This window comes from Sphingorhabdus sp. Alg239-R122 (genome assembly GCF_900537065.1).
Taxonomy (GTDB): domain Bacteria; phylum Pseudomonadota; class Alphaproteobacteria; order Sphingomonadales; family Sphingomonadaceae; genus Alg239-R122.
Genome location: NZ_UNRC01000003.1, coordinates 287549 through 336849, shown reverse-complemented (window position 1 = coordinate 336849; position 49301 = coordinate 287549). Strand labels below are relative to the sequence as shown.

Below are 49301 nucleotides of genomic sequence, written 5' to 3'. Positions count from 1 at the left end.
CCTCGAACTGCTCACGTGACTTTTTGTCAATGTGCGGTCCGCGGTTCACGGTAAATTTCTCAATACGCGTCGGTAGAGGAATTGGTCCACGAATGAGAGCACCTGTGCGGCGTGCGGTGTCCGCGATATCGCCAGTTGCCTGATCGAGTACGCGGTGATCAAATGCCTTAAGGCGAATGCGAATATTTTGCGTTTCCATGGTTTATACCAAATCCCGTATTCTATCGATGCGAAAGAGCCAAAAATAAACCGCCCCGATTTTGCGTTCCAAACGAAACGCCAAGCCAGAGCGGCAAAAAACTGGCTGCCCGAATCAAAAGATCCGGGCAGCGATGCGTCCTATATTACGCTTTGATCGTGCTGACAACCCCTGATCCAACAGTACGGCCACCTTCGCGGATAGCGAAGCGGAGACCCGCATCCATTGCGATAGGTGCAATCAGCTTCACGCCGATTGTGACGTTGTCACCAGGCATGACCATTTCCGTACCCTCTTCAAGGATAACTTCACCCGTCACGTCCGTTGTACGGAAGTAGAACTGTGGGCGGTAGTTGGCGAAGAATGGCGTGTGACGGCCGCCTTCGTCTTTTGAAAGCACGTAAACTTCAGCGTCAAACTCTGTGTGCGGTGTGATCGAACCAGGCTTACAAAGAACCTGACCACGCTCAACTTCCTCACGGTTAACACCGCGGATCAGCGCGCCGATGTTATCGCCAGCTTCACCCGAGTCGAGCAGCTTGCGGAACATTTCAACACCGGTCACGGTTGTTTTCGAAGTATCTTTGATACCCACGATTTCAACTTCGTCACCAACATTTACAACACCGGTTTCAACACGGCCTGTAACAACGGTACCACGGCCAGAGATCGAGAACACGTCCTCGATTGGCATCAGGAAGTCTTTGTCAACCGGACGGTCAGGCTGCGGGATAAATTCATCAACAGCTTTCATCAGTTCAAGAATTTTTTCTTTACCGATATTGTCGTCACGGCCTTCAAGCGCAGCAAGAGCTGAGCCAGCGATGATAGGAATATCATCACCAGGGAAGTCATATTCGCTCAGAAGTTCGCGAACTTCCATTTCAACCAGTTCAAGCAGCTCTTCGTCGTCAACCTGATCAACTTTGTTCAGGAACACAACCATCGAAGGCACACCAACCTGACGTGCGAGCAGGATGTGCTCTTTCGTCTGTGGCATTGGGCCGTCAGCAGCGTTCACAACCAGGATAGCGCCGTCCATCTGCGCAGCACCGGTGATCATGTTTTTAACATAGTCAGCGTGACCCGGGCAATCGACGTGCGCATAGTGACGTGCGTCGGTTTCATATTCAACGTGTGCCGTTGAAATGGTGATGCCGCGCTCACGCTCTTCAGGAGCTTTATCGATGTTTGCGAAATCAACAGCTTCGCCGTCACCAGCGTCCGCAAGCACTTTAGTGATTGCAGCTGTCAGTGTGGTTTTACCGTGGTCAACGTGACCGATGGTTCCGATGTTGCAGTGCGGCTTGTTCCGCTCAAACTTAGCTTTACCCATTTTATCCTACCTTTACTTAACGTAACTAAAAATTCTGTGCCGCGCTTTGGCGAGCATAAGACAATCTGTCAACACCCGTTAGCCGCTTTGGCGTTCTTTCCCGACAGAATCGAGAGAAGGAAGCCGCGCGTATAACGATGTTTATTCGATTATGCCAGCTTCTCTTTCAATTCTTCGGCAACATTATTTGGAACTTCATCATAATGTGAGAAGTGCATGCTGTATTGCGCGCGCCCCTGTGTGAATGAACGAAGCTCATTAACATAACCGAACATATTGGCGAGAGGCACCATTGCATCGACAACCTGCGCGTTACCACGGCTATCTGTACCCTGGATCTGTCCGCGGCGAGAGTTCATGTCGCCGATTACGTCACCAAGATAATCCTCCGGTGTCACAACTTCAACCTTCATCACAGGTTCAAGCAGTTTGATCTTCGCTTTCTGGGCCGCTTCACGCATAGCCGCACGGCCAGCGATTTCAAAAGCCAGAGCCGAACTATCAACGTCATGATATGCACCGTCATAGACACGAATATCAAAATCGATGATCGGGAAGCCGATAAGCGAACCGGTTTCGGCTGTCTCGCGCATGCCTTTTTCAACGGACGGAATATATTCTTTGGGAATATTACCGCCTTTGATTTCATCGCTAAACGTAATGCCGCTGCCGCGCTCACCCGGGGTAACTTCAAACTTGATACGCGCGAACTGGCCGGAACCACCGGACTGTTTCTTATGCGTGTAATCAATGTCAGCCGGATTGGTGAGTGACTCGCGGTAAGCAACCTGAGGCGCACCAACATTTGCTTCCACTTTAAATTCACGTTTCATGCGGTCAACCAGGATGTCGAGGTGAAGCTCACCCATTCCTTTGATGATCGTCTGGCCCGATTCATGGTCGGTCGAAACGCGGAAAGATGGATCCTCAGCCGCTAGGCGGTTGAGGGCAACACCCATTTTTTCCTGGTCGGCTTTTGTTTTCGGTTCAACCGAAAGCTCGATAACCGGTTCAGGGAATTCCATACGTTCAAGAATGATCGGTTTGGATGCATCACACAGCGTATCACCGGTGGTGGTGGCTTTCATACCCGCAAGAGCAACAATATCGCCCGCCATCGCCTCATCAATGTCCTTACGGTCATTGGAGTGCATTTCAAGGATACGCCCGACTTTTTCTTTCTTGTCCTTGACCGAGTTCAGCACCGTACCTTTTTCCAGCTTGCCCGAATAGATGCGGACAAAGGTCAGGCTGCCCACAAACGGGTCATTCATCACTTTAAATGCAAGCGCGGAAAATGGCTCGTCATCGCTGGATGGACGTGAATCCTGGGTCTCGCCATCAACAGACACACCCTCAATCGCCGGAACGTCCAGCGGGCTGGGCAGATAGTCAACAACTGCGTCAAGCAGTGGCTGAACGCCCTTGTTCTTAAATGCAGAGCCGCAAACCACAGGAACGAAGTGATGCTCAAGTGTACCCTTACGGATAAGACGCTTCAAAGTTGCAACATCAGGCATATTGCCTTCCAGATACTGCTCCATCACATCATCGTCATTTTCAACGGCGAGTTCGATCAGCTGCTCGCGGTACTGCGCAGCTTCTTCCTTCATGTCGTCAGGAATTTCACCATATTGATATTCCGCGCCCAAACCGTCATTTTCCCATGTGATCGAACGTTCGTTGACGAGATCAACCAGTCCAACCAGATCAGCTTCGATGCCGATAGGGAGATATAGAACGGCAGGAACCGCGCCCAGACGGTCAATGATCGACTGCACGCAATATTTGAAGTCTGCGCCGGTACGGTCAAGCTTGTTGATAAAGCACATACGCGGCACTTTATATTTGTCTGCCTGACGCCATACGGTTTCAGACTGCGGCTCAACGCCGGCAACGCCATCAAAACAGGCAACCGCGCCATCAAGCACACGCAGTGAACGCTCAACTTCAATCGTGAAGTCAACGTGGCCCGGTGTATCAATGATGTTGATCCGGTGTTCCGGACCATTGCGGTCGTCGGCATTCCAGAAACAGGTCGTTGCAGCAGACGTAATCGTAATGCCGCGCTCCTGCTCCTGCTCCATCCAGTCCATCGTCGCAGCGCCATCATGCACTTCGCCGATTTTATAGGATTTACCGGTATAATAGAGAATGCGCTCTGTCGTCGTGGTTTTACCCGCGTCGATGTGCGCCATAATGCCGATATTGCGATATCTTTCCAATGGATGGCTGCGTGCCATGATGTTCTACTCCGAAGATGTAGCCCGGAAGGGCTATTAAAGTTGGCTGCGATATAGGCAAAGGGGCCAGTTTGCGCCAGCCCCTTTATCCTGTTTCAGTCACCGCGTGATAAACCTACCAGCGGTAATGTGCGAACGCACGGTTGGCTTCGGCCATTTTGTGCGTGTCTTCACGTTTCTTCACGGCATTGCCGCGGTTATTGGCTGCGTCCATGACTTCCGCTGAAAGGCGGGCAGACATGGTGGTTTCGCTGCGTCCACGCGCAGCAGAAATCAGCCAGCGAATGGCAAGAGCCTGTGCACGCTCAGGGCGCACCTCTACAGGAACCTGGTACGTTGCACCACCGACACGGCGGCTGCGTACTTCGATACCTGGCTTGATGTTGTTCAATGCATCATGGAACAATTGCAGCGGGTCGGTCTTTGCCTTTGTCTGCACGGTGTCCAATGCACCGTAAACAATACGCTCGGCGGTTGATTTCTTACCGTCCAGCATAAGGTTGTTCATGAATTTCGACAGAACCTGATCACCGAATTTGGGATCAGGAAGGATGATACGTTTCTCTGGTCTTCTACGACGTGCCATTTCTTAATAACTCCTGATCTTATTTCGGACGCTTGGCGCCATATTTCGAACGCGACTGCTTACGATCTTTAACGCCCTGGGTATCCAGAACACCGCGAAGCACGTGGTAACGTACACCGGGAAGATCGCGAACACGGCCACCGCGGATAAGCACAACAGAGTGCTCCTGCAGGTTATGGCCTTCGCCGGGAATGTAGCTGATAACTTCACGCTGGTTGGTCAGGCGCACCTTGGCAACCTTACGCAGAGCGGAGTTCGGCTTTTTCGGAGTTGTTGTATAAACACGGGTACAAACACCACGCTTTTGCGGGTTCTGTTCCATTGCGGGTACCTTGGACTTAACTTTCTGCGGTACCCGGCCCTTGCGGACCAGTTGGTTAATCGTTGGCATAAATTCTTCACCTTAGAAGTTTTTGCGTTGCGGTTACTCATATCAGGAGATGCGCGGATATAACGGAGGCTCAGCCTTTTGCCCGTCCGCACCAAACGATATGTGTTTAGCCTATGTAAGTTTTCCGAAAGTCTGCGTGTTTCACATATATCTATATATAAAGCACAGCGGCCAAAGGTGTCCCCACCCATTCAGAAGCGCGGCCTTTAACGGGGATTCGGGAAGAGGTCAAGGGATTTGAACCACGTTCCTGTCGATGATCACAAAGCCCAAGCGCAAATTTTATCCGGGACCTTCCAGCGTCATTGCTCTGTTGACTTAGCGCGCGTTTTTTACAACCTCGCCGCCTTTCATCACAAAGCGCACATTTGTCATGATGCTGACATCCTGTGTGGGGTTGCCCTGTACGGCGATAATGTCGCCATACCGGCCCACCGCAATCGCGCCCACGTCATTTTCGCGGCCCAGCGCCCTGGCCGCTTCGGACGTAGCCGCTTGCAAGGCCTGCACCGGCGTCATGCCGAAACGCACCATGACGGGCAGCTGCCGGGCATTAAGGCCGTGCGGGAAAATGGCGGCGTCCGACCCGAACACGACATTCGCGCCCGCCTTCACGGCCTTGCGGAAGCTTTCGCGCTGGATGCCGCCCACCTGCCGTTCCTTGGCGAGTGATTCTTCCAGCACGCCGTTCTTCTCGCCCTCAGCCAGCGTATATTCGGTGTTGTAGATATCCATCGAGAACGCAACGCCCGCTTCTTTTGCCATGCGTATCGCCTCATCATCCAGATAACTGGCATGTTCGATGGTATCGACCCCGCCGCGTATCGCCGCCTTGATACCGTCATTGCCATGCGCGTGCGCGGCGACTTTCATGCCCAGTATATGCGCGATCTCGACCACATCGCGGATCTCGTCCACGGTCATCTGTTGTTCGCCCACGGTCGTGCCCTTGGAAAACACACCGCCTGTCGCGCAGATCTTGATGACTTCAGCGCCATATTTGCGGTGTTCGCGCACTCTGGCTCTCAGCGCCGCCTTGCCCTCTGCCAATGCCTCGCTTTTTGCATCATAGGATGGTGGCAGGAAATTATTGTCGCAATGTCCGCCTGTCACACCGATAGCATAGGTTGCCGGCACAATACGCGGCCCCGGCACAAGCCCGCGCTCTATCCCCTGTTTCAATGCGACATCGGCATAATCGGAAGACCCGAGGTTGCGCACGGTGGTAAAGCCTGCTTCAACAGTGGCGCGCGCATTGGCGACGCCCGCCACGGTCCAGAATGCATCGGTATATTGGAACGTGCGGTATCCACCGATTTCGGCAAGCCCGGTCAGGTGCACATGCATGTCGATCAGTCCGGGCATAATCGTCATGCCCGGCAGGTCAACGCGCCGCACGTCATCCCCAGTTTCCGGCCCGGTTTCCGGCGCAGTGCCACTGGACACGGAAACAATCCGGCCATCGGTAACCGTGACAACCGGGTTGTCAGTGACAGTCCCGTTCAACGTATCCACCATATGACCTGCGGTAACGACAACCGTATCCGCATAGGCCGCAGGTGCGTGAAGCGCGAGCCCAGCCGCCGCGATATATGCCGTCCACCGGCCTGTTTTCAGAATATCAAGCGCACGCACACCACATCCCCTTTGCATAGATCAACCTTTGCACCCTTCACCATAAAGCAAGCGGGCTATCCGGCAAGTCCATATTGGCAGACAGTCCTGCCAATCGAAAAGGCCGGGACATCGCTGCCCCGGCCCTATCTTATAACTACTTCGTCACGATCAGAACCCGATTGCGACGCCAACGCGTCCGCCTGTTGTGCCTGGCGCTGTGGAACCAGCAATACCGCCGGAAATATACACCTTTTCGGTAACCTTGCCGACAATCGTGCCGGAAAAGCCCTGCTCTCCCTGAAATGTGGAAACATTGGCGTTGAGTGACCAGTTACTGTCGGGAACAATGATCGTTCCCGACATCGCCATCGATGCCGCGATACCGCCATTGGCATGGCGGCGGTTGAGCGCAAGCCCGCCTTCGAGCAAGCCCACCCTGCCTTCAAGCGCGCTGGTGCGTGTTTCCAGCGCCGCCGTGCGGCCTTCAAGGGCGTTGAACATGCCCATGTCCACCGCGCTAATGCTGTCAGACAGGCCCGCCGAAGCGATTTTCAAAGCCCCTGCCTGCGCCACGCTATCGAGTGAGGAGTTGATCGAGGAGCGCGCCACCGCCGTGCGCTCTGACGCTTCCACCGTATGCGGCGCATCAATGGCACTTGCGGTCACGTCACTGTCAACTGTACCGGAAACAGTGGCGCTTGCACCAGAGGCCAGGTCGCGCTGTATCTGCGCCGCCTCGCTGGATGCAAGGCCCGTACCACCTGTTGGAGTGGGTACAGCAGCTGCGCTGTGTGTTTGCACAGGAGCTGTGGAAGCTGTGGCCCCAAGCGCAGACGGCGCCTGTGCACTGGCAGGCGCGCTGGCAATAGGTTCAACCGAAACCAGCCCCGTGCTGTCAATGACAAGCGTGCCAGTCTCACCACCAGCCAGCAGGGAACCAAGACCTGGAAGGTAATAGCTGTTGTTGCCTGTGCCGATTACAATCGTGTTGTTGCCCAATGTCTGGGCCCCGAAACCGATGGCGATCGAATTGGTGTGGAGCGCCATGGAATTTGCGCCAAGCGCGAGTGACCTTAGGCCAATTGCCTGCGCGGAAGAACCAATTGCGCTGGCAAAGCCGCCTGACGCGCTCGCACTATGGCCAAGCGCCATGGACTGGCTGCCGGAAGAGGTACTGAACGGGCCGATCGCCGTGCTGGCCGACCCGCTGGCGTTCGAAAGACGACCAATGGCAGTCGAAGTAGTGATCGCAGTCGCACCCGCGCCCAAAGCCATCGCGTTGGTGCCGGTTGCCGCCGCATCAAGGCCAAGCGCGATCGAATTGATACCCGACGCCTCCGCCCTGGAACCGACGGCAATACTGTTTGAACCGGAAGCCAGTGCCTCTGCGCCCACGGCGACCGTCCGCGCGTTGGAAGCGACAGCGTCCGCACCAAATGCGCTGGCCGCCGTGCCGCTGGCTTCGGAGTTCTCACCAACGGCTGTCGCATCATTCTCAACCGCTTCCGCATTGTCGCCAACCGCCGTGGTCCTGCTGGCGGAGGCAAGGGCAGCATTGCCGGCGGCGAGAGAGGAGAGTCCTGTTCCATCAAGCTCAGGGGAAGCAGAACCTGATGCTACCGACACAATTGCCGCATCAAGCTGCGCTTTGTTAACAGCATCGGTGTCTGCTATCCCAGTTGCAACGTTTGTGATGCGGCGCTTGAGTGTATTATTTCCTACGGAAACAATGTTTACGTCATCCGCTACCGACAATGCCCCAATTGCTACAGCGTTTTGTGCGGAGACAACCGATCTTGATCCAATTGCTGTACCATTGGTTTCTGTGACACTTGCCTGTGAACCAATCCCTGTACCCTGCACTGCAGTCACATCTGCTGAGATTCCCACTGCGGTTGCAAATTGTCCAGTTGTTTCGGAGAATGATCCAATTGCGAGACCGCCCGAACCTGATGAAGTTGCGTTAATGCCAATGGCGATCGCATTATCATTTATGGCTTCTGCCGACTCACCAACCGCGACTGCACCAAGATTGGCTGCAACACTTTGAAAACCAATGGCTGTTGAAAGCTCACCAGTCGCCTGTGCCATGGTACCAACCACAACTGTCTGGCTCCCGCTTGCTGTAGAAAAATTCCCGATTACGGTACTTCGTTCCCCTGTTGCGGTCGCTGCAGTTCCGATGGCAAGTGTCCAAAAATTATCCGCTAGAGAGTCAGCTCCTATAGCGATACTATCTTCAAAAGTGGCTTTCGCCCCAAAAGGTCCAAAATCCAGACCATCTGCACCTATAGCGATCGATGATCTTGCTGATGCCTCGGCCAATGTACCAAGACTGATCGTATTACTCGCTTTAGCCATCGTTTGATAGCCGATTGCAACTGAGTCCGAGCCCGTTGCCTCTGCCGCAGTGCCAAGGGCAGTCGCATTTTGCATAGTTGCTGTGCTGCCACTGCCTAAACTGGTTGTTCTATCTGCGATAGCCTCTGCGCCATCTCCGAGTCCTGTACTTCCATTTCCAGACGCTCTGGTGCCTACCCCAACACTCACAGCCCCACCACCCGTTGCCTGCGCGTTAAACCCCACTGCTGTACTCAAAAACCCATCAGCAAGACTATCCCCACCAATGGCAACTGTTCCGCCACCTTGTGCTTGCGCGCCAAAAGTGCCTGCATCATTACCATCTGAGCCGATCGCCACTGCAAATTGTCCAGTCGCTTGCGAAGAATTGCCGATTGCTACCGCTGCAGCTCCTGTGGCCGCCGAGTCAGTCCCACAGGCTAGAGTCGCATCGGTCCCATCCGATGTCGCTCCGCCATCGGTATCGGTAGCATCAGGCACACCGTCATCATTGGTGTCGAGCAGGCATTCTTCCGCCTGTGCGGGCATGGCGATGCCGATTGCGGTAATGCTCGCGGCGAGCAGGAGCGAGTGGCGGATTGCGTGGTGTGTTTTGGTCATATGATGGGTTCCCTCTATTGAAAAAGACTCAGATGCCTTGTCGGCAACTGGCTGAACAGTATCGGGAAAACCGGTATCCACAAACCGTTAATCGGAACTCTATTGTCACGCAGACAGCGTGGTGGGTGCAAAACCCCTGATCCACACTGGGTCGTTACTGCGCTGCAAAATCAGGTTGACTCATTCTGTTTAACAGATATGTTAATTAACATAAGTAGGAAACAAGGGATTTCGATGTACGACCTTACAGGCAGTTTTGCCGCACTTGGTGATGCCACGCGATTTGCCATTGTCGAACGGCTGCTGACCGAAGGGGAGCTGAGCGCCGGGGCGCTGCAATCGGGTACAGGCATTTCGCCACCCGCGGTGTCACGGCACCTGAAAGTGCTCCATGATGCCGGGCTTGTGGATCGCCGGACACAGGCGCAAAGCCGCCTTTATTCGGTCAAACCGGAAGCGATGAAAGCGATTGACCAGTGGATTATTGACCACCGCGAATTCTGGATGGCCAGCCTTGACCGGCTTGAAGATGCCTTGGCAAAGGAGACAGGAAAGACATGAGCACGTTAGAGATCAAACGCCACTTCAAGGCCGATCCGGCCACCGTCTTCGCCTATGTGACACAAGGCGAACACCTGATGAAATGGTGGGGGCCGGAAGGAATTTACATCACCGACAACAATCTTGATCTGTCCGCGCCCGGGCCATGGTTTTCTGTCATGGAAAGCGACAAGGGCGCGCACCACAAGGTATCTGGCGAAGTCGTGAAGGTCGAACCCGGCAAGGCAGTCGAATTCACATGGGGCTGGCATGACGATGACGATGATGCACGCGGCCATGAAAGCACCGTCCGTTTTGAAGTCTCCGCCGCGGCAGATGGCGGCACTGACTTTGTGATGGTCCATTCCGGCCTTGAAGACGAAACCAGCGCGGAAAACCACAATGGCGGCTGGTCATCATCGTTCAACAAGCTGGAAAAGCTTGCCAGTTGATACAATTTTCCAACCCCAAACCACCCCCAAAAGGAGAGAAACATGCCCAAGTACATATTTGCCTATCATGGCGGAAAACCGCCTGAAACACCTGAGGAAGGCGAGAAGGTCATGGCCGCATGGGGCGAATGGCTCGGCGGCATGGGCGATGCCGTGGTTGATGGCGGCAACCCTGCTGGTCCTTCCAAAACCGTATCCGCATCAGGCGTGGCCGATGATGGCGGCGCGAACCCGCTGTCCGGCTATTCGCTGGTCAATGCGCCCGACATGGACGCCGCGATCGAAATGGCCAAGGGCTGCCCCGTGCTGAACCATGGCACGGTCGAAGTCTGCGAAGCGGTCGAGATGTAGGTTTCCCGGGAGGGGTAGACAGGCCCCTCCCCCTAAAACGCATGTCCCTGCGCCTTGGCGATAAAACGCATCAGCGGGGCGGCCGTTTCAAACTGCGCTGTCACCGCATCGGCAAACCCGTCTGATGTTGCCAGTGCCTCATCGCCATCGGCCATCAGGAAGAAGCTCTTGAGCCGCAGGTCCTCAATCATCGGATGATCGCGGTCAAAGTCGCGCGGCGCGGTTTTCAGGCGTTCGCCCTGCACCTCCATGCCATCTGTCGCGGCCTGCCATTCCTTCGGCTTGTCCACGATCCGCTGCCGAATTGCGCGCAGTGCGTCCGATTTAGGGCCCCAGACACCGCCGCCAAAAAACACCCTGCCTGGTTCCAGATGCATGTAATAGCCGGGCGCATGCGCGTCTTTACCGGCTTCATGCCGGAACTGCGCACCCACATGGGTTTTATACGGGCTCTTGTCCTTGCCGAAACGGGTGTCACGGTAGATGCGGAACATTGATCCGCCATGCGGCCTGGGATCAACCACTATATGTTCGCTGATCGCCGCCACACGCGGCGCCATGGCGGCGATAAAACCCGTCACGCCTTCCACTACATCAGCTACATATTTCGGCTTATGCTCTTGAAACCATTCACGATTATTGTTGGATTTCAGCTCACGCAGGAACGTAAACAGCTCTGGCCCTATCATCTCACTCTCCCGTATCATGTCGCTGGCAGTCGGGGCCATGCTAGCGCATGCCGCGCAAAAAAAACAGGAGCGTGTGGCGCCATGCCACCGCTCCCGTAATTGTCACTTTCAAAGGCCTTATTTCAGCTGAAGCACCTGCAGCATTGATGTTCCCATCACCCGGCGTATTTCCAACCGGTTGCCGCTTTCCTCATTCAGCCTTGCCACTGATTTCGATTGCCATTCGAAATATTCCTTGCGTTGCTGGATACTCTCTGCCCCGTTCGGCATGTCATCATACATGGTGACCAGGTAAAGGTCCGGCTCCCCATCGCGCGCATGCAGGTTGCTCAGCACCTTATAGCCGGTGATCCACCCTTTCGACTTGGCGAACTCCTGGTCCTTTTTCCATTCTGCGGCCAGCCATTTAACATAGGCAAAGCCGCCTCCATCCTTGAGCTCAATCCCGGTCACGTCCCAGAATTGACCCGGATCGGCCGGAAATTCCTGCGCCATTGCCGGCATGGCAAAGGCGGACGCGATCAAGGCAAGCGGCAACACAGCGGCGGTTGCCCGCCGTACAAGTACATGTTTCATAACTATTCCCCTGTATTCATACAAAGGCTTACGTGCTTCTCAGCAATACGCACGGCACGTCAAAAGCCAACATATCATGCCGCCATATTCGCGACTCTCGATTAGGTCATGGCAGCTGGATTTACATAGCGTATCACGCATTTTACATAAAACCAAAGGTACCAAACCCCCTTTTTAGCCAACCCATTATAACCACAGTGTAAAATTTTCTGTCCTACATATAACCATATAGGTTATATGCAATACCTCTTTACAACCACGATCGGATCCTGTCATGGTCAAAACTGCTTCCTCCCCCTCCCCACTCACCGATTTCACGCCCGTCCCCATACGCCACCGCCATGATGGCTGGACACCCGAGCGGCAACGCGAGCTGATCGCGGCAATGGCGGCGCATGGCACGGTTCGCGGGGCGTGCCGGGCAATGGGCATGTCGGACAGCGGCGCGTACCAGCTGCGCCTGAAAGCAGGGGCAGAGGAATTCTGCCGCGCCTGGGACCTGGCAGTGGCGCAGGGGCTGATGGTGATGGAAGATATCGCCCATGACCGCGCATTGAGCGGCTGGGAAGAACCCATCATGTACCATGGCAAACAGGTTGGTACCCGCACGCGCCACGACAACCGGCTGCTGATGTTCATGCTCGCCGCGCGCAAGCCCGCCACCTATGCCCGGCGCACGCAGGGCGGCGTGGGCAAGGCCGAAATTGCGAAGCTGAAAAGACAGTGGCACGCCGAATGGGAAGCAGAAAAAAAGACGGAGGAAGAAGCAGCGCGGGGCAAGAGCGATATCCGTATGAAGCTGGACAAGCGGCTGGCCGACATGCGGCAGCGCCTGATCGAAAACAAGCCTGACATGCGCCGTTACATGATGCACCAGAGCCTGGAAACCGCCGAAGCCAACAAGGAACGTTACCCCGAAGATTACGCCTTTGTGCAGCGGTTATGGGAAGAGGATGCCGCCGAAGCGGCAGCGAAAGAGGACACCGCAGTAAAGCACAGTGCGGACAAAGACTCCCGCGAAAACGGCGCTGATCCACCGCCCATCCACTCCGGCCTGCCCGGCGGTGAACCACAAAAACCACGCGGTCCGGCGATACACATGCTGTGAGGTCAAAAGGCCCCCCTTAACATTTTGTTTACGATGTTCATGGCAAAAGGGCGCTGAAGAGCCAAATTCCGGGGGACATGATGGATAACAGCGCAAAAATCGAACGCGGCGTGGAGCTGGAAAGCCTGCACGATTTCGCCATGGATGAGTATATGGGCGGTGACTATACCGAAGACGGTGCGCAGCCCGGCGCAGCGCCAGATGGTGAAAGGCGGCTGCGGCTACAGGCTTATAATTACTGGACCTCGATGCTGAGCGACAAGAATTTCCCGTCGATCCGCGATATTGACTTTGACGCGTTGCCCGATTTCAAGAGCAACTCGATCCTGCTCAATTTCGGGGCCGGGCTGGACAATCCGGCAATTGAATATGTGGGTGAGGCGCTGGCCACGCAATGCAGCATAGAGCGTGATATCCGCAGCCTGCACGATATTCCCTATCCATCAGTGCTGTCACACATCAACCACCATTACATGCAGATTATCGCCAGCCAGGCCCCGGTAGGCTTCGAAGCGGAATTCGTGAATTACCAGGACAAAAAGGTGCTGTACCGCAGCATCCTGCTGCCGCTGTCATCGGACAATGAAACGATCGATTATATCTGCGGCGTCATCAACTGGAAAGAAGTGCCTGTACGCAAGATATTCCCGCGCCAGATGCGCCATGTTGGCGGCAACGCGGTGGATAGCGTGCGCCCCTGCCCGCCAGGCCCGCGCACACCGGCGGCCACCCGCTCAAACGTCCCGCTATTCGGCGAGGTCGAACCCGATATTATCGGCGAAATCCTGACATACTACTGCCCACAGAAATAGGGGGTGGGGTTTTCAGGATAAATCCTGGAACAGGAATCGCGAGCTAAGCACGCAAAGATTCACTTTTTGTTCTTGTACTCTGGGTGGAATTTTGTCATACCGCCAAAAATCGACACAGCGATTGGCGGTAAAAATGGCAAGGCTTTCTTTTTCTGAACTGAGGCAATCTGCAGGAATGACTGTGGAGGAAGCAGCCAGGGAGCTTGGCTACTCAACAAGTACCGTATATCGCTGGGAACGAGGTTCTACCAAACCCAAACCACCCGTTTACAGGACACTTGAAATCATGGCCCAATTTTCCACCGAGAAGCCAGCGATGAACTCGAAAGATAAAATTGCATTCCGTTTCATTGATCTGTTTGCAGGAATTGGCGGTCTGAGAATAGGTTTTCAGGGAATAGGCGGGCATTGTGTTTTTACCTCTGAATGGGACAGGTTTTCTCAAGAAACCTATCGCTACAATTTCAGGGACAATCATCCCGTTGCTGGCGATATCAGGGAGTTCTCGGACAATCCTGACCTTGTACCCGAACATGACATTCTTCTGGCCGGTTTCCCCTGTCAGCCTTTTTCCATCGCAGGTGTTTCGAAGAAAAATGCTCTGGGTCGTCCACATGGCTTTCTGTGCGACACACAGGGTACGCTCTTTTTCGATACTGCGAAAATAATCGAGCACCACAGACCCGCAGCATTTGTTCTGGAAAATGTAAAAAATCTTGAGCGTCATGATGGCGGACGTACATTCAGGACAATCCTGAATGTACTGGAAAACGAACTTGGCTATCATGTACAACACCGGGTAATCAGTTCTGCGCCATGGGTTCCGCAAAAGCGCGAGCGTGTTTTCATAGTCGGTTTCAGGGAGAAAACGGAGTTTAACCTGAAAACCCTCGAACTACCTGCCATTGATGAAGGACCAAGGCTGCGGAGCATACTTGACCGCAACGAAGACGTTGACCCGAAATATACCCTGACACCCAAACTCTGGCAGTATCTTCAGGATTACAAGGCGAAGCACGCTGCAAAAGGAAACGGTTTCGGCTACGGCCTTGCAGGCCCCGATGACATTGCCAGAACCCTGTCTGCCAGATATTACAAGGATGGCTCAGAAATACTGATCGCTCAGCCTGGAAAACGTCCAAGGCGGCTTACGCCACAGGAATGCGCCCGCCTGATGGGCTTTGAGCGTGATGGCCGGAAATGGCATATCCCCGTTTCGGACACCCAAGCCTATCGCCAGTTCGGCAATGCGGTTGTTGTGCCGGTAGTGGAATTCCTCGCCAACGCCATGAAGCCGTATATTGGCACGGCACTGACAAACAATCAAAAATCATCAGTTAACAGCGTGAGCAAACCTGTTCTGGAAGCAGTCATTGGCTGATATCGTCTCTCCCGAAGTCCGCAGCCGTATGATGCGGAATATCAGGGCCAAGGACACAAAACCGGAAATGATCATCCGCAAAGGACTGCACAGACGCGGTTTCAGATATGTGCTTCATGACAAAAGGTTGCCTGGGAAACCTGATATGGTCTTTCCGAAATACCGGGCTGTAATTTTTGTTCATGGATGTTTTTGGCACGGACATGATTGCCATCTGTTCAAGTGGCCGAAAACTAGGACCGAGTTCTGGAAATCAAAAATCATAGGAAATAAATCTAGAGATTATGAAATCGAAAACGAACTTTTGATACAACACTGGAGAATATGCAAAATTTGGGAGTGCTCTCTAAAAGGCAAAAAAAGACTAAGCCTCGAAAGTTGTATGCGGTCAATTGCAGACTGGCTCCGCTCCGATGCCCATAGGTTCACAATGACTTCTGAACTTTAATTCTCTTTCTCCACAATAGCTCTTCGAAGAACTTCTCGCTTTTCTAGACGTTGGGCACCAAAATGCAGTTCTCTATGGCACATCGGGCAAAGCGCCGCTGCGTTTATCATCGAATCCTCTCCTTCTTCGGCCAAGGGAGTGATGTGATGTACTTCTAAAAAAGTGCTGCCATCTTTTCGTTTGAACAATTCTACCTTGCATCCTGGCATTTCACACTCTTCTTCAGCACGACTCAGGACACCCGCTACTACAGAAGCATTTCTAAGAAAATCGCTAACTATTCTATCTTGCTTTGGCGGCTTGCCTTTGCTCTTTCTGGCTTTAGCCAACAAATCAGTTTGGTTTGCTTCAGTAGCTACATTGTTGCCTAATTCATTCAGCATTATTTCTGCTTCCTGAACTTTCCATGTGAAAAGCTTATCGCCAATATTAGCTATCGCAATAAGATCACCTTGATTCATCCAGTGAACAATGTCTCGCCCCATTCTGGTTTCAGGACTTCGTTTTGGGTCCTGCCGAATAGAATTATAGTATGAAATTTCTAACTTGAGGCCGTCAGGATCATATGGCGCATCCAGAGATAACAATAATGCATTTTCACCGCCTTTCCCTGGTTCAAAACCGGCCGCCGTCATCACATCCTTCTGGTCTTCATTCAGAACAAATGCACTTTTATCCTTATCGGTCTTGCCGACTTCTTTGATGCCGATATTGTCGAACAAGTCTTCAGCGAATTTTATCATCGTTCCTACCCCAAATTGACGAATCAACTACCCCTCGTCCCCCATCCTTAGTGCGGCGATAAACGCTTCTTGCGGGATGGACACATTGCCGTATTCGCGCATTTTCTTTTTGCCCTTTTTCTGCTTGTCGAGCAGTTTTTTCTTGCGTGATATGTCGCCGCCATAGCATTTTGCGGTGACGTCCTTGCGCATCGCCGCGATGGTTTCGCGGGCGATGATCTTGCCGCCGATCGCAGCCTGCACGGGAATTTTGAACAGGTGGCGGGGGATCAGGTCTTTCAGACGTTCGCACATATGCCGCCCGCGCGCCTCGGCGGCGTCGCGGTGGACGATCATCGACAATGCATCGACCGGTTCGCTGTTCACCATGATGTTCATTTTGACGAGATTGCCCTCGCGCAGGCCGATCTGTTCATAATCAAAGCTCGCATAGCCGCGGCTGATCGATTTGAGGCGGTCATAAAAATCGAACACCACCTCGTTGAGCGGCAGTTCATAGGTGAGCTGCGCGCGGCCACCCACATAGGTGAGATCCACCTGTATCCCGCGCCGGTCCTGACACAGTTTCAGGATCGCGCCCAGATAATCGTCGGGGCAGTATATAGTCGCCTTGATCCATGGCTCGTCAATCTGCGCAATCTTCATGATATCGGGCATGTCGGCGGGATTGTGCAGGAATTGCTCGCTCCCGTCATTGAGCAGCATCCGGTACACCACAGATGGCGCAGTGGTAATCAGGTCGAGGTCATATTCGCGTGACAGCCGTTCCTGAATAATTTCAAGGTGGAGCAGGCCGAGGAAACCACAGCGGAACCCCTGCCCCAACGCGGCACTGGTTTCCATTTCAAACGTGAAACTGGCGTCGTTCAGCCGCAGTTTGCCAATGCTTTCGCGCAGTTTCTCGAAATCCGCGGCATCGACGGGAAACAGCCCGCAAAACACCACCGACTGCACTTCCTTGAACCCTTCCAGCGGCTCGGCCGCGCCACCCTTGACGGTGGTGATGGTATCACCCACGGCGGTCTGCGACACTTCCTTGATTTGCGCAGTGATAAAGCCGATTTCACCGGGGCCAAGCTCGGGCAGGTGCTCGATTTTCGGGCGCATACAGCCGACCCGGTCGACCAGATGCTGTGATCCTTGCTGCATAAACTTGATATTCAGGCCTTTTTTCAACACACCGTCAATCACGCGGACCAGGATGACGACGCCCAGATACGGGTCGTACCAGCTGTCAACCAGCATCGCTTTGAGCGGTGCGTCGCGGTCGCCGCCGGGCGCGGGGATTTTCTGCACAATCTGCTCAAGTATATCCTCAATGCCTATGCCAGCCTTGGCCGATGCCAGCACGGCATCATCGGCGGGCAGGCCGATAATATCCTCAATCTCCTGCTTGACCATGTCAGGTTCGGCAGCCGGCAGGTCAATCTTGTTGATGACCGGCAGGATTTCATGGTCATGCTCGATCGACTGGTAAACATTGGCAAGCGTCTGCGCTTCCACGCCCTGTGCCGCATCAACCACCAGCAGAGCGCCTTCGCACGCGGCGAGCGAGCGCGACACTTCATAGGCGAAGTCGACATGGCCCGGTGTGTCCATCAGGCTAAGTTCGTACGTCTCGCCATCCTTGGCGGTGTAATTCAGCCGCACCGTCTGCGCCTTGATGGTGATGCCGCGTTCTTTTTCGATATCCATATTGTCGAGTACCTGCTCGCTCATCTCACGCTCGGTCAGCCCGCCGGTATGCTGGATCAGCCGGTCGGCGAGTGTCGATTTGCCATGGTCGATATGCGCGATAATCGAAAAATTACGGATTTTGGAAAGGTCGGTCATGGGACGCTCTCTATCCGCTTGATCGCGCCGCGGCAATAAGTGTGTTCTTCTCTGGTCAGAGTTTTATTACTGCATATGTCATCCGCCAACATAAATTTACGGACTTTAACTCTGACCCCTCGTGAGTTTGGGAAGCAGCAACAGCGTCTAGACACAAATACGCCGCACAAACTTACAATGACTTTTGGTGCAACATAGTTCGAGAAAAATGGCCTGACACCTTAACACTACGTGCGTGGGTGCCAGGCCGATAAATTCAAGTAATTAATCAGTAATATGCACAATGCTTATCTTGCCCCGTGCACTTCCGCCAGATGCAAAGCGATGGCGCAAGCGGATAAAACGATTTGCGACCGGTGCAAAATCCTCCACCGTGACAACGCGCATCTTCTGCACTCCATTCACAGAATCATCATATGAAATCAGCCAAAGCTGTTCATTAGAAGACGTCAGGATCATTTCTGCATCGAGGTAAAATAGCTGGCCTGTCTGACTGGCCGGAAGATCTATCTGCCCCAGATTGGTGCTGCCTTGATATATCCGAAAATAGCGATTGCCAGTAGCTGGAGTTGTGTATTCGAATTTCTGCCTTACTTTCACGGACTGCCCCACTTCCAGCGCGTGTGTGGGAAATAATGTTTCGTGAAACAAAATCAGTGTGTCACTATCGTCATCCAATTCTGCATATTTTTCGACACGGCCTATCGGTTGGGGCCCATCAATGCTGCGCAATTGCAAGTTACTTGTTACATGCTTTCGTTTCTGTACAGGTACGTTATTACCAATGACCCTGACTTTTACCGGAACGTCGCGAACAGTATTAGACGCAAAAGCAGGCGCTACAATGGGTGTTTCCAGCGTCCGGACTTCAATGTCATTCATTTCGGCAATTTGCCCGCCTTCATCGGCCACATGGACGTGATAATTTGCTCGGCACCTAATTTGCCCTGTTATCCGGTTGCCACTCGGATAGTGGTAGGGTGTTCCACCAATTACGATGCCATTACAGTTCGGGCTGTTCAGATCAATCTCAAAGCAATGATTAATACCATCTGACAAGCTCATTGTCTGGCCTGTTGTCTGGAACGGGTTATTGACGGCTATACGGCCGTAACCGCCCATTGACCTCTCGCCGACAAGCACTGCCGCAATCGGATCATTCGTGACCTTATCCGCAACAATATCGACACTATAGTCTTCACAGCCATAGGCAGCGTCTATAACCTTGCGCGTTACCGTTCCCCTGCACTTGAAATGGCTTTCCACAAAGAGGTTGGAGATCAACATCGAAGCAGTGTCAGGGCCGGTTCGGATATCCAACTCACACTGGAAAGCAGCACCAAATGCCATAATCCCCCGGTTCGAATTGTTGGGCCGGTGGGAAAATGTGAGACCCTTGATGGATGAACGCTTCACAAAACCCGCCTTGTTACCAACTGGGTCGGTAACAGTACCACTGGGCACCAAAAGCTTTGCAGTGCCATCAAAGGGCATAGTGGTCGGCCGGTGGAGGGTTAGTTCATTTCCGGAAATGCCAACCACTTCGCGCGTGTTAAGATAGTCTGCTCTTTTCCGGTTGGTGCCGCTGCCAGTCAACCACGTGCCTTCAGACATCAATATGACAACATCGCCTACAGAAATTTTTGAAGCGTCCCCAGCATTTGACAACGTAACGTTACTGTTTCCAACTGGCATATCCTCAATATCAATGAAAGCGGATGAAGGTTCGGCGAAAATGGAATGAGTGTCCGCTCCTGAGTAATTACCCATCAAAAAACAGCATGTCGAACCGCTTGCCGCCTGCGTAGTCAACATATTTCGGATGTGGCCATGGCCGCAGATATGTATATGAGAACGCATGAGAAAAGGGCTGTTTACACCATAGATATTGCTTTCATCTTCAAACCATAGTTCTCCACCGCCAAGGAAATGCAATAAATCGAGTGCTGCCTGAATTTTGGGTTGGTTATCTGTGCCGGAAACCGAAAGCGAACTATCCGCTTTTCCACCGAACATTTCGATTTTCAGCCTGTCATATTTGCGTACCCATGCACCGGATGCACCGTCTTGCACGGAATCTTTGGCCACAAATATTCCTTTTTCTGTATCTGCCGCTACCTCACTCGATAGATCGGCTGTTAAATATACAAATTCACCCTCTCGGCCTGCTTCTGTTAGGTACCCACAATCTAGATTGTCTGCGGTATCGCCAGCACTGGCAAGTGCGGCTAGTGTTGGATAGCAATGTTCCATGGTTCTTTCCTTTAAAATTGATTCAAGAAATTTTGAATCGACACACTAATTGTTCATGTTTTGTTTCATGTAGGAAAGTTTTTTAGGCCACTAGTTTACAAAATGCGTGCACACCCCAAACATCCTGTCAATTCCATCCAATTCCCCACCAGCCTGCCCTGCTACATGTAATTCCATGTAAAACGAGGGGTAAACGGGGACAGGGGCCATGCAATATCCTTTTGACAGGTTTCAGGCGCGCATAATGCGTACGCTCACAATCACATTGTTTGATGAAAGCCGGATGGTGATTTCACCCGACCAGGTCGTGGAAAACATCCAGCGGCAGTTCGTACCGGTGAACCGGGCGAAAACGCGCGAAATCGGATTGTCGCTTTATGCCATCATGATCCTGCTCGGCGGGCCGTTTTTCCTGTGGGGTTCGCACGCTTTCAGGCGGCGGCGGGTTGAGCGGCGGCTGCAAAAGACCCGGATCGACCTGTTCCAGGATATCGCCCGGCTGCGCGGGATTATCTATGCCGGCTATTATGGCCATTGGCAGGGCGCATCGGAAGATGACAATGTGGGCAACCCTGTGCTGGACTCGCTCGGCTACACGCTGCCGGGCCACCGGGTCCGGGATGAGAGCGACGACTTGCCTGTTGAAGAGCGAACCGACAAGGACCTGCCCGGCCATGTTTTCGTTCCCGAAGGCGCCCTGCCCGATACGGCCGAAGTCATAGTCATCGGTTCCGGCGCGGGCGGCGCTGTCGCGGCGGCAAACCTTGCCCGGCAGGGATATGAGGTACTCATCATCGAAGCCGGCAGCCATTATCCCTCGTCACGCATCAGCCTGGAAGAATCGCGGATGACCGCGCGGCTGTTCAAGGATGGTGCTGTCCAGACCAGCCGCAACCGCGATATTGTCGTATTCCAGGGACAGGTTGTGGGCGGATCGACTGTCATAAACAACGGCATCTGCCTGCGCGTGAAACAGGCCGGGATGATACATGAGGAGGCCAGTGACGTGCTCGCCAACTGGGCCGCACTGGGCGCACCGGTCCCGGAAAGCGAACTCACATCGGCCTATGCGGATGTGGAGGGCACATTGGGCGTCGCGCCGCTTGATACGCGTATGGGTCGCCATAATGGCCATCATCTGCTGGGTGCCTGGCACAGCTACGCTGCGGCTTCATCCAATCCGCTGGATAGTGCAGCGCCCGCCATGTGGTTCAAAAAGAACTGGCGATCCGACGCCCCCGGCAACAAGTGTGTGTCGTGCGGATATTGCAACACCGGCTGTCCCTATGGGCGCAAGAATGCCATGCCCGAAAGTTACCTGACCATCGCAACAGGCCATGGCGCACGCATCCTTGCCGATGCCAGCGTGTCGCGCATTTTGTGGCAGGACCATCACCGTGCACGCGCCACTGGCGTGGAACTCAGCGTCAATGGCGGACGCAAACAGACCATCCACGCCACCAAAGGCGTGGTCGTGGCGGCGGGCGCGATCGCATCCAGCAATATCCTGCGTGAAAGCGGCCTCAAGCATTCCGGACACGGCATGTCGCTCAATATCGCCTGCCCTGTTCCCGCGCTGATGCCCTATAACGTGCGCGCCTGGGACGAAGACCAGATGGCGACCTATGTCGATCGTGCCGATTTCCTGATCGAAAGCCATTTCCAGCCGCCCATGAGCATGGCCACGTTGGTTCCCGGCTGGTTTGAGGACCATTTCGACCGCATGCTGAATTACAACAAGCTGGCTTCCGCCGGCGTGCTGTTTCCCGCCGACAGGCTGGGCCGCATCAAAAGGGGCAAGCTGCGCTTCGAACTGGGTGATGCTGAACTGGACGTGCTGAGAAGCGCACTGGCCACGCTTACCAAGGTGCATTTTGCAAACGGGGCGCTGGAAGTCTATCCCGCGCTGCTGGTCGGACAGACCCTGCATGCCGGTATGCGTGATGCGGATATTGACGATTTTTACGCGCGCGCAATCGTAGAACCTGACGATGTGGTGCTCTCCAGCTCGCACCCGCAGGGCGGCAATGCCATCAATGCCGACCCGGACAAGGGCGTGATCGACCTCGACCACCGCGTCCATGGCACCGACAATGTCTATGTGTGCGACGCCAGTGTCTTTCCCAGCTGCATCCGCGTCAACGCGCAGCTCACCACCATGGCCATGTCCCACCGCGCCACGCACGGAAAAGCGATTTTCGGTTAAACGTAATAGCAGCGCAAGCCTGTCTTTTCCCTTTCGCCGTCTCCATTGGCAACATGAGCAAAACATGGCATGGCTGTAGGCCAGAATGATGCATTGGGAGGGAAAATGAAATGACTACTGAACTTACTTATCTCGCTTATACCGCACTGCTGACGGCATTGCTGTGGATTCCGTATATTATCGGGCTTGCTTCCAATCATCCCAAGCCCATGCCCGAACGGTTTGCCGATCCGACACTGCCCGAACTGCCAAACTGGGCCAAACGTGCCAACCGCGCGCATATCAATGCAGTCGAAACACTTGCCCCTTTTGCGGTGTTTGTCCTGATCCTCGCCGTTACCGGACAGTTCAATGCAATGACCGCCTTCTGGACCATGCTGTTTTTCTGGGCACGGGTAGCACATGCAGTTATCTACTGGACCGGCATTCCCTACCTTCGCACGCTCGCCTTTCTGGTCGGGTTGATCGCGACAATCGGGCTGTTCTGGGAAGTTGTGAACTAGGAGCAGGGTAACCTCTCCCCCGATCATCAATTGCCAATAGCCAATTACCAATCACCGATTGATAGCGCACGGTAAACGTGGCATGTTAACTGGCTGATGAAACTGTGATGACAATCGCGCGGGGAGAGATACATGTCCAAAAACACATCCAAGCTGGAAAATGAAGCGGCGGAATCCACTATGGCGCTGGGGCCGCTGGTGGGACTTGCCCGTGAAGATTTTGTGGGTGCGATTGGTGTATTGCTACGCGAAACTGCGAGCGATCCTGCGCGCACCATGCGGCATGCGCGAAGTTTTTCAGAAGATGTTGTGAAAATCATGACCGGTAAATCGGACCTTGCGCCTGACCCGAAGGACAAGCGTTTCATGGATGCGGCATGGCAGTACAATCCCTTCTACAAAGCCGGTGCGCAATATTATCTCGCGGTGCAAAAAGGCGTGCACAACTGGATTGAAGAGCTGGAGCTTGACGCTCTGGAAAAGGACCGCGCAAATTTCATTTCCAATATCGTGCTGGATTCACTCAGCCCCACCAACACATTTATCGGCAACCCGAGCGCACAGAAAATGGCGATCAACTCAGGCGGGCTGTCACTCGTGAAGGGCCTGAAAAACGCCTATAATGACATGATGTATAATGACGGCATGGTGTCCCAGGTGGACAAGAAACCGTTCAAGCTGGGCGAAAATATCGCCATTTCACCGGGCAATGTCGTATTCCGCAATGAAATGATGGAACTGGTGCAGTATGCGCCCACCACCGACAAGGTGCATGAGATTCCGCAGCTTACTATCCCGCCGCAGATCAACAAAATGTATATCAACGATCTCAGCCCCGAAAAGAGCATCGTCAAATGGCAGGTCGATAACGGCATCCAGACTTTCGTCATCAGCTGGCGTAATCCGTCCAAGGAGCAGGGTCACTGGGACATGGCGGACTATATCGCATGCTGCCGTGAAGCGATTGACGTGATCTGCGAAATCACCGGCAGCAAAAAAGTGAATGTATCGGGCGGCTGTTCGGGCGGACAGACACTGTCTATGCTGCTATCTAAAATGGAGGCGGAAAAAGACGACCGCATTAATGCGGCGACCATCATGGTCTGCGTACTGCATCCGAAACAGAATGATATTGAGGCAGGGTCGCTGGTCAGCGAAAACGGGCTGGAACTCGCCAAGCAGCGCGCCGCGAAAAAAGGGATTATCGAGGCAACATCGCTGGCTCGGTCCTTTGCATGGCTGCGCCCCAATGACCTGATCTGGAACTATGTCATCAACAACTACCTGCTGGGGCAGGATCCACCGGCATTTGATGTGCTGTACTGGAATGCGGATGCCACCAACCTCTCGGCAGCGCTAATGGGCGATTTCCTGAATATTTATGAAACGCTGGCTTTCGTGAACCACGGCCAGGTCGAGATAGTGGACCATAAGGTCGACATTTCCAAAGTGAAGAATGACCTGTTCATCCTGGGCGGCGTGACTGACCATATTACGCCGTGGCGCGCGACATATCGCTCAACACAGCTATTTGGATCGAAGAACATTGAATATGTGCTGTCGCAATCAGGGCATATGCAGGCGATCCTGAACCCTCCGGGGAACCCGAAAGCGAAATATTTCAAATCGAAAAAGGCGAACCATACGCCTGCCAAGGTTGATGACTGGCTGGAAAGCACAGAGGAAGTCGCCGGCAGCTGGTGGCCTTACTGGATGGAATGGATTCAGAAACGTTCTGGCAAGAAAGTTGCCGCGCCGAAATCAACGGGCAGCAAAAAACACAAGCCGATGGAAAAGGCGCCTGGCACATATGTGGCGGAAGAGGTTTAGCGCTCCCTCCGCTTTTTCCACATCCCCTTTTGACATCGGCCAATTACCTGTTAACCATTCGCTTAAATAGAAACAGATCAACAGGGAAATTATGGCCGCCAAAAAAGCCGCACCGCGTAAAAGCAAGCCTAAAACCAAATCCAGGGCCAAGAAACCCGATCCGTTGCAGGTCACCATGGAAACAGTCGATGGCCGCACACTCAGGGTAGCGCGCTGGCGTTGCCGCCCCGGTGAAAACCCCGAAGGCCATTTACCGATCCTGTTTTTCAATGGCATTGGTGCTAATATGGAAGCGGTCACACCCTTTGCCGAAGCATTGTCCGAGCGGCCCTTCATCATGTTCGACATGCCCGGCACCGGCGGCTCACCCGATCCTGTCATCCCCTATAACGCCATCATCATGGCGCGCATTACCGATGTACTGCTGGACCGGTTCGGAGTCGAAAAAGCCGATGTGGTAGGTGTCAGCTGGGGCGGCGCGATGGCGCAGCATTTTGCGCTTCAGCACCCCGGCCGCGTGAATAAACTCATCCTGATCGCCACCACGGCGGGCATGTTCATGGTGCCCGGAAATCCCAAGGCTTTAAGCAAAATGGCCGACCCGCGCCGCTATATCGACCCCAATTACATGGAAAAGCATTTTGAAACGCTTTACGGCGGTTCACACAAAGGCAAGGACGGTCATGTCTCGCGCATCACGCCGCCGTCCAAACGCGGTTATTTCTATCAGCTGCTAGCCATGCTGGGCTGGACAAGCGCGCCGTTCCTGCCTTTCATGAAGAAGCCAACGCTGATCATGATGGGCGATGATGACCAGATCGTCGTGCCCGCCAATGGCAAAATCCTGAGCAGCCTGATCCCTGACAGCGAACTTGTCATGATCCATGGCGGCGGCCACCTGTTCATGCTCAGCCATGTTGAGGAAACCCTCTCCATCATCCGCGAATTCCTGGACCGGGATGAGAGCGAAGACAAAAAGGCCGCGTGATTACGGGACTTAAACAGCCTGTCTCCCCATGGATGAGGTTTTCTGGCATATAGTGATAGTGTTGTAACAACCCGGAGCAAACCACACTATGCGCCTTCTTTCCCTACCCATCGCCATCGCTCTCCTCACCGCCTGCACCACAGGCGATTCTGCCGCTTCACCACCTGAACCGCGCATGGATATTTCCGGCATGCTTGTGGTCGGCAACAAAGGGGAGAACACCGTCAGCTTTATCGACCTGCAATCCGGCAAGGAACTGGCGCGGGATGCAAGCGGGCCGATGCCGCATGAAATTGCGATTTCACCCGATGGGACGCAGGTCGCGGTGGTCGCCTATGGCGGCAGCAGTATCGATTTTTACGATGCCGCCACGCGCAAACGCACATCGACACTCGATATCTCCCCGAACAGCCGCCCGCACGGCCTTATCTGGCTCAGCGATGGCCGCATCCTCGCCACGACCGAAGGCAGCACGACACTCACCGTCATTTCCGCCCCGGATGATGGGGGAAAACGGCAGATCACGGGCATTGATACAGGCGATGCGGGACATATGGTCGCTGTCACGCCGGATTACGCATATGCCTATACCGCGAATCTTGGTGACGGAACGATCTCGATGGTGAACCTTGAGACAGGCAGCCTTGTGCGCACCGCGCCAGCTGGAGCGGGCGCGGAAGGCATTGCCGTAACAGCCGATGGCAGCGAAGTCTGGGCCTCGGCGCGCGAAACAGATACGGTCTATATTTATGACGCCGCCACGCTGGACAAAAAGGCCGAAGTGAAAGTCGGCCGCTTCCCACTGCGTATCATACGCAGCCCGGATGGCCAGCACATGGTCACATCGAACCTCGCCGATGGCAGCGTGAGTGTCATCAATGTGAAAAACCGTCAGGTCGCACGCACCATCGCGGTTGCGAAAGGCCCGGACAGCAGGCAGGTCACGCTCCTGTTCTCCCGCGATGGTACACGGCTCTATGCCGCGCTCACCGGCCCTGACAAAGTCGCGGAAATCGACTTTGTCAGCGGTAAAGTGGTGCGCCTGCTGGATGCAGGCAGTGACGGTGATGGCCTCGCGATCATTCCCGTCAGGTAAACCGTATCATAGCCCGCGCGCGCGTAATCCACAGGCCCCCTTTCCTTTTTCAAAATAGCCGCTAGCATTCCTTCCGAAAACATGACGGGGAGAGCGTGTATGCGGCATCTGGCGATTATCGGGTCGGGCCCGGCGGGTTATTATACCGCCGAAGCGGCACAGAAAGCCTTTGGCGATGATGTGCATATCGACATTATTGACCGCCTGCCCGTCCCTTACGGCCTGATCCGCTTTGGCGTCGCCCCTGACCATCAATCGATTAAAAACGTGTCGCGACGTTATGAGAAAGTCGCGCTGACCGACAATGTCCGCTTTGTCGGCAATGTCAGCGTCGGCGATGATATCTCTATCGCTGAGCTACAGGAACTCTATGATGCGGTTATCCTCGCCACCGGTGCGCCCAATGACCGCACGCTGGAAATACCAGGCAGCGAGCTTGACGGCGTGATCGGCAGCGCCGCGTTCGTCGGCTGGTATAACGGCCATCCTGATTTTACAGAACTCAATCCGCCACTCGACGGGAAAAACGTGGTGGTAGTCGGCAATGGCAATGTCGCGCTTGATGTCGCGCGCATCCTGGCCAAGACCGAAACCGAATTTGCGGGCAGTGATATTGTCGGCCACGCACTTGAGGCACTCAAAGCCAGCAATGTCGAGAAAATCACCCTGCTCGGCCGGCGCGGGCCTCATCAGATCGCGATGACACCCAAGGAACTGGGCGAACTGGGCAAGCTGACACGTGCCTGCCCGCGCATCAACCCCGATGACATGCCCGATGAAGGCGATGATGCCATGCTCGAACCCGGCATGCGCAAGTCGGTCACACATTTGCGTGCTTATGCTGCAATCCCCGAAGAATACCGCGCCGACAAAAGCGTCGAGATCGACTTTGATTTCTTCGCCATGCCGGTGGAGATACAGGGGGACGGCAAGGTCGAAGCAGTGGTGGTCGAAGAAACCGAGCTCGATACCGATATGCGCTCAAACGGTACCGGCAATCGCACCACCATCCCCTGCGACATGCTGATCAGCTGTATCGGCTATCGCACTCCGCCAATCGAGGGCGTTCCCTATGAACATGGCCGCGGCCGATTTGCGAGCGATGAGGGCCGCATCATGCCCGGCCTCTACTGCGTCGGTTGGGCGAGGCGTGGGCCGACGGGTACAATTGGCACTAACCGGCCCGACGGCTATGCAATCGCCGACATGATCGCCGAAGATATCGGCAATGGTGCAGGCAAACAGGGCCGCGAAGGCCTCGACGCGTTGTTAAAATCCCGCGGCACTGACCTCGTCACCTTCCGCGACTGGAAAAATATCGAACAGGCGGAAATCGGACGCGCCCGCGACGGCGCCCCGCGCGAAAAATTCGTCGATGTCGAGGATATGATCAAGGCACGGGGGGTGATGTGACACGCCGCCGTCTCATATTATTGCTTTTGTGCCTGTTCATCGCCATCAGTTTCCTGGGCGGGTCGGCGATATGGTCTGTTCTGGGTCTGGCTGATGACCTGGATATTGACGGCACGGCAGAAACCGTACGTGCCGCACCGGATCATCTGGGCAATGGATGGGATGCATATGGCGGAGACGGGTTTGGCAACCGCTATTCCAGGGCAGCGGATATTACGCCTGATAATGTCCAGGACCTGGAAGTGGCATGGTCATTCCAGACAGGGGCCCTTGAAGGGCGCAGCGAAGCCGCGCTCCGTCGGGCCGCATTTGAAACCACGCCGATCCTTGTTGAAGACAGTCTGGTTTTCTGTACCCAGTTCCATGAAGTCATAGCGCTTGATCCGGCAACAGGGGCGGAAAAATGGCGCTATGATGCTGCCGTACCCACAGACGGCAAGCCCGCAAACCAGTTTACCTGCCGCGGTGTTTCTTACTGGAAGGATAGCAAGCAGGCTGCGGCGACCCCATGTTCGACGCGCATATTGATGGGAACGGTGGACTCGCGGCTTATTGCCCTTGACGCCAAAACGGGCCGGAAATGCACCGGTTTTGGCGAAGAAGGTGAAGTACACATAAAATCCAGCGTCCCGCTTCGCTGGCCCGGCGAATTCCAGATCACATCGGCACCCGCAATTATCGGCGACACGGTCGTGACCGGTTCCGCAATAGGTGACAACCTGCGTACCCGGGCGCCGCTCGGCACTGTCCATGCCTTTGACATCAGGACCGGAAGGCTGAAATGGACCTTTGATCCCATACCCCGCGATGTGGATGATCCCGCACGGGCATCCTGGGCCGGGAATTCTGCCGATGAAGCGGGACATGCCAATGTCTGGTCCACCATCGCTGTGGATGAAGAACGCGGCCTCGTCTTCCTTCCCACATCCAGCGCGAGTCCCGATTACTATGGCGGCGACCGGGTAGGAGACAATCTCTATGCCAATTCCGTGGTTGCCCTGAACGGGGAAACGGGGGAAGTCGCCTGGCATTTCCAGACAGTCCATCACGATCTGTGGGATTATGACCTGCCTGCCCAACCCGGCCTGTTTGAAGTCTGGCGCGATAGCAAGGCGCATGATGTCGTCGCACAGGTGACAAAAACCGGGCTGGTTTTTGTGCTGGACCGCGATACAGGCAAGCCTTTCCTGCCGATTGAGGAACGCCCGGTTCCACAGGGCGGCGCTGAAGGCGAAACACTTTCCCCCACACAGCCATTTCCGGTGAACACACCGCCTGTCGTTCCGAGCCGTCTGGACCCGGCCGATGCGTTCGGGATCACCCTGTGGGATAAAATGGCTTGTGCAGGCCAGATCAGGGCGCTTCGCAAGGAAGGGCTATTCACACCACCTTCCGAGCAGGGCACACTTGCCTATCCATTCACGGGCGGCGGCGCAAACTGGGGCAGCACAGCGTATGACCCCACACGCAACCTGCTGGTTGTTAACATGAGCAACATTGCCAGTTTTGTGAGGCTGACAAAGCAGACTGGCATGGAGAATCAAGCAGATTCCATCACCGATGGCGCGGAATTCGCACCCATGGAGGACGCCCCCTACACCATGCAGAGGGGGCCGCTTCTTTCACCGCTTGGCCTGCCATGTGTACCCCCGCCATGGGGCGTGATTGCCGGTGTGGACCTGTCGAGCGGTGAGATAGTCTGGCGCAAAACGATCGGCACGACACAGGATCTCGCACCAGGCGGCCTGGCTCTGCCGCTTGGTACACCCAATTTCGGCGGCCCGGTCATTACCGGCTCGGGGCTTGTCTTTATCGGTGCGGCAATGGACAACTACCTGCGTGCCTTTGATGTCGAAACCGGCGCGGAGCTATGGAAAGGACGCCTGCCAGCAGGCGGACAGGCCACGCCGATGACATATGAATATGGCGGGAAGCAATATGTTGTAATAGCCGCAGGTGGGCATAGTTCATCAGGGACAAAGCAAGGCGACCATATCATTGCCTATGCATTGCCGGATTGATTAAAAGCCTGCCCAAACGGTATTTCGACAACACTGCTGCTTGCCGCTATAGTCCATCCAAACAAAAAATCCGGAGACACACGATGCACGACCTTATCATTACCGGCGGGACGATTGTCGATGGCAGCGGGGGTGCGCCGTACAAGGCGGATATCGCGATTGACGGCGACCTGATCTCCCGGATCGGCAGCGATCTGGGTGAGGCGCACGAGGTGATTGACGCGGCGGGGCGCATTGTCACGCCGGGCTTTGTCGATGTGCACACCCATTATGATGGCCAGGCGACCTGGGACGATGAAATGGCTCCGTCAAGCTGGCACGGCGTGACAACGGTGGTGATGGGCAATTGCGGCGTCGGTTTCGCGCCTGCAAAGCCCGACAAACATGACTGGCTGATCGGCCTGATGGAAGGGGTGGAGGATATTCCAGGCGCCGCCCTGTCCGAAGGGATGAGCTGGAACTGGGAGAGTTTCCCCGATTATATGGACGCGCTGGAAGCTATGCCGCGCACCATCGATATCGCCACCCATGTCCCGCACGGCGCGGTGCGTGCCTATGTGATGGGGCAGCGCGGCGCGGACAATGAAGAGCCCACCGAGGACGATATCGCCGCCATGTCGGATATTGTTGAGGAGGGCCTGCGCGCGGGCGCGCTCGGCTTTTCGACATCGCGCACCGTGCTGCACAAATCAATTGATGGTGAGCTGGTCCCCGGCACCACCGCAACTGAGCCCGAACTGGTGGGCCTTGGCCGCGCGATGGGCCGCGTGGGATATGGCGTGTTCGAGCTCACATCCGACCTGCTGCCCGAATGGGATGAATTTGGCTGGATGGGGCGCCTCAGCAAGGAAACCGGGCTGCCGGTAAGCTTTTCGATGCTGCAATCGCCAGTCAAGCAGATGTCGTGGCAGGACCAGATGGCCTCGACCAAAGCCGCCAATGATGATGGCGCGAATATTGTGGCGCAGATTGGACTGCGCGGCATTGGCGTTATCATGAACTGGCGCGGCACCGTGCATCCCTTCATGATGAAACCGAGCTGGCAGGAAATCGAAAACCTGCCCTGGAAAGAGCAGTACGCGAAACTTTCCGATCCGGCATTCAAGGCGATCCTGCTGGCCGAAGAGAACCTGCCGCCGCCCTCCCCCGATATGGCGGCATTTTTCATGCTGGTGACCGCGGCATGGGCGATGCAGTTCCCGCTCGGTGAAGACTTTTCCTATGAACCCACCCGCGAGGAAAGCGTTTTCGGCTTTGCACAAGGCGCGGGGAAAGACCCGCAGGCATATGCCTATGACCAGCTGATGTCAGATAATGGTGATGGCCTTATCTACCTGCCGATCCTGAACTACATGGACGGCAATCTCGATTTCACCCGTGACCTGCTGGAACGGGAGGATATTGTCGTTTCGCTGTCCGATGGCGGCGCGCATTGCGGCACGATCTGTGACGCCGCGGCGCCAACATTCCTGCTTAGCCACTGGACACGCGACCGCGACCGCGGGACGGTAGATATGCCACTGGCTATAAAGCGCCAATGCCACGACACCGCGCGGCTATATGGCCTGAATGACCGGGGCCTTTTGAGGCCCGGTTATCTCGCCGATATAAACGTGATTGATTATGCGAACCTGCGCCTTGAAAAGCCCTATCTGGCATTCGACCTGCCCGCGGGCGGCAAGCGCTTCCTGCAAAAAGCGAGCGGCTATGACGTGACGGTAAAGTCAGGCGTAGTGACATTCTGCAGCGGTGAAGTCACCAAGGCCCGCCCCGGCGGCCTGATCCGTGGTCCGCAGAGCGTGGCAGCGAAAGAGGCGGCGGAGTGATGTAAACCTCTCCCACAGGAGAGGTGCCCTTTTTATACCCGCATAGGCATTAGCACATACAGCGCTTCGGACTTTTCATTTTCGCGGATCAACGTGGGTGCGCTGGCATCGGCTAGATGAAGCTCCACGCTGTCGCTTGCGACTTCGGCCAGGATATCAAGCAGGTAGCGGGCGTTGAAACCGATTTCAAAACCGTCACTCTTGTAATCGCCTGACACTTCTTCTGCTGCCGTGCCATTTTCAGGAGAGGTGACGGACAATGTAATCTTGTCGGTATCCAGCGCCATTTTAACCGCGCGGGTTTTTTCCGACGCAATCGTGGCGACACGGTCAACCGAGGCCTGCAGCGCCTTGGGATCAATCTTGAGCAGCTTGTCATTGCCGGTCGGAATAACGCGGCTGTAATCGGGGAATGTCCCGTCGATCAGCTTCGATGTCAGGATCGCGCTGCCCATGGTGAAGCGGATCTTGCTCGCCGATAGGTCAATCAGGACGTTCTTGTCGCCCCGCTCACCCAGCAACTTGTGCAGTTCCGCCACGCATTTGCGCGGCACGATCACATCGGGCATGCCGTCGGCGCCATCGGGTCGGTCCAGCGTTACGCGCGCCAGACGATGGCCGTCGGTCGCGGCGGCTTTCAGCACTGCACGATCGTCATCATCGGCGACGTGCAGGAAAATGCCATTGAGATAGTAACGCGTTTCCTCGGTCGAAATCGCAAAACGCGTTTTTTCGATCAGGTTGACAAGCTCCGCCGCCGGCAGTTCAAAACTGGTCGGCAAGTCGCCTTCGGCAATCATCGGAAAATCGTCGCGCGGCAGGGTCGGCAGACTGAAGCGGCTGCGGCCCGCTTTTACCAGCATCTTGCCATCCGCCGCATCAAGCAGCACTTCGCTGCCTTCGGGCAGCTTGCGGGCAATTTCAAACAATGTATGCGCTGACACGGTAATAGAACCTGCGGTTTCCACCGCCGATGCGCTCATCGTTTCGACAATCTGCAGGTCAAGGTCAGTCGCCATAAAGCGCAGGCTGCCATCCTCACCCGCTTCGATCAGGACGTTGGACAGGATAGGAATGGTGTTGCGCCGTTCCACAACCGACTGCACATGGCTCAGGCTCTTGAGCAGTGTCGCGCGTTCAATTGTCGCCTTCATGGAAATCCCCTAGACTTAAGCTTTCATCCGGCCATTTCATGCGCCGAACAATGAATATGGTGTGCAGGCTCGTTCCCATCAAGAGAATCCCGCATGGACATCCTTACCAACTCTGCTTTTCGGGGCAAGCATGTAGCCGCGATATGGCGAGTTAATTGTGGAAAAAACCTTTATCATGAAACTGTGGCAACAAAACCCTCTATCCGCCAAGGAAGAGAGGTCTATATCCACAATCGCTGTTGCAATTTGGTGCATAGGCCGCAAAAGATGGCAGCATGCCATCTCCTTCCCCCTATCCGGTCAAAGGCCGCTTCTTTATTGCCCGTCATGGTGAAACAGTCTTCAACGCTGCTGCGCGGTTGCAGGGTGATGCGCTACACACGCCGCTGACCCGTGCAGGCTTTGTGCAGGCCGATACCATGGGCAAAGAGCTGCGGGCATATCTGGGCGCCACACCCGATATCGAACTGCATGTCTCCAGCGCCGGACGCGCGCTGCAAACACTTGCAATTATTGCCGAACATCTGGAACTTGACTGGCACAGCGCGCGGGGTGATGACCGGCTGAAAGAGATTGGCATGGGCAGCTATGGCGGCAAATATTACGCGTATGTCGCGGAAAATTACGGCGATATTATAGACCGCGAAACCATGTTGCTACGCCCCGCTCCCGATGGCGAAAATTACGTGCAGATTGCAGACCGCCTGAAAGGCTGGCTCGGGTCGCTGGAGGACAATGCCGCTGACCGGTTGGTCATCATGCACGGTATTTCCAGCCGTGTGCTGCGCGGGATATTATGCGGCCTGCCAGGCAATCCCGATTATGGCGCACCAATCGCAGGCAGCCTGACCCAAGGGTCGGTCGTGTGCATTGAAAATGGCACAGAGCGGGTGACTATCGAAGGCCAGGGCGGGCAGCGGGCATGAAGAGACGGTTGCTCCTTGCATTTATCGCCATATTGGCTTCTTTCGCCCCCGCGCTTGCAAAAGATAATCTGGGAATATTCGAAAGCTGGGGCGCATTTCGCGATGCGGGTGCACCGCGCTGCTATGCCATTGCGGAGCCGCAGCTGTCGCGCGGGAAAGCCGCCTATACCCCCTATGTGTCGGTAGGATACTGGCCAAAACGCGGTGTGCGCGGGCAACTGCATTTCCGGTTGAGCCGCAACATGGCACAAGGCGCGAAAATCGACCTGCGCATCCGAAACAAGCATTTCACCCTGACCGGTGGCGGCGCCGATGTCTGGGCGGCGGACAAAGCCATGGACGCCGCGATTACCGCCGCAATGCGCTCAGGCGGTAATATGCGTGTGCTGGTCCGCGGCGCAGATGGCCGTATGGTGCGCGATGACTATAGGCTTCGCGGTGCAGCCACCGCTATGGATGCCGCCGCGCTGGCATGCGCCAAAACACGCTGATATCTTTACACAGGTATTTTCACACTGGCATATTACTGGGCGTTTTGCGGCAGGCCATCGCCGATATCATAATAATCACCCTTGTCCGCGACATAGATATGCGATTCCAGCTGTGTACCACTTGGTGTATCAAACGCGCCCATTGCTACAGCGGTGCGTGGATGGTGGATTGGGTCCCAGAAAAGATAGGAACCACAGGTTTTGCAAAACCCGCGGCGCACCTTTTCGGACGCCTGATACCAGGTAATATTGTCCGCCCCAGTGATGGTCAGCCGCTCTTCCGGAACATCGGTTGAGGCCCAGACATGCCCCGACTGCTTTCGGCACTGCGAGCAATGACACGCATCGGGCGGCGCGAGTTCGCCCTCCACCTTGATGGTAATGGCCCCGCACAGGCATGATCCTTTTGGCATGTTTGTTCTCCTATGTACCGTAACCTGTTACCTGCCGAACATTGTCCCTATGAAAATGCCCCGCTCAATGCAGTCGCTGCAGCAACCAGTAAGGCCCATAGATGGGCTGGTTTCAGTGCTCCTACCAATTCTGCTGTTGTCATCGTTGAGGGATCAAAATTGTCATTAGGGATCTTGCCACCTTCTTCTTCCAAATTCAGAAGTGACAGACGTTCTTGCCAACTTCCCATAAGGCCAGAAAAGGCAGCTGAATTCAACGACTCCGCGGAAATATCAAGGCTATGGACGTACCAATCATTGCCTTTTTCCAGTAACCCCTCACATTTTAGTTTCTCATCAACCAAAACCAGAAGCGGTAGTTTACGGCTATATGCCATCGCGGCTTCTATCTGATTCCAAGCCGTTGGAAAGCTTATTGCTTTTAACTCTTTCTCCCTGTCGGAATCTGGTCGTTCGACGCCGTTGGGGAAATGATACCTTTCAAGGGCAAGAACAACAGCTCCTGCGCATTTGTCCATCACTTCTGATACGGCTTTCAATGGCGCTTCAGTACTGAATGTGTTTCTACCTATTGTATGCGGGTTTAAGCCTGCAGCTCTAAGCCTTGCTTCAACAAGACTCACAAATTCTTCCTGCTTAGCGCTCAATCCTGTACCCACACTCACGAATACATCCATTACAATCTCCTCTGCCGGGCTATTATTATGGCATACAGGCTTACTGCATCAAATTTGTTTTTCTGCATCCCCGCGTCTTCATGCGCAACATTACACACCGCTTCCATTTCGCCACCCCCTCCCCTATATGCCTTTCATGCAGATTCCCGGCCATATCGACCCTGTTCCCGTACCCCGTAATGTCACGCCCCGCGCTGACAGGCGAGTGGACCTGATGGGCCTCGCCAAGGCGCAGATACGCGAACTGTTTGCCGAGGCGGGTCTGGACGCAAAACAGGCCAAGCTGCGCTCAAAACAGGTGTTCCACTGGATATACCATCGCGGCATTTCTGACTTTGAAGCAATGACAGATATGTCCAAAACGTTGCGGCCGTGGCTGGATGCGCGCTTTGTGATTGATCGGCCGGAAGTGGTCGAAGCGCAGATTTCCGAAGACGGCACGCGCAAATGGCTGCTGCGCACGGCGGACGCCCAGGATTATGAAATGGTCTTCATTCCCGATGCGGACCGCGGCACTTTGTGCATATCCAGCCAGGTTGGCTGCACGTTAAACTGCACATTTTGCCACACTGGCACGATGCGGCTGGTACGTAATCTGACCCCCGGTGAAATTGTCGGACAGGTGATGCTGGCTCGTGATGCGCTGGGCGAATGGCCGCGCGGCAATATGGATCTGAGCGAGGATGAGAGCGAGGATACTTATCGCGCCGACGGCCGCATGCTCACCAATATCGTGCTGATGGGCATGGGCGAGCCGCTTTATAATTTCGACAATGTCCGCGACGCGATGGCAGTGGTGATGGACGGTGAAGGCCTGTCGCTGTCGAAACGCCGCATCACGCTTTCGACCAGCGGTGTGGTGCCGATGATGGAAAAGGCGGGCGAAGAAATTGGCGTGAACCTCGCTGTCTCCCTCCATGCTGTGACCAAGGATATCCGCGACGAAATCGTGCCGATTAACAAGAAATACGGGATTGAAGAACTGCTCGAGGCATGCGCCGCCTATCCCGGTGCCAATAATGCGCGGCGGATCACGTTCGAATATGTGATGCTGAAAGACAAGAATGACAGCGATGAGGACGCGCGCGAACTGGTGCGGCTTATAAAACGCTACGGCTTGCCCGCAAAGGTCAACCTGATCCCGTTCAATCCATGGCCGGGTGCGGTGTATGAATGTTCGGAGCCGGAACGGATCAAGGCGTTTTCCAAGATTATCTTCGACGCCGGTATCAGCGCGCCGGTGCGCACACCGCGCGGCCGCGATATCGACGCCGCGTGCGGGCAGCTGAAAACCGCCGCTACCAAACTGAGCCGCGCGGAGCGCGACCGGCTGGAGACCGAAGCAGCGGGGTAACTATTTGCCCCTGCCAACCAGTTCGTCATTTGCATGATTTCTGATCCGCTGTAACCAACCACTGGAAATCACCGAATAGCCCACTATGCTGGGGAAGATGGATAGCGACATGAAACAGCCGCACAGCAGGGCAGAGCCGAAACACCGGCTCATGACGCGGCTGTGGCACTGGGTGAACGCGGCGGCGCTCATCATCCTGTTTATGAGCGGGCTCAATATCTTCAATGCGCATCCGCGGCTTTACTGGGGCAGCTATGGTAGCTGGGGCGATCCGGCCTGGTTGCAATTGTCGCGCTTTCCCGGCTGGGCGACCATTCCGGGTTATTACAGCCTGGCCGATGCGCGGATGTGGCATTTTTTCTTTGCGTGGGTGCTCGCCCTGTCGCTGCTCGTTTTTATGGTCGTATCGCTTATCAACCGGCATTTTCAGCGCGACGTGCATATCACGCGAAACGAATGGCGCTGGTCCACGCTCCGCAGCGATATTGCGCAGCACCTGCGCGGAAACTTTACCCATGGCGGCGGTACATATAACGTGTTGCAGAAAATCACCTATGCGGTGGTGCTGTTCGTGGCGTTGCCACTCATGATATTTACCGGCCTCACCATGTCGCCCGCCATGGCCGCGAACTGGCCATGGCTGCTCGATATATTTGGCGGGCGTCAGTCGGCACGTTCAATTCATTTCATCGTGACATGGGCGCTGTTCGCGTTCTTTGTGCTGCATATCGCCCTGGTGTTGCTGTCCGGTCCGCTGCGGCAGGTGCGGGACATGATTACCGGCGGCACGCGCGAACCGGAGGAGCACATATAATGGCCCGGCACCTGACCCGCCGAACGCTGCTCACGTCTTCCGCGCTACTGGCCGGCGGCATGCTCAGCGGATGCGGGCGCGAATTTCACAAAAGCGAGACTGTACGCAAGATATTGGGCAGCGCAGAAAATGCCAATTTTGCGGTGCAACGCGCGCTGGGCGACCGAATGCAGCTTGCCCGTGAATATGACGAAGCCGATATCTCGCCCGATTTTCAAGGCAATGGTACCACCAACCCCGCCACGGCAGAATATGATGCCATGGCAGCAAATGGCTTTGCGGACTGGCGGCTGGAGCTGACCGGCCTGTTCACACGCCCACAGGCTTTTTCCATGGCGCAGCTGCGCGCCATGCCGCAGCGCACCCAGATAACCCGGCATGACTGTGTCGAAGGATGGAGCGCAATCGGCAAATGGACCGGAGTGCCGCTCAAGCTGTTGCTGGATAAGGCGGGGCTGGAAAAAAGCGCCAATTACCTTGTCTTTCACTGTGCCGACCGGTTGTCCGGCGTGCGCTATTATGAAAGCATCGACCTGATCGATGCCTATCACCCGCAGACTATCATGGCGCACCGGCTGAATGACGCGGAAGTACCAGTTAAAAATGGCGCACCATTGCGGCTGCGCGTTGAACGGCAACTGGGTTACAAGCACGCCAAATATGTGCAGCAGATTGAGGCTGTGGAAAGCCTCGGCAATATGTACGGGGGCAAAGGCGGCTATTGGGAAGATGTCGGTAATTATGCATGGTATGCGGGGATTTAGGAGAAGCCGGAAAACTATGCTAGGCGTGTGATTCGATAGAATTTTCCGGGGGGAGTATCGCTTGAGTATTATCGGCAAGTATCTGGGTTCGGTCATCAAAAAGGGTGAACTCACCCTCACCCATGCAGATGGCAGTCAGGAAACATTCGGCGCACCGGCAGACGGTTTTCCAAATGTGTCCATCCGCCTCGCCGACAAGGGTGTCGTCCGGCAGATCATGCTTGACCCGCGCCTTGGTGCTGCGGAAACTTTCATGGACGGCCGCCTGATCATCGAACAAGGCGACATCATGGAACTGATCCAGCTATTGCGCAGCAATACGCCATGGGAACGTCACGGCGTGATCAGGGAATCCTCCCCGCTAACCCGCATAAAAAACACCATTGCCGCAAAGCTTGACCAGTATAACAAACAGGGTCGTTCGCAGAAAAACGTTGCGCACCATTATGACCTTGGCAATGACCTGTACCGGCTGTTCCTGGACGAAGACCTGCAATATACCTGTGCCTATTGGGATTTTGACCGGCACGGGCCGGACATGACGCTCGAACAGGCGCAAGCGGACAAGAAAGCACATATCGCCGCAAAGCTGGACCTGAAACCCGGACAGCGCGTTGTTGATATTGGCTGCGGTTGGGGCGGACTGGCGCTTTACCTGCACAAAAAAGCGGATGTCGATGTGCTGGGCATTACACTAAGCGAAGAACAGCTTGCGCTTGCACGGCAACGCGCCGAAGCTGCGGGTGTGGCGGACCGCGTCAAATTCGAGCTGATTGACTATCGCGATCTTGCAAAACGCGACGCAGGCCAGTTTGACCGTATCGTTTCGGTCGGTATGTTCGAAGCGGTGGGAACTCCGCATTTTGAAGAATTCTTCCGGTCCGTGGCGAATTTAATGACCGACGACGGCGTGATGCTGCTCCACACCATCGGCCGCATGGGCGGTCCTGGCAAAACCGATGCGTTTACCCGCAAATATATCTTTCCGGGCGGTTACATCCCGGCGCTCAGCGAAACATTGGCGGCCAGTGAGAAAAGCCGGCTGATTTCCACCGATATTGAAACGCTCAGGCTGCACTACGCTTATACACTGCGCGAATGGTATAAACGCACCGTGGCACAAAAGGACGAAATTATCGCGCTGTATGACGAAAAGTTCTTCCGCATGTGGACATTCTATCTGGCGGGCGCCACTGCGGCTTTTGAAAGCGGCGGCATGTGCAATTACCAGATACAGTTTGCCCGTGATCGCCACACCCTGCCGCTCACCCGCGACTATCTGATGGAAAATGAGAAAACACTGCGCGGCGAATAATTTGACCGGATGCAGGCGATATTCGACCGGTTACATTGCCTTTGCATCCCATTCGGCTACCATTTGCATGAAACGTGTATCGGAGAACTGCAATGCGTAAAAGACTTTTGGTCATATCACTTCTCTGCGCTGCGCCGCTGTGTACTGCCAATAGCGGAACGGTCGCCGCAACAGCGCAAGACGAGGCCAGGCTGAAAGAAATCAAGACCACGGTGTGGCCCGCATTTTACAGATCACAGGATGTCGATGGCCTGGGCCGTTTTCTAGCTCCTACTTTCATCAATATCAGTCCGGATGGCAATGCCTCAACGCGTGAGGCAGAATTGAAAGGTGTCGCCGAAAATACCTGGGATCCCGTCAATTTCCGTTATGTTGTAAAACGTATCGACTGGCATGGCGCAAATCTGGTCACTGTCACCGGGCGCGGTATCAGTGAAAGGACAGGCGATAACGGCAAGCCGTGCCTGCACAGCTATACTTCTTCAAACCTGTTGAAACGCGCACCGGATACGCAATACGGGTGGCAGGCCCTGTCCAGTCATGTTTCCGGTATTCGCTGCGATGTGCTACCTGCCGGCTGATTTCACTCCGGATACATCTCCGCCATATTCCGTACATCCTGCCGGATCAGCTCTTCCAGTACATCCATATCAACGTTTTTTAGCCGTGTGACATAGAGGCAGGATTTGCCCATCTTGTGCTTCCCGAGCCGCATCAGTAGCTCTTCGCGTTTTTCCAGTGCCGCCCCGTCCTTGCAGCTACCCATGATATAGATCGACATGTTCGCCTTGCGCGGGCTGAATCCGGTGCGCAGGAAATCGCCTTCACGCCCGCTGTCATATTTGTAATGGTAGGTGCCATAGCCGACAATACTGTTACCCCACATTTTAGGTTCCTTGCCCGTCACACGCGCAAACAGGCCCAGCAACACCCGGGCGTCTTCCCGGCGGCCTTCATGCTCGACCGCATCAATAAATGCTTTGACATCGCCGTCATTTTCCGTGGTTTTGTTTTGCGCCTGCGCCATGGCTCGCTCCTTCCGATAAAATCCGCCAGGATATTATCAGTTTCATTGGCATTGCGCCAGCCGCCCTGCCCTGTTACCGGCAGGCCAAAGCCATTTTACAAGGATTCGCGTCATGACCGCTGCAGATGCTCCCAAACGTGTTGTTCTCGCCTATTCAGGTGGCCTCGACACCAGTGTAATTCTGAAATGGCTTGAGGTGGAATATGGCTGCGAGGTGGTGACCTTCACCGCTGACCTTGGTCAGGGTGAGGAACTGGGCCCCGCGCGTGACAAGGCGCTCGCCATGGGAATCAAGCCCGAGCATATCTTTATCGATGATCTGCGCGAGGAATTCGTACGCGACTATGTATTCCCGATGATGCGCGCCAATGCGCTGTATGAAGGGCTTTACCTTTTAGGCACATCGATTGCCCGCCCGCTTATATCCAAACGCCAGATCGAGATCGCCAAACAGGTCGGCGCCGATGCCGTCAGCCATGGCGCCACCGGCAAAGGCAATGACCAGGTGCGCTTCGAACTCGGCTATTATGCGCTCGACCCGGACGTGAAAGTAATCGCCCCGTGGCGTGAATGGGATCTGACCAGCCGTACGAAGCTGATCGAGTTTGCCGAAAAGCACAATATCGATGTGCCCACTGACAAGCGCGGCGAAGCACCGTTTTCCACCGACGCCAACATGCTGCACACCTCGTCAGAGGGCAAGGTGCTGGAGGATCCGTGGACCGAAACGCCCGATTATGTGTACTCACGCACCAACCATCCCGAAGATGCGCCGGACACGCCCGAATATATCGAGATGGATTTTGAAGCCGGAGATGCGGTGGCAATTAATGGCGAAGCCATGTCGCCTGCAACCATCCTGGAAACGCTCAACGACTATGGCCGTACACACGGGATCGGGCGGCTCGACCTTGTCGAAAATCGCTTTGTCGGCATGAAATCGCGCGGCATGTATGAAACGCCAGGCGGCACGATCTATCTCGCGGCACATCGCGGTATCGAACAGCTGACACTCGACCGCGGCGCGGCGCACCTGAAAGATGAACTCGCGCCGCGCTATGCGGAGCTTATCTATAACGGTTTCTGGTTCTCGCCTGAACGTGAGATGCTGCAGGCCGCGATCGACCATAGCCAGAAAGACGTGACCGGCACGGTGCGGCTCAAGCTCTATAAGGGCAGCGTGAATGTCGTGGGCCGCAAGGCGGACGTGCAGTATAACCTTTACAGCGAGGACGTGGTCACATTTGAGGATGATGCCGGCGCTTATGACCAACGTGATGCGGAAGGCTTTATCAAGCTCAACGCATTGCGGTTGAGACTGCTTGGAAGAAGGACTCGGGATTCGCTATTGAACGACGAGTGATTCTTGGCATACAGGCGGCAGCTTTAAGTTGCTGATTTGAATCAGATAATTACGCAGCTCTTTCGGCTTGTTACTGTCCACAAGTTATCCACAGGACGGTCCACGCATTTCGGCGCTCTGGGTGGATAACTCGTCCCAATTTACTTGCATGAGCCAGCCTGCCATGACAGTTTTAAGTCATCGGAAGGAACAAAGACATCCGAATGTGACATGGTCAGCAACGGCCAAAGAGCAAGAAGGTAGAAACAAAGCGTAAGCGGAGTGGAAACTGAAAGAAGTCTGTAGTGGCAACATTATGGAATTCAAAAGATGAAAATGAACCGGAAGATTGTTTGAATTATATCATTAGATTGTCGCAAGACAGGATAAAGAAATAAATTGAACAGATGCCAGATGATCGCAGATCATGGGCGCGCCACGAAAGATAGGCCTGTCAAAGGGCAAATTGGACGAGGCAAGCGACGGATCAGCGGGATGGTGTCAGGCAAGCGTCCGTTTTCTAAAGCGTGCAGCGAAGCAATTCAAAGCACCCACCTGAAAGCGGCGCGAGCCAGACGCAGGAAGAAAAGGCGGCCAGATCGCCGGACCGCAAGGCCCCCAAGGGTGACATGGTCTGAAATTTACTCTCGCAAGAGCGCAAAGGTCAGGACATCCATCCAAAAGGAGTGCGATACCCAAACGGGTTCGCCCGAGTATTCAAGCGCAGTGGGCGCTGGCAGCAATGCCAGCGCCCGTTTGCGTTTTGGGTCCTGCCCTCATCATTGATAATTCTGCATGATGGTATCAGATGTCTTGAGCGCTGCGTTCTGCACTTCTTGCGCCAGCTCTGAATCCGGCAGTGTCCGCGCGAGTATCATGCCCCCCACACATAGCGCTGCAAGAGACAAGGCATCTTCTCGCGCTGACTGCCCTTGCCCGCCCAGCCCAGTCTCGAACAAGCCCACCATCGCCTCAAGCAAGGTTTGATACGATGATTGCACTTCAGCATTTGCACGCGCCACATCTGACGGCAGGGCAATCATCGGGCACTGACCATCAATATCGCCCAAATGCTCACTCGACAGATAAGTTAGCACCATCTGGCGGGCCATGTGCGGGTTCAGTCTAGCCGGATCTATACCTGCATCTGTCCGCCACACAGCGCCCCGCCCCATAAGAAAGCTTGAAACAGACTCACTATAAAGCGCTTCTTTACTCTTGAAATGATTATAAAAACCACCGCGTGTCAAGCCCGCTTCTTCCATTATCCGGTCAATAGTAACGCCTTCAAAACCATGCCGGTTAAATAGTACACGTGCAGTTTCAATAATCTGCTTACGCGTCTTCAATTTATGCTGCGCACTATAGGGCATCCTGTTTCTCCTCACATCTGGTCATAATGGAAATTTAAATATGTTCTTTAACATATTTAAATAACTGCGATAGCCGCAATGACATCACAATCAAAACAGGAGAATATCATGTCCAAATTTGTACTCGTCTATCATGGCGGCAAAACATCCATGTCACCCGAAGAAGGCCAACAGCATATGGTGGAATGGATGGCATGGATGGAAAGCCTGGGTGATACTGTTGTCGATCGCGGGCTGGCGGTGGGCAAGTCCAGCACCGTCAGCTCGGCCGCTGTGGAGGATAATGGCGGCTCCAATCCCATTTCTGGTTTCACTGTGCTGGAAGCAGATGACCTGGATGCAGCAATAGCGATGACAAAAAAATCACCGCATCTGGACATTGGCGGCACGATAGAGATTGCGCAGGCCATGGATATGGAAATGTAAGTGACAATAATTAAAGGATAATGTTGATGAACTCGCTTTTTGAATCACTGCCATATTTAACGGCCTATCACCCCGCCTTACTGGCCCTAGCCTTATTATGTCTCGCCATATTAATTCAGGCTATATTAAATGCACCGCTCGGTTTTGCCAGCGGCGAGCAGGAACCGGGGCGACCGCTTAAAGGATCACATGAACAGCTGAGTTTTCGTGTGCTCAGAACCTATATGAATTCGGTGGAAAATTACCCGGCCTTCATCGCCGCTGTACTGCTGGCAATCATTGCCGGTATCAGCCCGGTCTGGGTCAACTGGCTCGCCGGATTACACCTCGCTTTCAGGCTTGCATTCTGGGTGGTTTATTATGGCGGCATTGGCAAGGTGGCTGGCGGCCCACGAACACTGGCTTATGTTGGTGGATGGCTAACCAACAGCATACTAGCCACGATGGCGGTATATACGCTGCTTATCAGTTGAGTAAGCGTACGATCATACCAAAAGCCCCGCTGGCAGCAATGCCAGCGGGGCTTTTGCGTTATGGGGTTTGGATAGTTCTACCCCTTCACAATTTAAACGTTCCCCCGTTTGCTCAATCCTGCAGGCAAGGCAGCTCAATGCCTCCAGCTTAAAACAAAAAGAGAATATGGGTAAATGCACCTTAAACCTTATGCCCTGGCCGAATACCGGACGATCTGCAAAGAAATAGGGATCATTTTCCAGTCAAAGCCATATTGCAGGACTTTCTGCAAGTATATAAGCTTGCCAAATGGATATCCTGAACGACATACTCGACACGCTCAACCTGAAAGGCGCGCTCTATTTCCGCACAGACTTTTCTGCACCCTGGTCTGTTACAGTGCCTGTGCTGGAACAAGCCGCCCGGTTCCACCTGGTTGTACAGGGACAATGCCATGTCACCCTGCCTGGTGATAATCATGTATTGCTCAATGCTGGTGACCTGATTCTCATTCCGCGCGGACAAACTCATATTCTTTCAGACGGGCCAGTCGAAACTGCCCCTTCTCTTGAGACTGTTCTTGATGCCGTCCAATATGATGGTGAAGGTGTACTCGTGGTAGGTGACGGCGAGACAAGCGCTGCGACGCAACTCATCTGTGGGCATTTCACCTTTCGCAAAGGTGCTGACCACCCTGTATTACGGGCCTTGCCAGATCATGTCGTAATCACGGCGTCAATGCGCGCCCAGAATCCGTGGCTAGACGAGATCCTGCGTATGAGCTGCCACCGCATGTTCTCCGATACTATCGGATCCGATGCCTCGGTGCGCAGATTGTCTGAAATGATGTTCATAGAGGTCCTGCGCATGGGTATAGAGGACACAGATGGTATTCAGGCTTTGTTACATGGATTCCAAGACCCCCAGATTGGAAAATCGCTTGAACTTATCCATAAGAATTCCGGGATGCATTGGAGCGTGGAAAGTCTCGCAGCAGAAGTGGGAATGTCCAGAAGCCGTTTCGCAGACCGGTTCGGCAGCCTGATCGGCCAAGGACCAATGTCATATCTGTCCGACTGGAGGTTGCAAAAAGCACTTTCACTTCTCGATGAAAGCAATTGCTCAGTCCAACAGGTGGCAGTTCAAACAGGATATCAATCACCGGCTGCATTTACACGCGCATTTGCCGGGAAGTTTGGCATAGCGCCTACAAAATACCGTCAATCTTTATAATAAATTTGCATATCGTCCCAATAGATTTGCATAAAGTCGGTAATTAACGTCATTATATTGCCAATCTGTCTCAGATAGATATCTCGGCTTCAGCAGCGATGCAAACAAGGAAGCGATCATGCAGTGCATAAATCAAATCAGCAAAACCAGCGATTCATCACAATTACTGTGCCTGCAACTGCGATCACCATCCTTGTAACTCTTCCTCAAAAATTGATGTTGAAAGGAAATACCAATGACTAAACGATTTACCCTTCTCTCTGCGATTGCTTTATCCGCTATGACAGCCACACCTGCGACAGCGGCTGATGAATACAATGTGTCATCAGGGCTGACAGCGGCAAGCGCTCCACTCGCATTACACGGGGTGGACACAGTCGCATTCATCGACACAGGCAACCGAATCCAGGGGTCGGCAAAATACACTGCCGTCCATGATGGCGTAGCTTACTATTTCTCTACTCAGGCTAATCTGGACAGCTTTACTGCGGCCCCGGGTCGTTACATGCCTCAAAACGGCGGCTTTTGTACATTTGACGTATCGGTTGGCAAAAAATTTGACGGCGATCCACGCTGGGCGGATGTCCGTGACGGCAAGCTATATGTCTTTTTGAGTGAAGCTGTCTTCAATGCCTATCTGAAAGACCCGGAAGGCGCCATAGCCAAGGCTGAGCGCAACTGGAAGCAAATCCGGCATACTGCAGCAAAAGACCTTTAACCCGCCAACTTCAGGGACAGGTGCTTGTCGCCTGCCCCGTATCGGGAGATATTCTCATGGAAACAGCATATTACTATCTGGCACTAAGCGGCCTTCTTACTGTCCTTTTATGGACCCCCTATATTCTGGCGCGAATGTTCATCTGGGGCATTCCAGCATTCCTTCATAACTATCCTGAAGGCTTTCCTGCGCGCGAACCTGAAACGCCTTTATGGGTGAACCGAGCCAAACGGGCCCATCTGAACATGGTGGAAACCATGCCAGCTTTCATTGCGGTTGTAGTTGCCGCCGGCCTCATTGGCGATGCTTCAACAGGAGCCACAGTAGCGCAATGGGCAAAGATATTCTTTTTTGCCCGCATCGCACATGCCATTGTTTACATTCTGGCCATCCCTGCTTTGAGAACACCCGTTTATCTAGTTTCCTGGGCGGCCATACTGGTGATAGGCGCGCAGGTTATCTTGTAAGATATTGATCTTTTAGACACCAAAAACCCCGCCGACAGCAATGCCGGCGGGGTTTCCTGTTTTTTCCTCCCCAGGAAAAACTCGTGATGGATACGGTGCGTGGTGCCCCGCGCCCGGTTATCCGAACTGGTTCATGGTGTTGTGGACGCCGCCAGCCTTCAGTGCGGCGTCCCCGGCGAAATATTCCTTATGGTCATCGCCAATGTCGCTGCCCGACATGTTCTGGTGCTTCACGCAGGCAATGCCTTCGCGGATTTCCTTGCGTTGTACGCCCAGAACGTAGCCAAGCATGCCCGCATCGCCGAAATATTCTTTCGCCAGGTTGTCCGTTGACAATGCCGCGGTGTGATAGGTCGGCAGCGTGATCAGGTGGTGGAAAATACCTGCGCGCTTGGCGCCATCCGCCTGGAACGTGCGGATACGCTTATCCGCCGCTTCACCCAGCTCTGTATTGTCATATTTCGCGTCCATCAGGTTGTCGCGGTCATATTCAGACACGTCCAGCCCCTCGGCCACCATCGCGTCATAGACCTGCTGACGGAAATTGAGCGTCCAGTTGAACGATGGCGAGTTGTTATAGACCAGCTTCGCATTCGGACATACTTCGCGGATCCGGTCCATCATCCCGGCAATCTGTTCAACATGAGGTTTTTCGGTTTCGATCCAGAGCAGGTCAGCGCCGTTTTGCAGGCTGGTGATGCTGTCGAGAACACAGCGGTCTTCACCGGTGCCCGCACGGAACTGGAACAGGCCCGATGGCAGGCGCTTGGGCCGCATCAGCTTGCCGTCACGGTTGATGACAACATCGCCATTCTGTGCCGTGGCAGGGTCAATTTCTTCGCAATCAAGAAAGCTGTTATATTTGTCGCCAATATCGCCCCGCTCTTTGCTGACCGCAATCTGTTTTGTCAGGCCTGCGCCGAGTGAATCGGTACGTGTGACAATAATGCCGTCCTCAATGCCCAGTTCCAGGAACGCATAACGGCATGCCCGGATTTTCGCGAGGAAGTCTTCATGCGGCACGGTCACTTTACCATCCTGGTGCCCACACTGTTTCTCATCCGACACCTGGTTTTCGATCTGCAATGCGCAGGCACCCGCTTCGATCATTTTCTTGGCCAGCAGGTAAGTAGCCTCTGCATTACCGAAACCGGCATCGATATCGGCGATAACCGGCACGACATGCGTCTGATAGTTTTCAACCTGATCGAGCAGCTCTTTCTCACGTGCCGCATCGCCCGCTTCGCGCGCCGCATCAATGCCGCGGAACAACAGGTTGAGCTCACGTGAATCTGCCTGACGCAGGAAAGTGTACAACTCTTCGATCAGCGCCGGCACTGACGTTTTCTCATGCATCGACTGATCCGGCAGCGGGCCGAATTCACTGCGCAATGCCGCAACCATCCAACCGGAAAGGTAGAGATATTTGCGCTTCGTATCACCGAAATGCTTTTTGATGGAAATCATCTTCTGCTGCGCGATAAATCCGTGCCAGCAACCCAGTGACTGGGTGTAATTGGCAGGGTCAGCATCATAGGCCGCCATATCTTCGCGCATGATTTTCGCTGTGTATTTCGCGATATCCAGGCCGGTTTTGAACCGGTTCTGCAGCTGCATCCGTGCCGCAGATTCGGCATCGATGCTGCCCCATGTACCGTTTTTACCGCCGATCAATCCTTCATTGGCCTTGATTATTTCCTGATATGACATGTTTCTTTCCTTATCCGGGGAGTATGTAAATTGGTGTATTGTGCGGCGCAATGTCAATTAATTTGCACCCGTCACACCTTGAATGGACGGAAAATAGCCAAATATCCAGAAAAAGTTGAATAAATTCTTGTCATGTTGATGTTTGGAGACGTGCATTTAATGTAAAGTTGTAAATATATTTACAACTTTCTTCCCTGCCAAAAACCAGGTAATAAAAAGGCCGGCAAGGTTCCCCTGCCGGC

Annotated in this window: 46 protein-coding genes; 28 read left to right on the top strand and 18 right to left on the bottom strand. The window is 54.4% G+C overall.

What is annotated here, in order from left to right; translation table 11 throughout:
• The 7 genes from rpsJ to G6Q15_RS05465 form a co-directional block, all read right to left on the bottom strand.
• The coding region (gene rpsJ / locus G6Q15_RS05495) for a 30S ribosomal protein S10 (RefSeq protein WP_164116479.1) at positions 1-199 on the bottom strand (199 nt) is incomplete at its 3' end.
• A 145-nt stretch (positions 200-344) separates the two neighbouring features.
• Positions 345-1535, bottom strand: coding sequence for an elongation factor Tu (gene tuf, locus G6Q15_RS05490; protein WP_164116477.1), 1191 nt, complete (start codon positions 1533-1535; stop codon positions 345-347).
• 149 nt (positions 1536-1684) lie between these two features.
• On the bottom strand, positions 1685-3778 hold the full coding sequence (fusA, locus tag G6Q15_RS05485; RefSeq protein ID WP_164116474.1) for an elongation factor G: 2094 nt from the start codon (positions 3776-3778) through the stop codon (positions 1685-1687).
• Between the two features lie 115 nt (positions 3779-3893).
• The gene (gene rpsG / locus G6Q15_RS05480) at positions 3894-4364 is read right to left on the bottom strand and encodes a 30S ribosomal protein S7 (protein ID WP_164116472.1); all 471 of its coding nucleotides are present in this window, start codon (positions 4362-4364) and stop codon (positions 3894-3896) included.
• 19 nt (positions 4365-4383) lie between these two features.
• Positions 4384-4755, bottom strand: a complete 372-nt coding sequence (rpsL, locus tag G6Q15_RS05475; protein ID WP_164116470.1) for a 30S ribosomal protein S12 — start codon at positions 4753-4755, stop codon at positions 4384-4386.
• A 318-nt stretch (positions 4756-5073) separates the two neighbouring features.
• Positions 5074-6390 (bottom strand): amidohydrolase family protein, encoded by a 1317-nt coding sequence (locus tag G6Q15_RS05470; RefSeq protein WP_275897589.1) that lies wholly within the window; start codon positions 6388-6390, stop codon positions 5074-5076.
• A gap of 150 nt (positions 6391-6540) precedes the next feature.
• Entirely contained in the window at positions 6541-9333 is a 2793-nt protein-coding gene (locus G6Q15_RS05465) for a hypothetical protein (RefSeq protein ID WP_164116466.1), read from the bottom strand.
• Positions 9334-9567: 234 nt separating this feature from the next.
• Here G6Q15_RS05465 and G6Q15_RS05460 point away from each other — a divergent pair, with 234 nt between their 5' ends.
• From G6Q15_RS05460 to G6Q15_RS05450, 3 genes are read left to right on the top strand one after another with little or no spacing between them, the layout of a single operon-like run.
• Complete coding sequence (locus tag G6Q15_RS05460) at positions 9568-9894, top strand: metalloregulator ArsR/SmtB family transcription factor (protein ID WP_164116464.1); 327 nt, start codon at positions 9568-9570, stop codon at positions 9892-9894.
• Positions 9891-10325 (top strand): SRPBCC domain-containing protein, encoded by a 435-nt coding sequence (locus G6Q15_RS05455; RefSeq protein WP_164116462.1) that lies wholly within the window; start codon positions 9891-9893, stop codon positions 10323-10325. Before G6Q15_RS05460 ends, G6Q15_RS05455 begins: the two co-directional genes overlap by 4 nt.
• Before the next feature lie 42 nt (positions 10326-10367).
• Complete coding sequence (locus G6Q15_RS05450; protein WP_164116460.1) at positions 10368-10676, top strand: YciI family protein; 309 nt, start codon at positions 10368-10370, stop codon at positions 10674-10676.
• 32 nt (positions 10677-10708) lie between these two features.
• On the opposite strand, the gene G6Q15_RS05445 is transcribed toward G6Q15_RS05450, so the two are convergent.
• The gene (locus G6Q15_RS05445; protein ID WP_164116458.1) at positions 10709-11404 is read right to left on the bottom strand and encodes a DUF2461 domain-containing protein; all 696 of its coding nucleotides are present in this window, start codon (positions 11402-11404) and stop codon (positions 10709-10711) included.
• Positions 11405-11482: 78 nt separating this feature from the next.
• On the bottom strand, positions 11483-11941 hold the full coding sequence (locus tag G6Q15_RS05440) for a hypothetical protein (protein ID WP_164116456.1): 459 nt from the start codon (positions 11939-11941) through the stop codon (positions 11483-11485).
• 274 nt (positions 11942-12215) lie between these two features.
• Between G6Q15_RS05440 and G6Q15_RS05435 the strand changes: the two genes are divergently transcribed.
• From G6Q15_RS05435 to G6Q15_RS05420, 4 genes are all read left to right on the top strand, one after another.
• On the top strand, positions 12216-13049 hold the full coding sequence (locus G6Q15_RS05435; RefSeq protein WP_164116454.1) for a hypothetical protein: 834 nt from the start codon (positions 12216-12218) through the stop codon (positions 13047-13049).
• A gap of 77 nt (positions 13050-13126) precedes the next feature.
• Positions 13127-13861 (top strand): hypothetical protein, encoded by a 735-nt coding sequence (locus G6Q15_RS05430; RefSeq protein WP_164116452.1) that lies wholly within the window; start codon positions 13127-13129, stop codon positions 13859-13861.
• Positions 13862-13994: 133 nt separating this feature from the next.
• Complete coding sequence (gene dcm / locus G6Q15_RS05425) at positions 13995-15242, top strand: DNA (cytosine-5-)-methyltransferase (RefSeq protein WP_164116450.1); 1248 nt, start codon at positions 13995-13997, stop codon at positions 15240-15242.
• A 28-nt stretch (positions 15243-15270) separates the two neighbouring features.
• Positions 15271-15690 (top strand): very short patch repair endonuclease, encoded by a 420-nt coding sequence (locus G6Q15_RS05420; RefSeq protein ID WP_345940288.1) that lies wholly within the window; start codon positions 15271-15273, stop codon positions 15688-15690.
• On the opposite strand, the gene G6Q15_RS05415 is transcribed toward G6Q15_RS05420, so the two are convergent.
• The 3 genes from G6Q15_RS05415 to G6Q15_RS05405 all read right to left on the bottom strand — a co-directional run bounded on the left by G6Q15_RS05415 (position 15687) and on the right by G6Q15_RS05405 (position 20519).
• The gene (locus G6Q15_RS05415; protein ID WP_205518092.1) at positions 15687-16433 is read right to left on the bottom strand and encodes an HNH endonuclease; all 747 of its coding nucleotides are present in this window, start codon (positions 16431-16433) and stop codon (positions 15687-15689) included. The genes G6Q15_RS05420 and G6Q15_RS05415 overlap by 4 nt on opposite strands.
• Positions 16434-16460: 27 nt before the next feature.
• Complete coding sequence (lepA, locus tag G6Q15_RS05410; RefSeq protein ID WP_164116447.1) at positions 16461-18266, bottom strand: translation elongation factor 4; 1806 nt, start codon at positions 18264-18266, stop codon at positions 16461-16463.
• Positions 18267-18530: 264 nt separating this feature from the next.
• Positions 18531-20519: a hypothetical protein gene (locus G6Q15_RS05405; protein ID WP_205518091.1), complete on the bottom strand. Its 1989-nt coding sequence runs from the start codon at positions 20517-20519 to the stop codon at positions 18531-18533.
• 244 nt (positions 20520-20763) lie between these two features.
• Here G6Q15_RS05405 and G6Q15_RS05400 point away from each other — a divergent pair, with 244 nt between their 5' ends.
• The 8 genes from G6Q15_RS05400 (at position 20764) to G6Q15_RS05365 (ending at position 32402) form a co-directional block, all read left to right on the top strand.
• The gene (locus G6Q15_RS05400) at positions 20764-22725 is read left to right on the top strand and encodes a GMC family oxidoreductase (protein WP_240330759.1); all 1962 of its coding nucleotides are present in this window, start codon (positions 20764-20766) and stop codon (positions 22723-22725) included.
• 110 nt (positions 22726-22835) lie between these two features.
• Positions 22836-23228 (top strand): MAPEG family protein, encoded by a 393-nt coding sequence (locus tag G6Q15_RS05395; RefSeq protein ID WP_164116440.1) that lies wholly within the window; start codon positions 22836-22838, stop codon positions 23226-23228.
• A gap of 132 nt (positions 23229-23360) precedes the next feature.
• On the top strand, positions 23361-25058 hold the full coding sequence (locus tag G6Q15_RS05390) for an alpha/beta fold hydrolase (protein ID WP_164116437.1): 1698 nt from the start codon (positions 23361-23363) through the stop codon (positions 25056-25058).
• Positions 25059-25149: 91 nt separating this feature from the next.
• The gene (locus G6Q15_RS05385; RefSeq protein ID WP_240330758.1) at positions 25150-26046 is read left to right on the top strand and encodes an alpha/beta fold hydrolase; all 897 of its coding nucleotides are present in this window, start codon (positions 25150-25152) and stop codon (positions 26044-26046) included.
• A gap of 88 nt (positions 26047-26134) precedes the next feature.
• Complete coding sequence (locus G6Q15_RS05380) at positions 26135-27142, top strand: YncE family protein (protein ID WP_164116435.1); 1008 nt, start codon at positions 26135-26137, stop codon at positions 27140-27142.
• Between the two features lie 99 nt (positions 27143-27241).
• Positions 27242-28555: an FAD-dependent oxidoreductase gene (locus tag G6Q15_RS05375; protein ID WP_164116433.1), complete on the top strand. Its 1314-nt coding sequence runs from the start codon at positions 27242-27244 to the stop codon at positions 28553-28555.
• The gene (locus G6Q15_RS05370; protein WP_164116431.1) at positions 28552-30576 is read left to right on the top strand and encodes a pyrroloquinoline quinone-dependent dehydrogenase; all 2025 of its coding nucleotides are present in this window, start codon (positions 28552-28554) and stop codon (positions 30574-30576) included. The genes G6Q15_RS05375 and G6Q15_RS05370 overlap by 4 nt, the downstream gene beginning before the upstream one ends.
• A gap of 83 nt (positions 30577-30659) precedes the next feature.
• Positions 30660-32402 carry a D-aminoacylase gene (locus tag G6Q15_RS05365; RefSeq protein WP_164116430.1) on the top strand — a complete coding sequence of 581 codons (1743 nt, stop codon included), beginning with the start codon at positions 30660-30662 and terminating at the stop codon, positions 32400-32402.
• A 32-nt stretch (positions 32403-32434) separates the two neighbouring features.
• Here the strand turns inward: G6Q15_RS05365 and dnaN are convergent, their stop codons facing one another.
• The gene (dnaN, locus tag G6Q15_RS05360; RefSeq protein WP_164116428.1) at positions 32435-33556 is read right to left on the bottom strand and encodes a DNA polymerase III subunit beta; all 1122 of its coding nucleotides are present in this window, start codon (positions 33554-33556) and stop codon (positions 32435-32437) included.
• 275 nt (positions 33557-33831) lie between these two features.
• On the opposite strand from dnaN, the gene G6Q15_RS05355 reads away from it, so the two are divergent.
• Both G6Q15_RS05355 and G6Q15_RS05350 read left to right on the top strand, forming a co-directional pair.
• The gene (locus G6Q15_RS05355) at positions 33832-34482 is read left to right on the top strand and encodes a histidine phosphatase family protein (RefSeq protein ID WP_164116426.1); all 651 of its coding nucleotides are present in this window, start codon (positions 33832-33834) and stop codon (positions 34480-34482) included.
• Entirely contained in the window at positions 34479-34973 is a 495-nt protein-coding gene (locus G6Q15_RS05350) for a hypothetical protein (protein ID WP_164116424.1), read from the top strand. Before G6Q15_RS05355 ends, G6Q15_RS05350 begins: the two co-directional genes overlap by 4 nt.
• A 32-nt stretch (positions 34974-35005) precedes the next feature.
• Here G6Q15_RS05350 and G6Q15_RS05345 read toward each other — a convergent pair whose 3' ends face one another.
• Positions 35006-35386, bottom strand: coding sequence for a GFA family protein (locus tag G6Q15_RS05345; protein WP_164116422.1), 381 nt, complete (start codon positions 35384-35386; stop codon positions 35006-35008).
• Positions 35387-35433: 47 nt separating this feature from the next.
• The gene (locus tag G6Q15_RS05340; RefSeq protein WP_164116420.1) at positions 35434-36063 is read right to left on the bottom strand and encodes a hypothetical protein; all 630 of its coding nucleotides are present in this window, start codon (positions 36061-36063) and stop codon (positions 35434-35436) included.
• A 136-nt stretch (positions 36064-36199) separates the two neighbouring features.
• On the opposite strand from G6Q15_RS05340, the gene rlmN reads away from it, so the two are divergent.
• From rlmN to G6Q15_RS05315, 5 genes are all read left to right on the top strand, one after another.
• Entirely contained in the window at positions 36200-37417 is a 1218-nt protein-coding gene (gene rlmN / locus G6Q15_RS05335) for a 23S rRNA (adenine(2503)-C(2))-methyltransferase RlmN (protein WP_240330757.1), read from the top strand.
• 109 nt (positions 37418-37526) lie between these two features.
• Positions 37527-38231, top strand: coding sequence for a cytochrome b/b6 domain-containing protein (locus G6Q15_RS05330; RefSeq protein WP_164116416.1), 705 nt, complete (start codon positions 37527-37529; stop codon positions 38229-38231).
• Positions 38231-38995: a molybdopterin-dependent oxidoreductase gene (locus G6Q15_RS05325; protein WP_164116414.1), complete on the top strand. Its 765-nt coding sequence runs from the start codon at positions 38231-38233 to the stop codon at positions 38993-38995. The genes G6Q15_RS05330 and G6Q15_RS05325 overlap by 1 nt, the downstream gene beginning before the upstream one ends.
• A gap of 61 nt (positions 38996-39056) precedes the next feature.
• Positions 39057-40310 carry a cyclopropane-fatty-acyl-phospholipid synthase family protein gene (locus G6Q15_RS05320; protein ID WP_164116413.1) on the top strand — a complete coding sequence of 418 codons (1254 nt, stop codon included), beginning with the start codon at positions 39057-39059 and terminating at the stop codon, positions 40308-40310.
• A 92-nt stretch (positions 40311-40402) separates the two neighbouring features.
• The gene (locus G6Q15_RS05315; RefSeq protein WP_164116411.1) at positions 40403-40891 is read left to right on the top strand and encodes a DUF4440 domain-containing protein; all 489 of its coding nucleotides are present in this window, start codon (positions 40403-40405) and stop codon (positions 40889-40891) included.
• Between the two features lie 2 nt (positions 40892-40893).
• On the opposite strand, the gene G6Q15_RS05310 is transcribed toward G6Q15_RS05315, so the two are convergent.
• Positions 40894-41337: a DUF1801 domain-containing protein gene (locus tag G6Q15_RS05310; RefSeq protein ID WP_164116408.1), complete on the bottom strand. Its 444-nt coding sequence runs from the start codon at positions 41335-41337 to the stop codon at positions 40894-40896.
• A 112-nt stretch (positions 41338-41449) separates the two neighbouring features.
• Here G6Q15_RS05310 and G6Q15_RS05305 point away from each other — a divergent pair, with 112 nt between their 5' ends.
• A complete protein-coding gene (locus G6Q15_RS05305) occupies positions 41450-42700 on the top strand; it encodes an argininosuccinate synthase (RefSeq protein ID WP_164116407.1) in 1251 nt (416 codons plus the stop codon).
• Between the two features lie 758 nt (positions 42701-43458).
• On the opposite strand, the gene G6Q15_RS05300 is transcribed toward G6Q15_RS05305, so the two are convergent.
• Positions 43459-44052, bottom strand: a complete 594-nt coding sequence (locus tag G6Q15_RS05300; RefSeq protein WP_164116405.1) for a TetR/AcrR family transcriptional regulator — start codon at positions 44050-44052, stop codon at positions 43459-43461.
• 108 nt (positions 44053-44160) lie between these two features.
• Here G6Q15_RS05300 and G6Q15_RS05295 point away from each other — a divergent pair, with 108 nt between their 5' ends.
• From G6Q15_RS05295 to G6Q15_RS05275, 5 genes are all read left to right on the top strand, one after another.
• Complete coding sequence (locus G6Q15_RS05295) at positions 44161-44478, top strand: YciI family protein (RefSeq protein WP_164116403.1); 318 nt, start codon at positions 44161-44163, stop codon at positions 44476-44478.
• Between the two features lie 26 nt (positions 44479-44504).
• The gene (locus tag G6Q15_RS05290) at positions 44505-44951 is read left to right on the top strand and encodes an MAPEG family protein (protein WP_164116402.1); all 447 of its coding nucleotides are present in this window, start codon (positions 44505-44507) and stop codon (positions 44949-44951) included.
• 289 nt (positions 44952-45240) lie between these two features.
• The gene (locus G6Q15_RS05285; protein WP_164116400.1) at positions 45241-46164 is read left to right on the top strand and encodes an AraC family transcriptional regulator; all 924 of its coding nucleotides are present in this window, start codon (positions 45241-45243) and stop codon (positions 46162-46164) included.
• Positions 46165-46399: 235 nt separating this feature from the next.
• On the top strand, positions 46400-46882 hold the full coding sequence (locus G6Q15_RS05280) for a YHS domain-containing (seleno)protein (RefSeq protein WP_164116398.1): 483 nt from the start codon (positions 46400-46402) through the stop codon (positions 46880-46882).
• A gap of 56 nt (positions 46883-46938) precedes the next feature.
• On the top strand, positions 46939-47349 hold the full coding sequence (locus G6Q15_RS05275; protein ID WP_164116397.1) for an MAPEG family protein: 411 nt from the start codon (positions 46939-46941) through the stop codon (positions 47347-47349).
• A gap of 117 nt (positions 47350-47466) precedes the next feature.
• On the opposite strand, the gene G6Q15_RS05270 is transcribed toward G6Q15_RS05275, so the two are convergent.
• A complete protein-coding gene (locus tag G6Q15_RS05270; RefSeq protein WP_164116395.1) occupies positions 47467-49059 on the bottom strand; it encodes an isocitrate lyase in 1593 nt (530 codons plus the stop codon).
• Positions 49060-49301 lie beyond the last annotated feature (242 nt).

Coding starts and splice junctions, on each gene's coding strand:
- G6Q15_RS05295 (WP_164116403.1), top strand. CDS start 44,161: ATGTCCAAATTTGTACTCGTCTATCATGGCGGCAAAACATCCATGTCA.
- G6Q15_RS05440 (WP_164116456.1), bottom strand. CDS start 11,941: ATGAAACATGTACTTGTACGGCGGGCAACCGCCGCTGTGTTGCCGCTT.
- G6Q15_RS05400 (WP_240330759.1), top strand. CDS start 20,764: ATGCGTACGCTCACAATCACATTGTTTGATGAAAGCCGGATGGTGATT.
- fusA (WP_164116474.1), bottom strand. CDS start 3,778: ATGGCACGCAGCCATCCATTGGAAAGATATCGCAATATCGGCATTATG.
- G6Q15_RS05325 (WP_164116414.1), top strand. CDS start 38,231: ATGGCCCGGCACCTGACCCGCCGAACGCTGCTCACGTCTTCCGCGCTA.
- G6Q15_RS05315 (WP_164116411.1), top strand. CDS start 40,403: ATGCGTAAAAGACTTTTGGTCATATCACTTCTCTGCGCTGCGCCGCTG.
- G6Q15_RS05380 (WP_164116435.1), top strand. CDS start 26,135: ATGCGCCTTCTTTCCCTACCCATCGCCATCGCTCTCCTCACCGCCTGC.
- rpsG (WP_164116472.1), bottom strand. CDS start 4,364: ATGGCACGTCGTAGAAGACCAGAGAAACGTATCATCCTTCCTGATCCC.
- G6Q15_RS05285 (WP_164116400.1), top strand. CDS start 45,241: ATGGATATCCTGAACGACATACTCGACACGCTCAACCTGAAAGGCGCG.
- G6Q15_RS05460 (WP_164116464.1), top strand. CDS start 9,568: ATGTACGACCTTACAGGCAGTTTTGCCGCACTTGGTGATGCCACGCGA.
- G6Q15_RS05355 (WP_164116426.1), top strand. CDS start 33,832: ATGCCATCTCCTTCCCCCTATCCGGTCAAAGGCCGCTTCTTTATTGCC.
- G6Q15_RS05330 (WP_164116416.1), top strand. CDS start 37,527: ATGAAACAGCCGCACAGCAGGGCAGAGCCGAAACACCGGCTCATGACG.
- G6Q15_RS05455 (WP_164116462.1), top strand. CDS start 9,891: ATGAGCACGTTAGAGATCAAACGCCACTTCAAGGCCGATCCGGCCACC.
- G6Q15_RS05305 (WP_164116407.1), top strand. CDS start 41,450: ATGACCGCTGCAGATGCTCCCAAACGTGTTGTTCTCGCCTATTCAGGT.
- G6Q15_RS05405 (WP_205518091.1), bottom strand. CDS start 20,519: ATGGAACATTGCTATCCAACACTAGCCGCACTTGCCAGTGCTGGCGAT.
- G6Q15_RS05450 (WP_164116460.1), top strand. CDS start 10,368: ATGCCCAAGTACATATTTGCCTATCATGGCGGAAAACCGCCTGAAACA.
- dnaN (WP_164116428.1), bottom strand. CDS start 33,556: ATGAAGGCGACAATTGAACGCGCGACACTGCTCAAGAGCCTGAGCCAT.
- G6Q15_RS05465 (WP_164116466.1), bottom strand. CDS start 9,333: ATGACCAAAACACACCACGCAATCCGCCACTCGCTCCTGCTCGCCGCG.
- G6Q15_RS05280 (WP_164116398.1), top strand. CDS start 46,400: ATGACTAAACGATTTACCCTTCTCTCTGCGATTGCTTTATCCGCTATG.
- G6Q15_RS05445 (WP_164116458.1), bottom strand. CDS start 11,404: ATGGCCCCGACTGCCAGCGACATGATACGGGAGAGTGAGATGATAGGG.
- G6Q15_RS05385 (WP_240330758.1), top strand. CDS start 25,150: ATGGCCGCCAAAAAAGCCGCACCGCGTAAAAGCAAGCCTAAAACCAAA.
- G6Q15_RS05290 (WP_164116402.1), top strand. CDS start 44,505: ATGAACTCGCTTTTTGAATCACTGCCATATTTAACGGCCTATCACCCC.
- G6Q15_RS05390 (WP_164116437.1), top strand. CDS start 23,361: ATGTCCAAAAACACATCCAAGCTGGAAAATGAAGCGGCGGAATCCACT.
- G6Q15_RS05415 (WP_205518092.1), bottom strand. CDS start 16,433: ATGATAAAATTCGCTGAAGACTTGTTCGACAATATCGGCATCAAAGAA.
- G6Q15_RS05420 (WP_345940288.1), top strand. CDS start 15,271: ATGATGCGGAATATCAGGGCCAAGGACACAAAACCGGAAATGATCATC.
- G6Q15_RS05300 (WP_164116405.1), bottom strand. CDS start 44,052: ATGCCCTATAGTGCGCAGCATAAATTGAAGACGCGTAAGCAGATTATT.
- G6Q15_RS05365 (WP_164116430.1), top strand. CDS start 30,660: ATGCACGACCTTATCATTACCGGCGGGACGATTGTCGATGGCAGCGGG.
- G6Q15_RS05430 (WP_164116452.1), top strand. CDS start 13,127: ATGATGGATAACAGCGCAAAAATCGAACGCGGCGTGGAGCTGGAAAGC.
- G6Q15_RS05435 (WP_164116454.1), top strand. CDS start 12,216: ATGGTCAAAACTGCTTCCTCCCCCTCCCCACTCACCGATTTCACGCCC.
- G6Q15_RS05395 (WP_164116440.1), top strand. CDS start 22,836: ATGACTACTGAACTTACTTATCTCGCTTATACCGCACTGCTGACGGCA.
- dcm (WP_164116450.1), top strand. CDS start 13,995: ATGGCAAGGCTTTCTTTTTCTGAACTGAGGCAATCTGCAGGAATGACT.
- G6Q15_RS05350 (WP_164116424.1), top strand. CDS start 34,479: ATGAAGAGACGGTTGCTCCTTGCATTTATCGCCATATTGGCTTCTTTC.
- G6Q15_RS05345 (WP_164116422.1), bottom strand. CDS start 35,386: ATGCCAAAAGGATCATGCCTGTGCGGGGCCATTACCATCAAGGTGGAG.
- G6Q15_RS05275 (WP_164116397.1), top strand. CDS start 46,939: ATGGAAACAGCATATTACTATCTGGCACTAAGCGGCCTTCTTACTGTC.
- lepA (WP_164116447.1), bottom strand. CDS start 18,266: ATGACCGACCTTTCCAAAATCCGTAATTTTTCGATTATCGCGCATATC.
- G6Q15_RS05270 (WP_164116395.1), bottom strand. CDS start 49,059: ATGTCATATCAGGAAATAATCAAGGCCAATGAAGGATTGATCGGCGGT.
- rlmN (WP_240330757.1), top strand. CDS start 36,200: ATGCAGATTCCCGGCCATATCGACCCTGTTCCCGTACCCCGTAATGTC.
- G6Q15_RS05340 (WP_164116420.1), bottom strand. CDS start 36,063: ATGGATGTATTCGTGAGTGTGGGTACAGGATTGAGCGCTAAGCAGGAA.
- rpsL (WP_164116470.1), bottom strand. CDS start 4,755: ATGCCAACGATTAACCAACTGGTCCGCAAGGGCCGGGTACCGCAGAAA.
- tuf (WP_164116477.1), bottom strand. CDS start 1,535: ATGGGTAAAGCTAAGTTTGAGCGGAACAAGCCGCACTGCAACATCGGA.
- G6Q15_RS05375 (WP_164116433.1), top strand. CDS start 27,242: ATGCGGCATCTGGCGATTATCGGGTCGGGCCCGGCGGGTTATTATACC.
- G6Q15_RS05310 (WP_164116408.1), bottom strand. CDS start 41,337: ATGGCGCAGGCGCAAAACAAAACCACGGAAAATGACGGCGATGTCAAA.